Here is a 50,734-nt window from a genome sequence, read left to right on the forward strand (position 1 = left end):
CAACGATCAGGATATTCAAAACTTTTCTGCCAAGACAGTAGAATGTCTGCAGACCCTATTGCATAATGACTGTCTCAAACTATTTTCATGTCATACAACAATGAAAGAAATCATATTGGCCACAAGCAACCCCGGTAAAATTAAAGAATTGCAAGACTTACTGTCACCAATTTCCTGCATCTCTCAAGCTTCACTAAACATTCAAAGCCCAGAAGAAACAGGTTTAAGCTTCGTTGAAAATGCCATTTTAAAAGCTCGACATGTCAGTTTAATCAGTGGCAAACCCGCATTAGCAGACGATTCAGGGCTAGTAGTCCCGGTTTTAAATGGTGAGCCTGGAATCTATTCAGCACGATATTCAGGAGACAATGCGAACGATAAGAGAAATATAGATTTGCTTTTGCAAAAGCTTGATCCTATTTCACAAAATCAACGAAAAGCGTATTTTTACTGTGCAATAGCCCTGGTTATGCATGCAAAAGATCCAACGCCTATAATTGCTACAGGTCAATTTCAAGGTCAGATCGCTCAATCCCCAAGTGGACAAAATGGCTTTGGTTACGATCCCATTTTTTATGTGTCAGAATATCAATGCACTGTTGCTGAACTACCTGCTACAATTAAAAATAAGATAAGTCATCGCGCAAAAGCCTTAAGCCAATTACGCCTTTTTCTTCAAGACTGATATGAGTAAGACTATTTCTGCTTTATTTGATGAAGCTTATAAACTCCAATACGAAGGGCAGTTGCCGCAGGCCATTAGCCTGTACGAGCAAATTCTAAATCTATCTCCAAAACACGCAGAAAGCCTTCATTTCTTGGGTTTGACTCATGCGCAATTAGGCGATATGGACAATGCCATCCTTTATTTAAGACAAGCTATGGAGATAGATAACTCCAATCCAAGTCTATTAAATAATTTGGCGAATGCTTATAAGAAAATAGGACAACTGGACGAGGCCGTTCAATGTTATAAAAAAGCCATCGAATTAAAACCAGGGTATGCTCAAGCCCATAACAATTTAGCCACAATTTACTCCCTACGGAATGAATATCAAAATGCATTAGAACACTATGTTATAGCTGTAAATACAGAGCCTGACTTTAGCTCAGCTCATTTCAATTTAGGTTTACTTCTCATTAAGAATAATCAATTAAGTGCAGCTAAAACTCAATTTAATAACGTCTTATCTCTAAACTCTAAGCACCTTGAAGCACGGTTTTACCTAGGTATATTGTTGTTAGAAGACAACTTAATCGATGAAGCTGAAAAAGCTTTTCAGCTTGTCTTAGAGGCTGATAGCGAACACACTCAAGCGTTAATTAACCTCGGAGTAATCGCTTTAAAGAGAGAACAAAACCAATTAGCTGTGCACTTTTTCACTAAAGCCTTGGCTTTAGACAATGATGACATTGATGCTCGAAATAATCTCGCGGCAACCTTTATGCATCATGATCGCTTCGAAAATGCCTTAATGCATTATGATGTGCTTCTACAAAAAGACCCTCAAAATATTGAGTATTTATACAATTCTGGAGTAGCACAAATGGCTTTAGGCCATCTGAATGAAGCCACCCTATTTTTTGATCAAATTATTGAGCAACAACCAAATCATGGCCCATCTCTAAATAATCTAGCCGCTGTCTATTTAAAAATGGAAATGCGCGAAACTGCAAAGGAATACCTGGAACGTGCTTTATCCGTTAACCCAAATGATAAAATAAGCTTGCACATGCTAAATGCCATAAAAGGAGAAACACAAGCGGATACATCAGAGGAGTATGCCCATAATTTATTTAATAATTATGCCTTGTACTATGATCAACACATGCAAGGAACCTTAAAATATTCGATTCCCCAGCATATTGCACGCAAAATACATGAACTCCATTTATTACAAATTGGAAAGGCCTTGGATATTGGATGCGGCACTGGCTTAAGTGGTGTCGTTTTACGAGAGGTTAGCAAACATCTCACAGGTGTAGATATTGCAGAAAAAATGATAGAGCGAGCAAAGGAAAAGCATCTATATGATCGACTGCAATGCTCTGAATTGATTGAATTTTTAAAAGAAGACAAACAAACGTATAACCTAATGGTAGCTGCTGATGTACTACCCTATTTTGGGGATTTAAATGAAGTATTTAAACAGATTGGCGCACATCTTGATAAAGAAGGCTATTTCATTTTTACAACAGAGATCAGCCCTACATTTTCCTGGAAATTAGAACCCAGTGCTCGCTTTAGCCATTCTAAAGAGTATATTCAAGAAATGGCTAATACATATTCAATGCGGTTAATCCAAAATGAATCAATACCAGGGCGCATCCAAAATAATCAAGCTATGTCAATCATGCTATATGTTCTAAAAAAATAAATTCGATATAGCCCCACTTCATTTGAAGAGTTGTCTTAGCCCCCAACTCAGAAGAAAGGTCTTCATCCTTCAAAAGCTCTTGAACGTGCCGACCTACAATACCGACCGTATGGAAGTATCTTCAAAGTAAATACGATGCCAGTCAGCCTAGTATCTCAGCTGATTAGCGATTTTATGAGATAACGATGCTTCAGATAACCCCACAACATCGGATATTATTGGCGGTTGAACCGGTTGACTTTAGAAAAGGCATTGATGGCTTAAAAGCCTTTTGTCAGCAAATGCTGTGGATGGGCGCACCGGGAATTTGTAAAAACCGGGTGAGTTTTTCCCAATGCTTCAACCTATATTTTATAGCTTTGCCTAAGAACTCATTGGGTTCAACTTGTTTTGAAGACAAAAGACTTTCCATGTATTCTTTTGCTTCAAGCATCGCGGACAAACGGTGCTTCTGGTGATAAACCAAGTGCGGCTCTTCATCATACCTCAGTTGTAGATACTATTTCATCATCTAAACCATCGTAATTCCTGTCTGCGCTTTATTAATTTCCCTTGGTGGCTATGGATTTAGGTGCTTCTAGATCACTTTGCGATGGTAAAGGTCTGTGACTAGCCATTTCTTCTCTTAAGGATTTCGTCCGATCAATATTATGCTGTTCTTGACTCTCATTATTCTGCTCAGGATCATTCTTTATCAACGAGTGAACAATCTCTTTAATTTTATTCTCATGATAAATAGTACTTATTTCAGAAAATGATTTTACTCCTTTTTCAACGATAAATTTGAACGTTTTGAGGAGTACATTTATTTCATTAAAAAAATTAGAGCCTGTATTTACAGAATATATATTTTCCTTAAACTCTGAGTTCTTAGGCAGCTCTTTAATAAACTGAACACGGTCTGTAATCGAAGAAATGCCCAATTGACCATCCTCATTGGTTCCTATTAAGAATAAAAGTTGTTTATTGATATAATTTTTTATATCTTTGTTTTGCTTCTCTTCCCCAGGCAAGAGTCTTTGAAAGGCCATGAGTTTTTTTATGGTTTTATCAACTAAGAAATAATTTGCATTATTTTCTTGCTTAAATTGCTCAATCATTTGTCCTAATGCTTGATCGATATGCTTTGCATCCTTAGCTAATAATTCGTTTTTATTTGCTTGATAAAAAACTTTAAAAGCCCTTTCATATTCTATCTTAATCTCCGGCGTGTTGAATTGATATTCGGAGACCGCTCTTTTAATTAATACATTAAACTGGGCATCCAATAGTTCTGATTTTCTAATATCTCCTTTAGGAGCATTCTTCAGTTTGCCATCTAAATAGTCGATTTTGTCTTTTTTTAAATCTAACTGTAACAAAAGATTTTTGTCCTCCGGTGATTGTTCTAAATTTTTTTTAATTGCTCCTATCTCTTGCTCAGTCCTTTCTTTAACCAAGGTTAAGTAATTACTTTCATCAGCTAACTCCAGTTTAAGTTCGAATGGTAAATTATCTAGTTCTAAGGCGACTCCTTTAAATAGGTCATTTATTCCTTCAACGCCCTGGTCAAGAAGCGTGCCGGGCTTTAAATACAATTCATCTTCCAGTTTGGAGAGGTTATAAAGTGCTTCTCCGTAAGCCCTTTTTTTAAATTCAATTAATTGATTGATTAGCTTTGCATTACTCTCAGCGCCTTTCATTTTTAGTTTTACTAACATTTCAGATAATTGCTGTACTATATCCTTAAGCTCCAATACTTCATTTATGTCCTGCGTGGGCAATACCGCCTCTTCTGGTGACGAAAGAGAATTTCCCTCCAGATGGGTATAGGTAAGATCTAAATAAGCTACGTATTGATCAATCTTACTTGATACTGTTTTCATATACTCTGATGACAATTGATAAAATCCAGATGATTTTTTTCCTTGTTGTTCTCCTGGTGGTTTTTGAGAGGGTGTTTCAGGTTCCTTAAAAGGTACTTGTGAGTCGATTTGACTTTTGAGCGAACCGACATAGCTGCACATGGCCTGCACTTTAGAGCCTATAGCAGCATATTGTTGTTGAAGCTCAGGCCCGATTTGATTGAATTGATTGGAAAGTTCCCTAGCATCTTGAGCAAGTGCGACTAATACGGTTGCTTGGGCAAATAGATTGCCATCTTTCTTCATGGACTCTAAGGAGAGTAATGATTGCTCCATTCGCACAAAAGCGTTTTCCACTAACTGAATTTCTTTAACGATGGTAGGGGAATCGGGTTGAACATCATATAGGCCTTGTTTTTTGGGAGATCCCAATTGTTCAATCACTTTATCAGACATTGATGCCTTGACTGCACTCCTAAACTGATCAGCTAGCTGATGCAGTCGCTCAGATAACTTAACCTCCTGTAGGGACGACAAATAGTTGCTTAAGCTAGGGACTGGAGAAGCGGGAGTTGGTGTTAGCTCACCAGGACCAGGTGCATGTCGAAGCTGTATTTTGTAATTTATTTGCCATTGTTCATGTTGCATCTTTTCAACATTTAAAGCATCTTCTGAAATACTCCCTAAGCTCTGAATTGCAACGTTGATTACTTTAACTTTGAACTCTGTAGACGCCCTCTCATGGGTAAAGTGCGAATTTAGTGACTCCTTTAAGCCCAATAAACGATCAATGGCTAAGGGATTATCCGGTATAACCGCCTCTGAATTTTCTAATTGATTCAGTTGTGTGATTAAATGATTGGTAACCTGAGCATCTACTGCCGCCAAGGAATCCTGAAAACGAAATAATTGCTCCCGCAGAGTTTTTAATTCCTCTTTTGATAAGTCAGAGAGAACTTTACCCTTATGATGGGAAAGTACTTCAAAAAAACAAGTAGCCTCCGTTTTCCCGATAGATAAATGGCCCAGCTTTTCCCAATAGCTGTATCGCATATCCCTCAGATGCCCTAAACGTTGGCTTGGAATGTCCTCAGGTATTTTAAAGGTAGGTTCTTCAATTTCTTTTTCTTTAGACCCGAAATAGGTATTCATCGTTTGGGTCAATTCTTCAATTTGTTGCTGAAATGGGGTGGTTAATGTCCCTGGTTTTAGATAGTTTTTGACCTCTACTTCCTCTAAAAAAGCCAGCACATTCGCGTAGTTATCTTTTAAAAAAGACTGATATCTGATTGCTCCTGTCCTATAAAACGTATCTCGTTCTTGTGAGAACATGGTATATAACTGAACGAAACCAATCATTCCATTGCCAGCATGTAAATAGTTATTTAAGGATTGTTTATTCTCTAAATACAAATCAAAAAAAGCAGTCATTCCCTTCAGTTTATCTGGTGAAAAAACGAGAGGAGTATCACTGGCAGCACTTTTATCAAGCATGGTGCTCATAGTATTTATATACCGTGGTACGCTAGTAAGAAATTCCACTAATGTTTGACTAGTAGAAGAGCTTAATAACCCAGGATTTAAGGCATTCACGCCTTGACCTAGAATACTTGCAAATGCCTCTATTTTGCTTCTATCATTGCCATGGGCAAATTTCATCCATTTGTTTTCAGTGATCAACTTCGATGCACCTTCCATCATTGGCGCGATTAGGTCATAGTTGTTTTTTAATAAATCGTTAATTTCAGGTCCAATTTCACTCAATTCGCGAATAGCAATGCTCATTTCGGAGACAACGTGTAGTCCTTGTTTAACCATTATGGCTTGATCTATGAATGAGTTGGGATTGTACTGAATTTGATTCCATTTTCTAGCTGCGATTTCAGCATGATGCATGGAGTTGATAAAGCGCTTTATCGCTTGCAATTGTGGAGGGTCATTGTCTACATTGATTATAAATGGGACTTCTTTGGGGTTGGGATTGGGGACTAGTTGGTTTGTTATTGCTGGTGATAAATTAGATTTTAATAAATTTAAAACGTTTTGACGTGCTGTCGCGATGTCTCCAGCTAAATTAAACGCAGGAGTCAACTCGCCTGGTCCAATTTGTTTTCTATTAATTATTTGTTCTTCAAAACCAATTTTTAAAAGGCTTTGCTCGTTTTCCATGTATTCTTTAGTAAGTAGATGAGCTGCTGCAATGCCTCCCTTTTCTAGTTCTTGATTGGTTACGCTAAAATTGATTTCAGCTAATTTATGCTGTTTTAGAATATACCTATCTAATTGAGTTTGCTCAGCCAACACTGCCGATGGTTGCAATGTACTAACTATAGGGAGATCGCTATCTTGTTGTTCTAATCGGTTTAGTACATGAACCAATTCATTCGCCATATCCAGGTTGACAAAGTTCCATTCTGATTGAATTCGTGAAAAATTAGCTCTTAAAATGGCTGCGTCTTCAGGCGTAATTTCTGCAAAACTCCTCTCTGCATAACGACTTAATGTTTCAAAAAATTGTTTAGCTGAATTCTGATGATGTTCAACCTCTAACAGATTAATGTAGGCATTTTTGCGATTACTATGTAATTTATCTATCTGTTCTGGAGTTATAGATGCTTCCTCAACGATTTCTATCGGTTGATCCTTCAAAGAACTCAACTCTGTAGTATTATTTTCCCTGCCATTCATTGCTGATAGCGTCGCTCCAACGTTGCTAATATTACTCAAAATAGGCGCTAAGGTTTTTCGGACAGTAGGGGATAGAACGGCTATGCTGCTTTTGACTTGTAAGGCTGCTTGCGCGAGAGTAATTAAGGAGCGGGTTGTTTGCCAGTAGGATTGATTTCGCTCTAATCCTTCGAAGGCAACTAATGCGAATTCCAGATTACACAAGGCATTTTCAATTGATTTAAGTTGTTGAATATAATCTGGATCGTCTGGTTTGATTGGATGAGGCAATGATGTAAAATAAGATTGCTCCTGTTCGTTTAAGTTTTTTCGGATTAAAGTTGAAGCATTAACAAGAAGCGCGTGAACAGTCTTTGATAAGCCAAGCTCCTGCAAATAAGCAAAATTACCCCGTAAGTTTTTCAAATTTGATGCTTTATAAGCCACTAGTTCTCTAGGGATTTCATCAGAATCAGATGAAGAAACGAGTTCGTTCCCAACCTCAATTTTACGTTGAGAAACGCGTTCAAATATGCTTAAGTTCTGTTCATTTCCATCCAGTTTGGCACAAGCAACCTCTGCAACATACAATTTGTAGTCTTCAGACAGAAGTTGCTGAGACAGAAAGTGGCTCACTTCCTCTCTTTTGCCAATGATTGTATCAACTTCCGCACTTACTATAAAACTCGAAAAATAGCTGACATAACCTTGATAGGGCAGTTGATCTGGGCCAGTTTGATTCAACACTTCTACTAAGCGAGTATCCAGCTCCAAATTAACGTGAGCAATTGCTTCTTGTACTTTTGGGTAAAGATTTCGAAGCGTTTCTCGAGCGTGCTCGGGGATATCTTCTAGACTTCTACCTTTATAGTTTTCAAGAAGATTAAAAAAGTCTCTAGCAGCCTCTTGGTTGCCCATTAATTGATTATAGTTTTGGACATGGACTTGCTGCTCCTGATGAATGCTTTGTTCGCGCACGCTAACAAAGCTGCTTGTCATTTCAACCTTATCAAGACTTTCAAGCTGCGACGATTCGAGATGATGGTTTACTTCAACTGAAAAGCGATCTATACCTTGGCACAATGGATCGGACAAGATTCCAGCTTGTAAGTAATTTGAACGCTCCAACTTGTCTGTAAATACAATCAATCCAGATAAGGATTGATTTGCCCAGGAAACATACTTGTTAATCGCACTTTCATTCAACTCAAAATCAGATTCTCTCAATGTTTTTAACCAAGACAATAGTGAGTCAACCGATTGCGACTCCTGGAGCGATTGCAAAGACACCCCTTTTGTTAGAGGGTTAGATTCTAATTGAGCCATTAACTTATTGAGCTGAGCTCGTTGCTCCTCTTTATCCGAACTGGCTTTTTGATACTGCACCACTTGAGTTAGTAAGTCATTGAGGTTTGTAAAAAAGGAGATTACTGGATCAGTCCCTTCTTCTTTACTTAAATATCTAGCTCCTTGACTTATCACGGTGTTAGCAGAACTAACTACATCCATACTGCTGAATTGGGATTCCCAACCATTTTCTTTGATGAGAGCATACACATTAGCAAATACGGGTTCGAGTAAAGCATAGTTTCTTGAAACAAGCGCTTGTATTTCAGGAGTTGCATCATTTAAAAATGCCAAACTATTATAAACATGAGTTACCCCTTTATAAACACGAGCTACTCTTTTCGCTCCTTGTTCTATTGATAAGGCATTATGTATGGAAGTGGAAGTATCCCACTCCTCCCATTGTTTTACTGCTTGTTCAGCATGATACAAGGAATTAATAATCTTTTTAACGGCAGCAATCTGGGGTGGGCTACTTCCAAAACCTATAAAAGGCTCACCTTCATCATAGGAATCAAAGGGGGTCAATTCGCCATCGTAAGTTGTCTGCATTTGAGATTGGAAACGCTTGAGCAATTTATCACGAGCATTGGCAATTTGTTCAGACAGTTTTATGGATGCATCAATTGATTCACCTGATTTAGTCATGAAAATGCACCTTATTCTCTATATTAAAGTATAGAAAATAAATTGAAAACTGCGCTTACATTTTACACATTTTTGAAAACCAGATCAGATTATTGAAAACTAAATTAAAAGGCTTCATTCTTTTTTATTTTTGGGTATCAAAATAAGCTGTCCATAGAAACAGGATTAGACTCATCTGTTGGTTTTTGCTCACTATTTTTCAAAGTCATTGAACCCCAAAAGGATTATTTGGTTGAAATTTTTTCTAAATGGTTTTTTTACGATTATCTTTGCTTCAATTACAGCTAGAGCATAGCAAAATACGGACTAATTGATCAAAACAGCACCAAAACCGCAGTAACATTAACTATATGATTAAAATAAGCACCATTTTATTGCTCATTAAAAAGGAACGTCTAACTCAGCATTGATTAGTTGAATTTGTTGCTTAAATATAGACTTAATTTTCTCCAAATTATCGTTATCCGTAGCTTCAAAACGGGCAACTAGGCAAGGAGTAGTATTTGAAGCACGCAATAACCCCCATCCATTGGCAAACTCCACTCTTAACCCATCAATTGTTATGATTTTAGCGTCTGTAAATCGCGCTAGTTGACTAAACTGTTTAATAAATTCAAACTTACTATCGTCTTCAATAGCAATTTTAATTTCAGGGGTATTGATGCTATTGGGAATTAATTTAAATTGTTCACTGACGCTTAAATCGGATTCGCTTAAAAGCTCAAGTAAACGACAAGCGCTGTATAGGGCATCATCAAAACCATACCAACGATCTTTGAAAAATAAGTGTCCACTCATTTCACCAGCTAAAATAGCTTTTTCCTGTTTCATGACCGATTTAACTATGGAATGACCAGTTGGGCACATTTTTGCAACCCCACCAGAAGCTACAATTTCTTGCTCTAAATGACTTGAACATTTCACATCAAAGACGATGGTGGCCCCAGGATTTTGCCTTAATAGATTGCGCGAATAGAACATCATAAGCCTATCCGGCCAGATCATTTCACCTTTATCGGTGATAAGGCCTAACCTATCTGCATCACCATCGAAACCTAAACCTATATCCGCTTTGTGAGTGGCTACCGCCGCTTTTAAATCGGTTAAATTAGTCTCAATTGAGGGATCAGGGTGATGGTTAGGGAAGCGACCATCTACATCACAATACAATGGAATGACCTCACATCCTAAATGTGCAATTACCTCGGGAATTACTGTACCAGCAATACCATTCCCGCAATCAACCACCACTTTAAATGGCCGCTTCAGTTTGATATCGCTTTCGATTCGATTCATGTATTCCGGTATCACGTTTTTACTGATGTCTGATCCTGAGCCAGTTATTCGTTCACCACTCTTATGGAAGCGATAAAGGATATCAATTTCGTTTTGGGTTAGGGTTTTACCCGCCAAGACCATTTTAATGCCGTTGTAATCTGCAGGATTATGGCTTCCAGTAACCATTAAACCGGAATCAATACCTTGCGTGCTTGTTGCGTAGTACATCACAGGGGTTGCTACAGCCCCTAAATCAAACACTTCAATACCACTCTCTACAAGGCCTGCTTTTAGCGCTGTAGCTAAGGCAGGACTGGTCAAACGCCCATCACGGGCTAGAAAGATTTGTTGTCGATTTAATTGTCTTAAAAAGCAAGCCACTGCCAGTCCAATGCTAAAATAAGCATCTTCATTCAATTCCTTACTAACAACACCGCGAATGTCGTAAGCTCTAAAAACTGAGGGTGAAACAGTTGTTTGCTGATAGGTCATTTTATTGTCTCCCAGAGCTTCCGAAGCCACCCTCGCCTCTTTCGCTTTGCTGAAACTCTTGCACTACTTCAAACGCCGCCTGGACGACGGGAACAAAAACCAATTGAGCGATTCGCTCACCTGGGTTAACGGTGAATACATCGTGCCCACGATTCCAACAAGAAATCTTCAACTCCCCTTGGTAGTCTGAGTCAATTAATCCAACTAAATTTCCCAAGACAATACCATGTTTATGTCCTAATCCTGAACGAGGCAGAATTACAGCAGCTAATTGAGGATCTGCAATATAGATTGAAATGCCCGTTGGCAATAAAACCGTTTCTTGTGGAGCTATTTGAATCGCATCGGACACGCATACTCGCAAATCCAGCCCAGCAGCCCCATCAGTTGCATAAGTAGGCAAAGGAATCGTATCACCTACTCGAGAATCCAGGATTTTTAATTGAATCACTTGCTGCATAATCATTCCCATTGATTTTAAAGAGCTCCATTTTGCAGAGTTGAGGCGATGATTGCAATAATTTGCCCTGCTAGTCTTGTTTTTTGGGTTAAAGGCAACTCGATTTGTTTGTTTTTTGTTATTACCGTTACTTGGTTTTCGTCTCTCTCAAATCCCAAACCTTTACCCACCTTATTGGCAACTATCATGTCTAATTTCTTTGCCTGCAGTTTGTCTTTTGCATAAGTGATCACATCATTGGTTTCTGCCGCAAACCCCACAACAAATGATGCTTTTCCTTGTTCTGAAACACTCGCGAGAATATCCCTGTTTTTAACCAAATCAATGGTTAACTCGTTTCGCTCCTTTTTCTTCATTTTTTCCGGAGATGGTGAATGTGCTCGATAATCAGCAACTGCTGCTGCAGCAATAAAAATATCTCCTTTACAAACGTGTTTCTTGACTTCTTCATACATGGATTGAGCTGACTCTACTCGGATAAGCTCTATTTGGGAAAAAGTCTCTAAATCACATGGACCACTGATTAAGGTCACTTGAGCACCCGCCATCGCACAGGCTTCTGCCATCGCAAATCCCATTTTCCCCGAGCTGTAATTACTTAAATAACGAACAGGATCAATGGCCTCTCGAGTAGGCCCCGCGGTAATAACTACTTTTTTGCCAGTCAGTAATTGATTCACATCTAAAAGTCGAAGGGTATTAATGATTTGTTGCGATTCGCTGACCCGACCAAGACCATGCTCACCACAAGCTTGAGCTCCCTCTTCAGGACCCACAAAGATAACTCCCCTCTCTTGCAATAACTCACAATTAGCTCGCGTTGCAGGATGTGCCCACATGCTTCGATTCATAGCAGGACATACAATGACAGGTACTTCAGCAACAAGGTATAGGGTAGATAGCAAATCATCTGCTATTCCCTGTGCCATTTTAGCAAGGCAATTGGCAGTTGCTGGTGCAATTAACAAATAATCAGCCCAGCGAGCCAATTCAATATGTCCCATAGCACGCTCAGCTTGAGTATCAAACAAATCCGTTCGAACTTCATTACCCGATATCGCTTGCATCATCAAAGGTGTAATAAACTCCTGAGCGGATTGAGTCATCACTACTCTAACCTCTGCTCCCAAAGCAGTTAATTCTCTAAGCAAATAAACAGATTTGTACGCAGCGACTCCTCCACAAACTCCCAGAAGAATTTTTTTATTCACAAAATCTTGCATGACCGACCATTTTTGATAAGAATACCCAAGATCAAAGCACAAACTTCGCAATAAAGGAATATAAAAGGAATACAAAATGACGGTTGTCCAATCAACGCGCCAGTTAGACTTGCGTGAAAAATTACTCATTCATGGAGTTGCAAGCCTCTCGGATAGCGAATTATTAGCTGTGTTCATCAGCTCCGGAAATAAACAAAGAACATGCCTAGAGTTAGCCAATGATTTAATGAATCAGTACAGCGACTTACGAGCACTCCTAAATTCTGACTTGAATCAATTTCAATTAATTCCTGGCTTAGGTATCGTTCGCTATACCCAACTACAGGCCGTTAAAGAAATGTGTCGTAGGAGTGACTTCATCCAATTAAAAAGGGATTCTGCAATTAACAACAGTAGGCAAACCTATTCTTTTTTGAAAAGGAGGCTCCGAGATAACAAACACGAGACTTTTGCTGCCTTGTATCTTGATAACCAGCATCGAGTCATTGCCTATGAAGAATTGTTTTCAGGAACAATCAACTCAGCAAGTGTGCACTCAAGACCCATTGTTGAACGAGTTCTTCAACTGAATGCAGCAGCTCTAATTTTGGCACACAATCACCCATCAGGCGTTTCTGATGCCAGTCAGCAAGATATTGAAGTTACAGCGCGTATAAAACAAGCGCTGGAGCTTATTGATGCCCGTTTGTTGGATCACATCGTCATTGGAGATAACGAAGTTTACTCCATTATCGCTGAGCATAAGTGGGCCTGTAATTAATGACTAACAAATGCACTGGATATCTATTAATCATTGACGGATCGATCATGTTTCAACTCTTTGTACCTGACTTTATAAAAAACAAAACCATTCAATTCTTTCTGTTCGTAGGAATTCTGTCTGATATTTATTTAGCAAGCTCTTTAAAGCATGTTTTATTTATTTTCGGCTTCCCCTATTTAACGGCTGTTTTACTCTATTATTTGATGAACCGTAAAAAGCCTTTGGTAAAAGCGATGGTGAGTGCTCAATACAAACGAAAGAACTAAAACAGTCTTAATAAAATGCATCTTGACTATTTAGGGAAATCATAATACCAATAGACACCATGGAACACGGAACCACGAAGGACTGTATAATGAGCCAAGCTCAAAGCTCTCCTGAGCTACACAAAAATTTAGATGCACGGCTGCTAACAATGATGACCTTGGGTGGATCAATTGGCACAGGGATTTTTTTAGCGAGTGGTAGTGTTCTTGCTAAAGCAGGACCAGGCGGAATCCTGGTCGCATACTTACTCATGGGCGTTTTAGTTTATTTTTTAATGAATAGCCTTGGTGAGATGGCTGCTTACATGCCAACCTCAGGCTCCTTCTATCAATATGCTGCTGATTTTGTTGACCCTTCACTAGGGTATGCATTGGGATGGAACTATTGGTACAGCTGGGCTATCTCTATTGCTGCTGAAATAGCAGCATCGGCGGTGTTAATGCGGTTTTGGTTCCCTGACTCCCCGCATTGGATATGGACAGGAAGCTTTTTAATTTTGATTTTAGGCTTCAATGCCTTCTCTACAAAATTGTTTGGAGAAATCGAATATTGGCTGTCTCTGATCAAAGTAACAGTGATCATTCTGTTTATAGTCATAGGGTTTGCAATGATATTCGGGCTTACATCTCACCATTCTGTAGGCCTTAAGAACTGGAGCCTAGGTGATGCTCCCTTTCACGATGGTTGTTTCGGAATATTTAGCGCCTTTATGTTAGCTGGATTTTCATTCCAAGGGACCGAAATGATAGGTATTGCTGCGGGTGAAAGTAAAGATCCTGGTACTACCATCCCAAGGGTCATTAAAATGGTATTTTGGAGAATCTTCATTTTCTTTTTTCTAACCATGTTGATTATTGCGTTTTTAATCCCTTATACCTCAGCGGAATACTTGGATCAGAACATCAGCATGAGTCCGTTTACAAAAGCATTTGCCCTTATCAATCACACTTATGCTCCTTCATTTATGAATGCCATCATTTTGATAGCACTCTTGTCTACAGCAAATTCAGGATTATACGCATCCAGCCGCATGCTTTGGTTTTTAGCAAAAGAAAAACATGTTCCAAGTGTATTTTCAAGCATTACCAAGCGCGGCATTCCTATTTGGGCCTTACTGGCAACGGTAAGTATTTCATTCTTTGTTTTTATTACTTCGTTGTTTAGCCCCAAAACAATTTATTTATGGTTAGTGAATGCTGGTAGTTTGGCTGGTTTTATAGCTTGGATGGGTATTAGTGTTAGTCATTACAAATTCCGCAAACAGTATATCAAGAATGGTAATGATTTACGTAAACTCCCTTTTCTTGCAAAAGGCTTTCCTTATGCTCCCATTGGAGTTTTCATTTCGTGCATTCTGATGCTCATAGCCTATAATATTGTGGCTTATATCCATTACAATTTAACTTGGCAAGAGTTGTGCATTTCTTATCTTGGGCTGCCTTTGTTTTTCTTCGTGTGGTTTGGAAAAAAATACAGTTTACTAAGCTCTATCGGCTCTCTCAGGGGAGCGGCACCGATTAACTCTGTGCTAAACACCTCAACCGTTCCCCAAAACCAAAGTGCAGAGTCGACCTAACCGAGCCGTGACCTTAGGGGGTGGATATTTTAGAGAATATCCGCCTCGCTTTAATCTCTTCTATTGTATATAATTCCCACATTTGCTCACTTCCTAGTCTAATGTTCTCAATCCAACATACAGCCACAATTTACCGAGGAAAACCGGAGTTCCTCAAAGAGCTATGTGAAGAAATGAGTGAAAGCTCATTAATTATTGAAGATTTAGTCTTTTCCCCTCTTAAAAAGGAAGACCTATGCTTTGCCTTAGATGTCTGGCTTGAACCGCAAATGGTACATTTTGAATCAATATCCCAAGCAGTCAAAATACTGCGACAAGCCGGAAAGTTCTGGTATTTACACCCCATAAAACACATAAGGCGCTCAAAATTAATCGAGGAGCAATTGCGGAAAGTCCCCTCTCTAACAAGAGCTTTTCCAGTCATAGAAGAGATCCCCAAACTAGGAGTTTTTAGTCTCCTTGATCAAAATACTCTAGTCTATAGTGCGCATCGATCGAAACAATGGCCTGATGGGAATTGTTTTTTTACAGAGGACAAAATCACTCCCCCAAATCGAGCGTATCTTAAGTTATGGGAAGCGCTGTTTCTTCTAAATCAATACCCAAAACCTGATGAAACGGTATTGGATTTAGGCGCCTCTCCAGGTGGGTGGACTTACGTTATGCAATCTTTTGGAGCACATGTTACTTCAGTGGATAAAGCGGAGTTGGCTCCTAAGATCATGGCGCTGCCTAATATCAGTTTTCGTCAACAGAGTGCTTTTGCTCTAGAACCTGAAAAACTATCTAAACCCTATGATTGGGTTTTATCCGACATCGCTTGTTACCCTGATCGAGCTTATAGCTTGATTACCCGATGGATAAATTCTGGTAAAGCCAAACGCCTCATTTTTACCATTAAGCTTCAAGGCCAAACCAACATGAATATTATTCGCCAGCTCAAAGAGATACCCAATTCACGAGTACAGCACTTGTTTTATAATAAACATGAAGTGACCTTCTTTTATCCCAGTCATTGATCTACCCAGAACAAAGCATCAAGAGTTTAAACCCCGGATTACAATTCCGAGTATAGAACAAAGACATGGGTAACACTTCTCCTTTAAGTGAGTTGTCTTTAAGCTCTCGAAAAATCAAAAGAAATCACGTCTTTGATACTGTCTTTGTTTAATGCTAAAGCTAACAACCTATCAATGCCCAATGCGACCCCGCTACAGCTAGGCATACCAAATTCCAAAGCATCTAATAAGTAACGATCGGCATCAACCTCTAACAACCCTTTTTCAATTCTTGACTTTTGATCACGGGCAAATCGATTGGCTTGAGCTTGAACATCAGTCAACTCATGAAAACCATTAGCTAGTTCAACGCCTTTAAAGTACACTTCAAAACGATGTGCAACACCTTTATGTACTTGTGCTAAAGCGGCTTGTGACTCAGGAAAATCATAAACGGCTACTGGTGCACCCTCATACGCCAAAAACGGCTCAACCACATGGCTCATTAATAGAAATAAGTACTGATCGATATCCATTTCCTCAGCGGGGAGTACCTTATCCAACTCATATTTTTTGAGTACGCTTTTTAATTGCTCGATTGAAGCAGTAAAAGGATCAATAGAGCATGACTCGATGAAGGCTTGCTCGTATGTTTTTCGGATTAAAGGCTCCGATTTGAGAATAGTCTGCAAAAACAAATCCATCTCATCCATCAGCTCATGATGATCTATATCTAATTGATACCATTCTAAAAGAGTAAATTCTGGATTATGCCAACGCCCTAATTCGTCATCCCGGAACACTCGGGCAAGCTGAAAAATCGGTCCACTTCCTGCGGCAAGTAGGCGCTTCATATGGTATTCAGGAGATGTTTGTAATTGATAAGCTTCTTTCCTAAAAAAGGCTTGTATATTACTCAGATAAACATCAGTGACCCCATAACGAGCCATTATAGGTGTTTCTACTTCTAAATAATGACGCTGAACAAAAAAATCGCGTATTTTAGTTATTATTGCCGATCGATGTTTCAATACTTCGATCTCTGCCGACGGTCTCCAAGACTGCTCAAAATTCATTAATAAAATATCCCCAACTCCAATCGAGCTGCTTCAGTCATCCTGTCCTGAGTCCAAGGTGGCTCCCAAACTAATTCGACTGTGCAATCACTTACCCCTTCAACTTGATTGACGGCCTGCTCTACAATCCCAGGGAATGTCTGGGCAACAGGGCATCCGGGCGTAGTTAAAGTCATTTGGATGTCGACATGACTGTCTTCATTGATGTTTATATTATAAATTAAACCCAAATCATAAATATTGACTGGAATTTCGGGATCAAACACGCCTCGTAAGGCTAATACAATGGCCTCTTTCAGCAACTCTTGATCCTGCTTTTTCTTAAACCCAAACATGAAGTACCTCTATCACTCCAATAATCTAGTGATTCTTACAATTATTCTGTTTTCACCACATCCATCTCTTTATTCAAGGCAGCTTCTAAAGTATGCCAAGCTAAAGTAGCGCATTTTACTCGTGCTGGAAAAGCCTTAACACCCGCTAAAACGGATAACTTATCCATCGAAGCCATAGGATTGTAGTCTTCGCTAGTTAACATTTGATGCACCTTATGAAATACCTGATGGGCTTCTGCAACTGATTTTCCTTTTAAAGCATCCGTCATTAATGAAGCAGAAGCTTGCGATATGGCACAACCACAACCCAGAAAGCTAATGTCATTGATGACTTCATTATTTACTTTTACAAAAACCGTCAATTTGTCACCACATAGGGGATTAAAACCTTTTGCCTCAGCAGTTGCATCATCCATCGTATGATGATTACGAGGATTCCTGTTATGATCAATAATGATCTCTTGATAAAGCTCTCGCAACTCCATGTTCATGCAAACACCTCTTTAACCCGTTGGAGAGCTTCCATGCAATAATCCACTTCTTGAAAAGTATTATAAAAAGACAAGGAAATTCTCGAAGTAGCTGCGACCTCATAAAAATCCATCAACGGCATGGCACAATGATGGCCGCTGCGAATAGCAATACCCTCACTGTCTAAAATTGTCCCTATATCATGAGCATGAATTTTTCCATGAACAAATGAAATAACAGGAACTTTATTCTCAGCTGTGCCCACAATATTAAACCCTTTCACTGCTTCTAAAGCCTTTGTGGCATAAGTCAAAAGTTGGTTTTCATACTCTAGAATAGCGTCCAAATCTAAGGAGCATAAGTAGTCTATGGCTGCACCTAGACCTATCGCACCAGCAATATTAGGTGTTCCAGCTTCAAATTTTTGAGGAAGAGCAGCATACTCAGTAGCTTCGAAGCTTACAGAGTTTATCATCTCCCCTCCCCCCTGATAAGGAGTCATGCTATTTAACAGATCTTCTTTGCCCCAAAGCACACCAATGCCTGTAGGACCATACATTTTATGCCCTGAAAATGCATAAAAATCACAACCTAAATCTTGTACGTCAATAGGCAAGTGGGGCGTAGCTTGCGCACCATCGAGTAGTACTTTGGCTCCGACTGCATGCGCCATTTCTATCATTTTTTTAACTGGATTAATGGTACCTAATGCATTAGAAGCGTAGGTGATTGCCACCATTTTGGTGTTTTCATTCAATTTACTTTCAAATTCTTCGAGATCAATTTCACCATTGACCAAAATTGGGGCCACTTGCAATTTTGATCCCATTTTTTTACAAACCATCTGCCACGGAACTATATTTGAATGATGTTCCATGTGAGAAATTAAAATTTCTTCGTCTGGTAGTATTCTCGGTGCCACTAAGCTTTGGGCAACTAAATTGATAGCCTCTGTAGTACCACGTACAAAAATGCACTCCCTTACTGAGTTTGCATTGATAAATCGTTTTATTTTAGCTCTTGCAGCCTCAAACTGCTCTGTTGCTCTTACGCTTAAAGCATGTACACCACGATGAACATTCGAATTATCTTGTTCATAATAACGAGCCATTGCATCAATTACCGTTTTTGGTTTTTGTGTTGTTGCAGCATTGTCGAAATAAACCAAATCGTAATCGTTTACCTTTTGTTGAAGGATTGGGAAATCTTTACGGATTTTATTCACATCCCAATAGGTGCTTAACGGTTCATCGGTTTTCATTTGCATTCTCCAACTGTTGCGTTAACAAATTACTCATCCAATCAGCCAACTCATCATTAGGAATCATGCGCAAATTACCGTTCGCAAAAGCTTGGATTAAATAATGGGAAGCCTCGCTCCGACTAATCCCTCTTGTTTCTAGATAAAAAATTGCTTCCTCATCAAGTTGACCAACCGTGGCACCGTGAGAACATACAACATCATCCGCAAAAATCTCTAATTGCGGCTTGGTATCAACCTCAGCATTCGCGGACAGCAATAAGTTTTTATTTTGTTGATGTGCATTGGTGTGCTGAGCATCTTTTGCTACAAACACTTTACCATTAAACACCGCCCTTGATTGCCCTTTTAAAATGCCTTTGTAATCTTGCTCGCTTCCGCAGTTGGGAACTAAATGCCGTACCAAGGTATGATGGTCCACGTGCTGTCCAGCAGATGGGGCATAAATTCCATTCATTAAACAAGAGGCATGTTGCTCTTCAAGATCGATATTAACATCACTTCTAACAACCTTGCCTCCCAAGCTCAGGGAGTGGCTAGAAAATTCACTATGCTCTGATTGATTAACGACTACATGACCCATATGAAACGCGGCTTTACTTTCTCTTTGAATTTTAAAATGTTCTACTTTAGCATTAGGTCCAATCTTTATTTCACTGACAGTATTCGTGAAATAATTAGTATTCTCTACACCTGAATAGTCTTCAATTACTGACAACTGACTCCCTTTTTCCATAATGATCAAATGTCGGAGATACACAGCCTGATTGTCTTGATCTTGATAATGAGTCAATGCTACCGGTTCTTTAATACAAACATCTTCAGGTACATAAATAAAAACGCCTGTATGCAACATAGCCGTATTCAAATAGTGAAAACCATGCTCTTGTTTTAATACATGTCCCAAAAAGGGTTTCACTAAATCTGGATGAGTAGTTAAAGCTTGCATTAGAGGAAGAATCAATACTCCTTTGGGTAAAGAATGCGTCCAATCTCCAAGACTTATCTCAGCATTATGAATGGTCACTTGGTTGGCTACAGGAACTTGAAATTCTTTATTAGGATAAGACGAAGTGACTTTAGATTGTGCCGTTACAAAAGATTGCGATAAAATGGACTCAACCTGGGTGTATTTCCAGTCTTCATGATGTCGAGTTGGAAACCCTTTTTTATGCAAGCTTGATAATGCCTTAGATTGTAATTGAGCAACCCAGCTTATATCAGATAATCTGGATTTCGCTTGCTGATCATAATAGCCTAAGATCTCGCTCATGACTGCTCCGTTTCCTCAAGCCAACTGTACCCTTTCTGCTCTAGTTCTAAAGCTAAACTTTTATCACCAGACATAACAATTCGGCCATCCACCAGAACATGTATAAAATCCGGCTCGATGTAATCTAATAATCGTTGATAATGAGTAACTAAAATGATAGATCGTTCAGGAGATCTCATGGCGTTAACCCCTTGCGATATAATGCGCAAAGCATCAATGTCGAGTCCTGAATCCGTCTCGTCTAAAATTGCTAATTTAGGTTCTAAGGCTGCCATTTGCAGAATTTCATTCCGCTTCTTCTCTCCACCTGAGAATCCTTCATTGATGCTACGGTATAAAAAACTCTCATCCATATCCAACAATTGGCATTTCTCGCGAATAAAACTTAAAAATTCGATGGCATCAAGAGTATTTTTACCCTGACCTTTACGAACCGCATTCACTGAAGCTTTAAGAAAATTGATATTAGTCACCCCAGGAATCTCAATGGGATACTGAAATGATAAAAATACCCCTGCTCTTGCCCTTTCTTCGGGAGATAAAGGCAATAAATCTTGACCTAAGTAACTGACTTCACCACTAATGACTTCATAAGAGGGATGTCCTGCTAATACTTTAGATAAGGTACTTTTACCTGAACCATTCGGCCCCATTATGGCATGAACCTCACCAGCATTCACTTGCAGATTAATCCCTTTTAAAATGGACTGAGCGTTTATGGCTACATTGAGATCTTTAATTTTTAACATACTAACCTACTGCCCCTTCTAAGCTGATGCCTAACAATTTAGTGGCTTCCACTGCAAATTCCATAGGCAATTCTTTTAATACTTGCTTGCAAAATCCATTGACTATCATAGAAACAGCATCTTCTGTATCGATGCCTCTTTGTTGACAATAAAACAATTGCTCTTCACTTATCTTTGAGGTTGTTGCCTCATGCTCAACTTGAGCAGTTGGGTTTTTCACTTCAATATAGGGAAAAGTATGCGCAGAGCATTGGCTCCCCATTAACATAGAGTCGCACTGGGTATAATTACGAGCATTGGTTGCAGTCGGTGCTATGCGTACTAAACCACGATAGGCATTATGTGCTCGTCCCGCACTTATGCCCTTGGAAATGATCGTTGAGCGGGTATTTTTTCCAAGATGAATCATCTTGGTTCCTGTATCCGCTTGTTGAAAATGATTGGTTAATGCTACAGAGTAAAATTCACCTACAGAATCATCTCCTTGCAAAATGACACTTGGGTATTTCCAGGTAATGGCTGAGCCTGTTTCAATTTGTGTCCAGGATATTTTTGACCGTTTACCTCTACATGCTCCACGTTTAGTCACGAAATTATAAATACCACCTTTTCCTTCCTTGTCCCCAGGATACCAATTTTGTACGGTTGAATATTTGATTTGTGCTCCGTCCAAAGCAACTAATTCAACGACAGCTGCATGCAGTTGATTTTCATCACGCATAGGCGCTGTGCATCCTTCTAAATAAGAAACATAACTGTCAGCATCAGCAACAATAAGCGTGCGCTCGAATTGTCCTGTAGAAGCGGCATTTATACGGAAATAAGTAGATAGTTCCATCGGGCAACGCACTCCTTTAGGAACATAGACAAAAGATCCATCACTAAAAACCGCTGAATTCAACGCCGCGTAAAAATTATCGCGATAAGGCACAACAGAACCCAAATACTGTTTAACTAAATCAGGATAAAGATGAACAGCTTCCGAAAGAGGACAAAATATAACTCCCTTTTCTGCCAATTTTGCTTTAAAGGTCGTTGCAACAGAAACACTATCAAACACTGCATCCACTGCCACCCCGGCAAGCATTTCTTGTTCTCTTAATGGTATACCTAATTTTTCATAGGTTCTCAGCAATTCAGGATCAATTTCATCCAAGCTCTTTGGAGCATCCTTCTTATTTTTGGGTGCGGAATAATAGGAAATGGTTTGATAATCAATGGGTGGGTAATGAACGCTTGACCACTCAGGATGAGACATTGTGAGCCAGTGATTGAATGCCTTTAAACGCCACTCCAACAAAAACTCTGGTTCGCCCTTAATTGCTGACAAACGTCGAATTACGTCCTCATCTAAGCCAGGAGGAAAAGTCTCCACTTCAATGTCGGTTACAAAACCGTGTTGATATTCTCTATCGAGCAGAGAATTAATTTGCTCGCTGCTTTTAGCCACGATTGACTCCACTTGCTAATTGCCGAACTCGTTCAACATCCCTAGTTGGTAGAGTTGGTTTTGCCAATGCTTCTAAACTAACACTATCAAGAGCAGTTTCTATTGCATGACTAATTAAACGCCAATTGCCTTTTATTGCGCAGACTCCTTCTAAAAAGCAATCATTTGGGTGCAAACTACACTCTGTAAAACCTTTATGCTTTTCTAAAGCGAATATTATTTCGGAGACAGAGATATCCCCAGCAGGTCGTTGTAATCGGTACCCCCCAGAGACCCCTCTCACAGAAACAAGTAATCCAGCTCCTGTAAGACGCTTTAATATTTTACTCACCGTAGGTACAGTTAGATGGGTGTGAAAGGCAATATCTCGAGCATTGCACAACTGTTGTGTATGCTTGGCCAAATGCACCATGACCACTGTTCCATAATCGGCCAACTTACTGATGCGAAGCATAACACCCCCTACCCAATTAATCTAGTACCAAATTAGTCTGGATTTAAAACAAACATACCCTCATTTAAATATAGTACTAAATCAGTTCTGTATTTAATAAACTGCAAATATTACCTTATTAATGGGGATTGGATCAATCTAAATCTGAAAGTTGGACCATCCGCTCCCTCACTGTCGTAGCTCGATTTTGTATTGTGCTCACCGAGCCAAACCCTTAGAGAGCAGATGGATTCGAAGCGTAATAACCTATCTACTCAATTGGTTCTCAAAATCACTCACTTGGTTGCATGTATCAGTATTGGGATGGTAAAAAAATGTCCCTCGATCATTTGCGGTTGCTGCTAAATAGACCGCCCCAACCCCTGATATAATCAATAAAAAATTAGTAATAACTGATTTCAGAAAGCCTCGATGCTCTTGAAGTATCTGATTATTTTGCAATCCCAGTAAGACACTTTTTATAACGTTGCATTTATAAACTTCCGGTTTAGACATCAACATCGCTGCTTTAATCTGATCACACCCTTCTGTAAGAATACTAGCAGCAGTTATTTCACCTCTTTGCGCTAGCCGCATTGCTTTTAAGTATAATTTAGCATTGTGCTCATAAACAGAAGACTCTCGACCTTCAACATAATTGAATCGTCCTTTACTTTGACGCTCGATGTAACCATCATAAGCAAATACAAGCCCTTCAGGATGCAATGCTTGTTTTCCAACCTGGCTAAGCATTTCCCCAATGAGATTTTTTACTAAAAGCTGTTCGGATTTTGATATCTTGAATAGATAAGGCCTTTCAGTCGCAGAGCGTGACTCTTCATAACTATTATTGTTCATTAATCGTGTTGAAAAGGACATTCCTTCTTTGGCTTGCTCTATCATATTTTCCATTAAAATTGGGTTATACTCATCACCACCGATATTCGGAATACTTCGACCAAAAGGATCAGTTTTAACCTTTAAAGGAAACTTTTTCTTAGCGGCTTCATAAGCTTGGTTAGTTAGATCATGGGACAATCGCTTAATTTTTTGGACTAGCTCATCTGACGGCTCGGCAAGATACTGCTCTATCAAAACGAATATATTTTTGTTCATTTTCAAAGGGTCGGGCAATTGCAGTTTGCTAGCCTGGTGCTCGACAGTCACTATTTTTTCTATGTCTAAAGGCTCTTGAGCAGCTGGTAGTATTGACGCCCCTTTGTTAATCACTTGAGTTAGGGTGGCTATGTCAGCAAGATACCCTTTTGGTAATGCCTTTTTATAGCGTCCTGTTGAGGGATGACAATCCTCTATCTGAATTATTAAAGTGCCAGACAATTGAACTGGCTTCAGTAACTCTCTGAGTAATTGTGGTATTTCATCACCAATCAATTGCCCTGCTATAGCTAGACGAATAGCCTCCCCTAACGAGATGTATCTCTCAGTAAGAATGCGCTTTATCTCAATCGTTCTTTTATTTAATTGCTTATGAGCTTTACCACTTGGCATGTGAACCTCTCACTGTAAATTTTTGCGGAATTGTAACCTAAAACGACCACAATACAAGCACAATGGAGACAAGTTGAACCCGATTAAATTAATTCGATCATGCTCTTGCTAATCCTCTCTAAACACTTAAAAATAGATCATTCAATGTGTCCTTAGGAGACAGGATGACTACTATTCATGACAAAGAATTAAACGATTTGATGCAGGAAGTTGCTGAAAAAAGTTTACAAATAATCACTAACCTAAAAAATACACCTATTAAATTTAACGAAGTTCTAAACCAATACATTCATCTCACTGAGCATTTTCAACATTTAATGAATGTAATTATCAATAATCCTGAAAAGGTATGGCAAATGCAGTTTAATTATCTGCAAGATGCAATCAGCTTAGCACAAGCTCAATTCACGCATTGGATAGAAGGTAAAGCAATGCCAATTGATGATCACCGCTTTAATACTGACGATTGGTTGAACAACCCTTTCTTTAATCTGTTGAGCCAACACTATTTGTTAGCTCATCAACACATGACTGAATTTTTAGAATCTGTTGAATATTCAGACGATAATACTGCAAAAAGAGTCCGATTTTTTACTAAACAATATTTAGACGCCTTAGCCCCAACTAATTTTTTGCATACAAATCCCCAGCTTTTGGCTGAAACACTGCAAACCCAAGGAAAAAATCTTTTAAAAGGCTTAAATAATCTACTCTCAGATTTAGAAACTGGCTCTGCACGAATCAATATAAAAATGACGGACATGGATGCCTTTAAATTAGGCGAGAATCTAGCAACGACTCCAGGAAAAGTCGTATTTCGCAATAGTATGATGGAGCTGATTCAATACTCACCCCAAACAGATAAAGTAAAATCAATTCCACTGCTCATTATCCCACCCTGGATCAACAAATATTATATTTTAGACCTAAGTCCACACAATTCCTTAGTCCGGTGGCTTGTTGAACAAGGAATTACCGTTTTCATTATTTCATGGGTTAACCCGAATAGAGAGTTCGCCAATAAGAGCCTATACGACTATTTGGCTGAAGGACCTAAAGAAGCCATTTCAGTGATACAAAAGCAGTTGAATGTTCCCCAGGTTAATGCTTTAGGGTTTTGTATAGGAGGAACTCTTCTAGCTACACTATTAGCTTACAACAAAGCTCACCAAGACAACTCAATTCATAGTGCCACCTTTTTAGCCTCCATGATAGATTTTAGTGACCCTGGTGATATTGCAGTTTTTATTGATGAACAGCAAATAAGAAAGCTTGAAGAAGAAATGAAATCCAAAGGGTATCTCGCTGGTGAATTCATGGCTTCAAGTTTCAATTCACTTAGAGCAAACGACTTAGTTTGGTCTTTTTTTATTAAGAATTATTTGCAAGGAAAAAGCCCGGTCCCCTTTGACATTCTTTATTGGAATGCGGACTCCACAAACATGCCAGCAACCATGCATTCTCAGTATTTACGCTGGATGTATCTGCATAATGACTTAATTAAGCCAAATAAAATTCGCTTGAATAACACACCTATTGATGTCAGTAAAATAGACATTCCCACCTTTTTCTTGTCCACTCAAAAAGATCATATCGCTCCATGGAAAACAACTTATACTGGATTCCAAATGATGAAAGGAGCAAAGCGTTTTGTACTTGGTGGATCTGGCCATATCGCTGGAATAATTAATTCACCCTCATCCAGCAAATATGGTTATCGTACGAACAACAGTACTCATTTAAGCGCCGAACAATGGTTCGATAACTCTACAGAACATGCAGGATCATGGTGGCCTGAGTGGTTGAAATGGCTTAAGGCCCAGTCAGGAAAAGCCATAGAGGCAAAGGATATAGCCACACTTCCTTATCGCCCAATTATGGATGCACCAGGTAGCTATGTGATTAGAAAAAAAGTAACTGAAAATTCCAATTAATACGGGTCTTATAAAATATCCTCAGGACTTATGCAAACTCCTGAGGTAGAGGCGTTTTTCGAAGTCCTGTAATAATTACTTGCACGGTTTTGATTACTATAATAAAGTGACGCGATAACTTACCATGTAACACACATCATAAAACTATTTTTTACTTTATTAGCCATAGTCCTTTTAATTACAGGCGCTTGGTCATTTCATCAATATTCTTTAGAGATTATTGATTACATCGATGATCTAGGATGGCTTGCGCCTGTATTATTTTTAACGGTCTATTGTTTAGCAACGTTGCTTCTCCTACCAACCATGGTATTAACGTTGGCAGGAGGAGCCATTTTTGGTCCATTTTTGGGCACTGCCCTCAACTTAGTGGGTGCAACTTGTGGCGCAGCATTTGCCTTTCTAATAAGCAGGCATTTAATTCATGATTGGTTTTCCAAGAAAAAGGGAGAAAAATTAAACAATATAATCTTGGAAGTCGATCAAAAAGGTTGGATATTTGTGGCTTTTTTAAGGTTATTTCCCATCATTCCATTTAATCTTGTGAATTATGGTCTGGGAATTACAGGGATCAAATTTCGACTCTATTTAGTGACGACCTTTGTATTCCTTCTTCCTGCAGAAATAATTTACACCTACTTTGGTTATGCAGGAATGGATGCTTTGACTAAGCCTGAGCATTTTTACAGAAATGGCAGCTTTTTCCTGGCTGGAATTGCTTTACTGTTGTTAGTCGTTTTTAAACTGACAAAGCTGAAATCAAACGCTCAACCAAGGGGTGTTTCAATTGATAAACAATCTGATCTAAAGACCGAACAACCCTAATTCCTTGTAAGCTATTGGTTATAAACATTGCGTCTGCTTGTTCAAGCATCTGCTTATCAAGGGAATGTTCATAATGAGGTATCTTATGTACCTTGCAAGCATGCAATACCCGAGAACGGGTAATTCCAGCGAGTACACCATCCTCTATTTGAGAAGTGAATACAGTACCTTCTTTGACAATAAATACGTTTGCACACGTTGTCTCCGTGGCACAATTCTGAGTATTAAAAAACAGCACATCTTCAGCATCCGCATTAGTTGCCTGAGACCGAGCTATAATAGCCTCTAAATAATTGATGGATTTAATCTTGTATACCGGATTAGAACTATCTCTTAACCATTTTGCAGTAATTAGTTTTAAAGGATGTGTTTGCAGAGTGTAGTTAAATGTTTGCAGGATTAACTGACTTACTTTACCTCTTTGGGTCAATCCTCGTGGTGCAGACCCCCCCGTCAGGATAACCTTTATTCCACCGTTGTATAAATTATCATTTCTAATTTTTTGTATAAGATGATCTAGCCAGTCCTCATAACTCAATTCAAATGCAATACCTAACTCTTCAGCTGAGCGACTTAAACGCCCCCAATGTAACTGAGAAAAACAAGGTTGCGCATTTTCAACTCGCAGAGTTTCGAATAAACCTTCGCCTAAAAATATACGATCATCTGTATTAAAAGCTGTAATTACCCCTTCTTTATCCTGAACTACCCTAGTATGCATAGAACTCCATAGTTAGTAATCTACGAAATCATCTAATTCTTCACGTAGTCGTCTCTCTTCCAACATATTTTCCAAACGTCTGCGAGCATCTAGACTAACTCCTGTGGCATCAACTTCCTCGGGGTCCACGTCTACTTCTTCAAACTCTTCCCCGATATCAATTACTTCTTCTTCATCGTCTTCAAATATATCACTCATGCAATTTCCTCACAGAATTTATAAACAGGATTTATGCAAAATTCCAATTTCTTCACTAAAATAGATTTCAACTCAGTCATTTAGTGTGCCCCAAACCCCTTTAGATCAAATTCCAGGACGGCTATATACCTTATTTTTTGTTGTTTGACTAGTTATTTTTAATTCAATTATTAGGGTATATTAGTAGATAATTTGCAGATTAATGCGAAAGAACTAATATGAATATAGAGAATACAGAGTATTAACTCATGCCTGATCAATACAAAATTGCTTTAAGAGATACAATAAAGCAAGTACGCTCAAAAATTTCATCCACCTATAGAAGATCCTCTTCGATTCAAATATGTACACGCATCAAATTTCTAGATGAATTTAGGCAAGCACAACGAATTGCATTGTATGTTGCTGTAAATGGAGAAGTTGATTTAACACCAATTTGGAAACATGCACACGAACAAGGAAAAACCTGCTATTTTCCTGCTTTAAACGATGACAAAACACTTCTATTTTTACCTGCCACACCTATAACCACTTTTAAAAACAACAAGTACGATATACCAGAGCCCGACGTGGATAAAAGCCAAGCCATATCACCTAAAGAAATGGATTTAATCATCATGCCATTGGTCGCTTTCGACGCTCGCTGCACGAGGTTAGGAATGGGGGCAGGATATTATGACAGGACGCTAGAAAATAAACCAACTATCCCACTATTTGGTGTAGCCTATCAATTCCAAAGGGTAGATTTCATTGAACCACAATCTTGGGATATACCTTTGGACGCAGTTATAACTCAAAATGCTATTTACTGGCGCAATTATTTAATTTAACCAATCGAGAAGACTCCATGGATCCTATAACTCATGCTGCATTAGGCGCCGCTTCAGCTCAAATTATTTTTGGAAAATACAATAAACACATTCCTTGGCAAGTTGGCGCATTAGCTGGAATGGCCCCAGATTTAGATGTTTTTTTTGCCTTGAACAACAATCCATTAAGTCTTGAATATTGGCACCGTCATTTTACCCACTCTTTGAGCTTCATCCCTATTGGTGGAATGATAGTAGCCTTAGTTTTAATCTGTTTTCCCCATTTTAGAAAGCATTGGAAAATAACAATTGGATCAGCTCTTATTGCTTATGCAACTCATAGTTTATTGGATGCTATTACTTCGTATGGAACCCTTCTGCTATGGCCCTGGAGTAACTCCAGAATAAGTTGGGATATTGTAGCTATCATAGATCCTGTGTTTACTGTACCGCTAATACTAGGTACGATTTACTCAGTCATTTTTCAAAACTCCAGAGCAACAGCCTATGCATTTGTATTTTGTAGCTTATTTCTCGTCTTTAATTTTGTCCAACATCAGCGGGCCATAAAAGTTGTCAATCAATACGCTGAAGCCAATCACCTCAACATACAGCTTCTTCGAATAATACCCAAACTTGCCAGCTCCACTCATTGGCGAGCAATTATCAAAGAAAAGAAATGCTCCACTATTGCTGATGTTGCAACGCCAATTTTCGCTTCATCAGAAGTGGCTCCAAACAACCAAGTTCTTAATCTCACAAATACGCTTATACCGAACAGACTAACATCAGAACAAAAACAAGAGCTCGCACTATTTAGCTGGTTTACAGAACAACAAGTCATCATCGCTAATAAAAACCCCCTACTTTTAGCAGATGGACGCTATACATTAGGTGTTAAACCCATCTACTCCTTGTGGGGCATTGAATTAATGCCTCAAAACAAGCATGCGAAGAAAATAAAATTACCCGAGATAAAAGAAGTATGTAGTCCCGATATACAGTACTGATAACATCTAGAACTATCAAAGATCCTTTTCCGCTTGCTCACGCGCGCGGCTCGGATTTAAAAACAAAATAAATCCTCAATACGACACCTTTTCTCCCAAAGGGAGAAAGCACAAACAATGCACTCAAACCAAGATTCTGTACGGGGGATTTGAGTGCAGATGAAGCTCACGCCCTTTCTCCCGAAGGGAGAAAGCAGAAGCAATGCACTCAAACCAAGATTCTGAATAGGGTGATTTGAGTGCAAATGAAGCTCACGCCCTTTCTCCCAAAGGGAGAAAGCAGAAGCAATGCACTCAAACCAAGATTCTGAACGGGGGGGATTTGAGTGCAGGTCAAGCGATCGGGACGCCAAAAAAAGCGGAGTGTACATCAGGTACATGAGCATTTTTTTGGCGTCCCGATCGCTTGAGATGCGCCAAATACACCCGTTCAGAGAGCGTCAGGGCCTAGTTCGCCGGTGCGTATACGAACGACCTGCTCCAAGTCATAAACAAAAATCTTCCCATCCCCAATTTTACCTGTATAAGCAGACTTACAAATTGCCTCAATGGCCAAATCCACCATATTATCGGCTAGCGCAAGCTCAATTTTTATTTTTGGAAGGAAATCAACAACATACTCAGCGCCTCTATATAGCTCGGTATGTCCCTTTTGGCGACCAAAACCCCTTGTTTCTGAAATGGTTATCCCTGGAACTCCTATCTCCATTAGGGCCTCATGGACATCATCAAGTTTAAATGGCTTGATGATTGCAGTAATCATCTTCATAATTGCCTCAGTGAATTTGAGTATAGTGATTATCATACAGTTTTGTTAGACTGTCGTCTAAAATTCCTGGAGTAATTATGTTCGACCCCAAACAATTTGATGAATTAGCGAAAACCCTTTTTGCTACTCTTCCTGTAAGCTTCCAAAATTTAGAAAAAGAAATTCAACAGCAATTTAAGGATGTACTGCAAACCGCATTTAACCGCATGGATTTAATTACTCGTGAAGAATTTGACGTGCAATGCAAGGTGCTTGCACGAACTAGAGAAAAAGTAGAACAATTGCAAGAGCAAGTAGAAGAACTTATTAAACAACAAAAATAAAATTAAAAGGTCGCGATTTTAAGACTTAGGAAAAACCCCGAATCTATTTTCAAGGAAGAGATTGGGGGTTTGCCACAGTCCTATTTAAGGGAAGATTGTCGACTATAGTCCAACTCATATGAGGATGTTATGAATCTCGCATTTACTAAAACGCGAAGTACTGTAGGTATTTCAGCGCAACCTGTTTCCGTTGAAGTGCATTTATCGAATGGATTACCCAAGTTCACCATCGTCGGACTCGCAGAAACAGCGGTAAAAGAAAGCAAAGATAGAGTCCGAAGTGCAATTATGAACAGCCAATTTGAATTTCCATGTCGAAAGATCACAGTAAATCTTGGTCCGGCTGATTTGCCTAAAACAGGAAGTGGATTTGACTTACCTATAGCTTTAGGTATTCTAGCAGCCTCCGATCAAATTCCCCGTCATCAGTTATCAAATCATGAGTTTATTGGGGAATTAGCGCTAAGTGGAGAGCTTCGAGGTGTATCAGCTATTATTCCTTCTGTTATCGCTGCACTTAGAGACAAACAACAATTAATTATTCCAAATGCGAATGCTATAGAAGCTTCTTTAACTGGTCACAAAGGCGTTTATACAGCCAAAAATCTACGAGAAATTTGTAGTTACTTATGTCTTGATACACCTTTGTCACCTCTACCACCCAGACCAGAATTGAGTACAAACCCTTATGATATGGATTGGTCCGAAATTAAGGGCCAATACCATGCTAAGAACGCAATGATTATTGCTGCTTCAGGTGGGCACAGTATCTTATTAAGCGGTTCTCCTGGTAGCGGTAAAACGATGCTAGCTAGGCGATTTAGCACTTTATTGCCTGACTTATCTGAGTCTCAAGCGATGGAGTGTGCCGCTGTTAACTCAATTCGTGGCAAACAACATGATTTTCAACAATGGCGCGTACCACCTTTTCGCGCTCCTCACCACACAGCTTCCCCAGTATCACTAGTCGGAGGGGGTAACCCTCCAAAACCTGGTGAAATTTCTTTAGCGCATCATGGAGTCTTATTCTTAGATGAATTGCCTGAATTTAATCGACAAGTATTAGAAACGTTAAGAGAGCCCCTGGAATCAGGACATATATGCATATCCCGAGCCGCTGCTCAAATTGAGTTTCCTGCAAATTTTCAATTGATCGCAGCAATGAATCCATGTCCTTGTGGACAATGGGGCAATCCTCTTGCGAATTGCCTCTGCTCCCCCGATAGAATTAATCGTTACTTGGCTAAATTATCGGCCCCCTTGTTAGATAGAATTGATATGCATATCCATGTTCAAGCACTTTCACAAGAGGAGTTGATTAAACCAAATACCCATTCAAATAAAGAAAGTCCCATTATCCGCAATCAAGTCATTAAAGTACGGGAAATACAATTGAATCGCCAAAATTGCTTAAACGCCAGTTTAAGCTCTAAAGCATGTGAAACTCTATGTGACTTAAACTCGCTCTCACAAACTTTTTTGAGTGAAGCACTCAATAAATTAAAACTCTCTGCTCGTGGCTATCATCGGCTGTTAAAAGTTGCAAGAACCATTGCCGATATCCAAGATTCAAAATCAGTGGAGTTACCGCATTTACAACATGCTTTATCTTTTAAGCAAACGATCCAAGGACCGAAGTAAATGGAGAGATAGATCTGCCTCGAGCCTGGGTTTTAGGGTAAGCCCTGGTATTTCTTAAACGATAAGTTCCATGATTTTTAAACCATTTATTTGAAAAAATGCTGTAAATTGTCTATAAAATTAGAATCAATAAAAATAAAAATGGAAAAATTATGGACTCACTTGTCACATTACTTTTACTGGCTGTCTTTGCTATCGTTTTTGTGCTATCTGGTGTGAAAATTGTTCCTCAAGCTGAAGAATGGACTGTTGAACGTTTTGGCCGGTACACCCATACTTTAATGCCTGGATTAGGTCTTATTATTCCATTTATTGATCGTATTGGATATAAAGTAAATATCCGAGAGCGCGTTTTAGACATTCCACCTCAGGAGGTCATTTCAAAAGATAATGCGATGGTAACTATCGATGCCATTTGCTTTTTCCAAGTCATTGATGCATCCAAATCAGCCTATCAAGTCGATAATCTCGAGCATGCTATTCGTAACTTAACAATGACAAACATCCGTACCGTTTTAGGATCACTGGAATTAGATGCTATGTTAAGTCAACGAGATGAGATTAATAGCCGTTTAATGACTATTGTGGATCATGCAACGACTCCTTGGGGTATAAAAGTAACTCGCATAGAAATAAGAGATATTAAACCACCTAAAGATCTTGTAGATGCCATGGCTAATCAAATGAAAGCAGAACGGGAAAAAAGAGCGGCAATCTTATCGGCAGAAGGAGATCGTGCGGCTGAAATTTTACGAGCTGAAGGAGAAAAGCAGGGGCAAATCTTACGAGCAGAAGCATCTAAACAAGAAGCTTTCTTAGCTTCAGAGGCTCGAGAAAGACAAGCCTTAGCTGAAGCAAATGCAACTAAAATGGTTTCAGAGGCTATTGCTGCTGGGAACTTAAATGCTGTGAATTATTTTGTGGCTCAAAAGTACGTGGAAGCACTACAATCTATTGGCACCTCTGAAAACAGTAAAATTGTTCTTATGCCATTAGAAGCTTCGGGTGTAATCGGTTCTATTGGTGGAATAACGGAGTTGCTTTCAGGAACCACTAAAAGCAAAAAAGAGGGTAAATGATGGAATGGCTTAGTTATTGGCATTGGTTTGCACTAGCTCTTATCCTAGTTATTGCTGAATCACTAGGTACAGCAGGATTTCTTGTTGCCATAGGAATGGCTGCAGGAATTGTTGGGCTTGTATTAACGCTTTTCGCCATGACTTGGGAATGGCAACTTACCGTGTTTTCGATCATGAGTATTGTGTTTGCTTTCATTTGGTGGAAAATCATTCAGAAACGAAGTAAAGAAAGGCCTGTATCAACTTTAAACCGCCCAATAGAAGCCATGGTAGGAAGAACAACCACTCTGATTGAACCCATTGAAAATGGTCGTGGTAAGATAAGAATGAATGACGCAACTTGGTTTGTAACTGGCCCAGAGCTAGAAGCAGGAACTAAAGTTAAAATAACAGGAGTAGACAATGAAACTCTACTTATTGTTGAACAACTAAGGAAAGCGGATTGAAAGACCTGGCGAAGCTTGAGAAGTGGAGTCGATGGATTTTCTTAGTTAGCGCCATAGCTTGGGTTGCTCTTTTTTGGTTTAAAGACAAAATGCCACCTCCAAGCTTCTATGAAGAAAGTTTATTAACCGCTCCTTCTCAAATCGAATCAGATTCGCAACCATTTAAAGTAACCTTAGGTCAACAAACTTATCTCATAAAACCACTGTATTATTATGAACTCAATGGAGTTGTCGTCTCATACAGTAGTGCAAAAGATTTTACAAACATCTGGCATTTCAAACGCTGGAAAGACTTTTTAAACTTACGAGATATTTGCGTAGCTTGGGGTAATAACATTTCCTCAGGAGTCTATCAAAAATTAAACTTCTCTTCGGATAGTTGGACATGCTGGGTAGATTGGCTCGATCCCGCGGTGGGTAAAGATTTTCATTCCAATGAATTATCCAATAATCATTTGCTTACTAACTTCCCTTGGCTGCAAGAAAAAATGATGGAAGCTGAATTGGGCGATCAGATTCAATTAACAGGTCATTTGGTGAAGTACAGTAATCCAGCAACTAAATACGCTCGAGGAACCAGTACTTCTCGGGAGGACACTGGAAATGGCGCTTGTGAAACCATTTTCCTGACTAATTTTACCATCATCAAGAAAGCGAATTTTACATTGCGTCTTCTCTATAAAATATTCAAATGGATAACCATCTTTAGCTTAATTGCGGTTATCGTTTTACTGTTTATTGCGCCTCATGAAAAGTATCGCAATGACTCAACGAGCAACAGTTAATTTGAATGAATCAGGACTTACTCAAAACCCCGATCTCTTCGTTAAAAAATGGTTTGAATTCGGTCATTTAGTTTATCTAAACTCCCTCATTCAAACCATTTTTTGCCTCGACCTCAGGGTTTTGCTTAAGTCCTGTGAATTAAAGACTCAAGAATTGCCATTCTAGCAAATACACCATTAGTCACTTGTTGCAAAATAAACGATTGTTTGCCATCTGCAATCTCACTATCTATTTCAACACCGCGATTCATTGGCCCAGGATGCATGACCATTGCATTTGATTTGGCATAGCCAATGCTCTTGCTGGTTAAGGCAAAATGCTGACGATATGTTTTGAGATCCATATGGTCGTTTTCAAGCAAACGTTCGCGCTGAACACGTAAGCAAATGACAACGTCTGCTTCACTCAAGCCATCTTTAAGATCCTGGGTAACTCTTCCATAATGAAGTTTTTCAGGTTTCCACAAATCCGGACATACCAATACGAGCTCCGCTACTCCTAGTGTTTTGCAAATACACTGCAATGAATTAGCAACTCGGGAATGCTTAATATTACCTAAAATTGCAATTTTTAATTGCTCTAATTGCGGTTTTTGCTCAATGATGGTCACCAAATCCAAAACAGCTTGACTTGGATGAGCATGGATTCCATCTCCTGCGTTCACGATATGCACAGAATCACCTAGTTTCTTTGCTAGTTCTTGTTGCAGGCCTTCTTGTTTATGCCTTATCACAAAATATCGAATCCCCATGGCAGCTAAATTTTGAATGGTATCCTCTATTGCCTCACCTTTAGTCTCAGAAGAAGTTTGTACATCCAAATTCACAACCTGCATGGATAAATGTCTGGCAGCCAATTCAAAACTGATTCGAGTTCGGGTACTGTTCTCATAAAATAAGTTCGCTACCAGGTGTTTTGAATAATTTGGAAAGCTAGAATCATGTTTGAATTGGAGTGCACGTTGGATTAATTGCTCAATGTGTTGTTTAGACAGTTGGCTGATTTCAAGAAAATGGCTCATAAATCTCCAAGATAGATACGATGAGTGAACGATTACTCAGGGTGTTGTAACCATTGCTCTAGTATAACACAGGCTGCTATGCTATCTATCTCTGTTTTTTTTATTTTCTTATATCCACCTTGCTCGAATAAATGCCCCCTTGCCTCAACAGTTGATAGCCTTTCATCAACTAAGTGCACTGGTAACGCAAATCGTTGTTTTAATTGCTGAGCAAAGCGTCGCGCCGCTTTTGTGGTATATAGTTCGCTATCGTCTATACACGTTGGCAAACCAACAATTAATGCTTGGGGATTCCACTGTTTAATGACCTTTTCTATTGTATCCCAATTAGGGACTCCGACTTTGGCATCAATTGTCGACAAAGGAGATGCACTGCAAGTGAGCTGTTGTCCAACCGCAACGCCAATTCGTTTATACCCAAAATCAAAACCAAGAAAGACACCCTTAGGCATGGCCAGCATCAGTAGATAGTTGACTCATTTTAATTCCTAAAGTTAATCCAGAATATTCCCAACGCTCTTCGAAAGGAACTTCGTATAAAATTTCTGAATGATAAGGACATACCAACCAAACATTATCCATGACTTCTTGCTCTAATTGATTTTCTGACCATGCGGAATAACCTAAAGTGATAAGTACGTCTTTAGGACCTTTATCACAAGCGATAGCTCGAATAATATCATTAGAGGTTGTTACAGTCACTTCATCTTGCAGAAACAAGCTAGATCTCCATCCTCCAACTTGCTTGTGAATCACAAAACCTCTTTCAGGTTGCACTGGCCCACCGAAAAGCAATGGCATTCGGTTAGTCTCTGCTCCAACAGGCTCAATTTGCAATTGTTCAAACACAATGGATAAAGGAAATTGAAGAGGTCTGTTAATGATTAATCCAACAGACCCTTGCTCATTATGCTCGCATAAATACACAACGGATTTTTCAAAGTTCGGGTCTTTTAAAGAGGGCATGGCAATCAACAAGTGATTAGCAAGAGAGTTCATAAGTGCCATATATTCCCCGCAAAATGGTCTATTATCTATATTTAGTATATACCACTATAGACTTAAATTTTAACTTAATGAACTAATATGAATCATATTTTAGATTGGTATTTATTGGCTGTCTCCTGAAAGCATGGAGTTTTCTACCGTAACCTTGATATACAAGGTGGAATTTTTTGAGAACGATCTTCCTGCTGTGTAGGAAGTAGAGTTAGAATCAGAATCCTGAACTCCTTCTGCTGTACCCAGGGAAACCCACTTATTCAATGGCGCCATAATCGTGGTGTCGATCTGTTGATTATCGAACTGTTGTCCTCCTGCTGCATTTTGCTGCTCTCGCACTCGACGTACCATCAATTTAACTTGAGAGCCTTGTAAGGTTGGTTGGACCAATAGCCCATTTTGAATGTTATGCTGTTGATAATCGACACCAGTAAAGAAACCAACACCTACCGAGCTTACAATCGGTACTTCTTGGCCCGTAGAAACAAAAGCAGATTCTCCGTTCATCACTTGTACGGATTGACTTCGCTGCACTTCGGATGGTGGTTGTGTGCTATACACCACGTCATTATTATTTTGCGCATCTAACCACTCAGGGTCTCCCTGAAAAATGGTTACGTTAAAGACCACTGGTGGAACATCAATTTGATGAATGAGGTTGCGTATTTGCGTTAAAGTATCTGGATTGACATTGACCACTATTGTTTGACCAGAACCACTGATCTTTTCATTGGGTTGTAGCAAAGGTTGAATAAGCTGGATCACCTTATCGGATTGCACATATTGCAACTGAATTACCTTTGAGATTGTTGATTGAGCAAAGACAAAGTTCGATAGCAAGACCAGTGAAAATATCAAGCGTTTCAGCATAATGCGCTCCCTGCAAATTAGTTCAACGAGTTCCTTCTTTTTATTGTAGCAGTTATCTCCGATTATCTTTGTGAAATACTAATGCTTATGTCAATCCTAAAAAAGTTTCGGTATAATCCCGTCAATTCAATTTCAGGGAGAAAATACCATGAGTAGTATTTTCAATATGTTTGGACCTTCGCCTATAAAGCCTATCGAGCAGCACATGCGTAAAGCCCACCAATGTGCCAAACAGCTTTACCCTTTTTTTGAAGCCGTTCTAGAAAAAGATTGGGATACAGCAAAGAAAATTAAAGACAAGCTGATTTCTTATGAAAAGGAAGCGGATCTAATCAAACGTGATTTACGTTTACATTTACCCACTGGATTATTTCTTCCAGTTGCACGCACAGACATCCTTGAGTTATTAAGCGCCCAAGATAAAATTGCAAACAAAGCGGAAGATATCGCTGGATTAATTGTTAGTAGAGAAATGACCATACCCAAAAAATTGGTCCCTAGCTTTATGCCTTTTTTAAATCGCTGTCTGGATGCCTCAAAACAAGCCTGTACTGCAATTAATGAATTAGACGAGTTGCTGGAAACTGGGTTTCGGGGTAACGAAGTCAAAGTCGTTGAAGACATGATTCTCAAACTTGACGAAATTGAACACGACAGTGATGAAAAATTAGCTGACATTCGTCATAAAATTTTTGAGCTTGAAAAAGACTTACCCACTATTGAAATCATCTTTTTATATAAGACGGTTCAATGGATAGGTGAATTGGCTGACCATGCCCAAACCGTGGGCGGTCGACTTCAAATTCTAATAGCCCGGTAGTATTCATTCATGGATTATTCGATTTTATTTGTAATTTCTGCACTTGTACTTTGTTTTATGATGACCTGGGGTGTTGGCGCAAATGACTTAGCAAACGTCATGAGTACCACCATGGGTTCTAAAGCAGTTACTGTCCGACAGGCTATGCTAATAGCTATAGTGTTTGAATTTGCCGGAGCATTTCTAGGAGGCGGCGGCGTAACTGAAACCATGCGCGATGGAATTATCAGTAGCAGTCAGCTTTCTAATGAACCTCTGATCCTCATCGAAGGTATGTTAGGCGTTTTGTTCGCTTGTACCATTTGGATGAATTTAGCAAGTTATCTAGGTGTCCCAGTGTCCATCACAAACGCCTTAGTGGGATCCATGGTTGGATTTGGTACAGTTGTACTGGGAACTGATGCTATACACTGGCATAAGGTAACTAATATAGCCATAGGATGGGTAACTTCCCCAGTGATTTCCGGAATCACTGCCTATGCCTTATTCATCAGTATCCAACAAACCATCTTTGTTAAAACCAATCCTTTAGTTAAAGCAAAATTATATATACCCATTTACCTGTTTTTGATTGGATCTATTCTGTCCTTTATCACTGTTTTTAAAGGATTAAATCATTTCGACATTCATCTAAATTTTAAACAAGATTTAGCAGTTACCTTAGCAACCAGTATCATCATTACGATAACTGGAATGGTATTCATTAAGCGAATTCCTGAACACCATAAAATTCGCAGAAGAGAACGATTTATTCAAGTGGAAAAGTATTTTGCCATTCTCATGGCAATGACCGCTTGCGCAATGGCTTTTGCCCATGGATCGAATGACGTTGCTCTTGCTGTAGGCCCACTCAGTATCGTATACAGCCTTGTCATGAACTCCCACCAAACGTTTGATGCAAACAACTACCCCGCGTGGATTATTCTCCTAGGGTGCGTTGGTGTTGTGACTGGTCTTCTTATGTACGGACGCAAAGTCATTGAAACAGTCGGCAGCTCAATTACTGCTTTAACCCCAAGTAGAGCATTTGCCGCCACCCTAGCAGCAGCAACGACTGTAGTGGTAGCTACTAGTACTGGAACTCCTGTGTCCGCAACTCAGGCCCTTGTTGGTGCGGTGTTGGGTGTAGGCTTAGCTAGAGGTATCGGTGCTTTGAATTTGATCGTTATTCGCAATATATTCATGTCTTGGGTGCTCACTTTACCAGCTGCATCGATATTGACGATTGTGTCTTATAAGTTGTTGCATTATTTGATTGGATAATTGAAATAACGTAGCACTTTATCCGCTCCCTTACGGCCGCGGCTCGGATTAGACCAGTGATACTAAAAAAACCGAGCCGCGACCTAAGGGAGCGGAAACCAACTTAGCCCAACCTCAACTAAGCGACTGAAACCTTTGAAGACTCTACATACTCTAGGAACTGATGCAGCTCACAGACCGTTCCACCACAAGCTGGAATCGAAACGGGTTTTCCATTGTAGGTTAACTTGACTAGGTAATTATTTGCCCCAGATTCATAGAGAGAAAAATTTAAATTAGAAGCATAGTGCGGAGCATTTTCCAAAGGAGTCCCCATAAAGCTCATTACTCCTGCAATGGTTGTATCATGCCCAGATAATAAAACGTATTTTAATTTTGAAGTATTTTTGCTTCCCTTTTTGAGGTAGTTGGCAATATTAGCCATGATCTTGCTGCTGTAGGCCCTTGCTACTTCTTTGGGTCTTTCCTCAGCCATGAAAGCCCATTTACTGTTACTTATTATTGTCTCTATATCAGAAACACTCATTTCTTCTGGCATTGGCGCTTTATGAAGCTGGTGAATGTATAAAGTATCCCCGACCATCTGCAAATCGTCCAAATTTTCGATTTCAATTCCAGTTTGCTTACTCCACAAGGGATATTTGCTTTTAAGTTCATTGTTCTTTTGTTGCCATTCAGGCAATGAGAAAACGTATTCTGTCATCAGCTTTGCACGGTCTTCACGGCTAACTGTTTGGACAATTACCTCATCCGATTTACTTGGGGCACTAAAAATTGGAATGGGTTGAAAACCTTTGGGAAGAGCAGGACTTGAAGAGTCTGTCGTTTTTGGCCCAGTCCCTAATGGATATAACCCCATGAGAAACGATTGGGCACTCATTAGAGTACGTTCATAATCAGTAGATCGCACATAAATCGTTCCATATTCATAGTGTTCTGGTAATAAATGTGTTGCATCAACGTATTTTTTACGCAGCTCAGAACCAAGTTGAAACTCTTGTTGCATTCCTTCAGCAGTCAGTTGGCCTGGTCCTTCCTTCCATTGATAATCCACTTTTGGTAAATGGAGGATAGGAGTTCTATCACCATGACGAATGATATCCACCGCAAAAACAAGCGTTTCAGCTGCAAATAAGAGCGAAGGGGCAGTGACCAATAGTGCAACAACTGATAATCGAAATCGGCTTTCCATACAACTTACTCCTTAAATTACAAACCCAAGGACTAACGAAAAACCCCAATCTCTTGTTAAAAAATGGCAGTCATTCAGTCGCTTAGTTTATCTAAACTCCCTCATTAAAACTATTTTCAATAAGCGGGGAATTACCCTGGTGGGTTCCTTCCCTAAAATGACATGTTTTGCCTCGAACTTGGGGTTTTTCGTTAGCCCTAATTTAATACAATTTAAAAACCTTCCCAAATTTCACTTTCGTCGGTTTTATACTCTTTGTCATCGCGCATTTTAGCGATCTTTTGATGCTTTTCTATTTCTTTGATTTGCGAAGCTGTCTTTGGATGAGTTGCATCATATTCAAATAGAAATTTATCATAAGGACTCACATAAGCTTTATCCAGATCATGATGTTTCATAAATTATCCAATAGTTCATTCAAAAAAAGTATTTTATCGTTTTTTTATCTAAGTTACCATTAAGCTTTTAAAATGCATCAAGGAATGAAAATGACCTTAAAAAAAGCAGAGCTGCATGTTCATCTCGAAGGAACCATTTCCCCTGATTTAGCAAGGAAACTGGCTCAACGAAACCGTCTTAGTTTACCTCAAGGTCTCATCGCCTCTGATGATAAAAGTTACCTCTCCAAAGACTTTCTTGATTTTCTTAAAGTCTATGACACTCTTGCAGCGGTTATTAAAGTGCCTCAAGACTACTATGACATCACTTTTGATTATTTGAAATCCAATGCGAAAGACCATGCCATTTACATTGAAATGATGTATTCGCCAGATCATGCTGAACAATCGAGTGGAATCCCTTCTAAAGAACATTTAGCAGCCATTCAACAAGCTATTGATGATGCAAAACATCAGTTTGACATTACTGGTCGCATTATCCTCACAGCCGTTCGTCATTTCGGTGTAGAAGCTTGTGAACGAGTTGCAAAACAAGCCTCTGTGGACAGATTTCCTTGTGTAACAGGATTTGGTCTGGGAGGTGATGAAGCCAAGTTTCCCCCAAAACTATTTACCAAAACATACCAAATTGCAGCTGACGCAGGCTTAGAATGCACAGTACATGCCGGGGAGTTTGATTCAGCGAAAGGAATGGAGGAAGCCATGGATTGTCTGCCCATCAAAAGGATTGGACACGGAGTCCGCGCGATCTATTCCCCTGATACAATGACTATGGTTAAAGAAAGAGGCATTGCTCTGGAAGTATGCCCCACTAGCAATATCTTTTTAGGATTATTTAAAGACATGGCTAGCCACCCACTCCCACAACTTTTAGAAGCAGGACTAAAAGTGAGCATTAACTCAGATGATCCTCCTTTTATGAGTACTAATTTGGCCAATGAATACCGCAAGGTTCAAGAATCATACAGCTATTCGGACGATACAATGAACAAAATAACCCGAATGGCCATTGAAGCAGCATTTGTTGACAGCAAAACGAAACAGGAGTTACTCGCTAAAATTTAACCTGTATTATCTATTAATAGGCGATTGCGATGGAAAAATATTCTGTTCTTATCATTGGTGGGTATGGTAATTTTGGTAAATACATAGCCAAAGTCCTATGCCAAGACCCACGAATTGAGTTGGCAATTCTGGGACGCGATCGCCAAAAAGCAGAAGACCTTGTAAAAACCTTAAACTCAGCAAACCCAATCACCATTCATACTCGTGATATTTTTCAGAATCCTGAGGACACTCTTAAACAGATCAACCCCTATGTTGTCATTCACACATCAGGGCCCTTTCAATCACAAGACTATGCTGTAGCTAAAGCCTGTCTAAGCCAAGCCTGTCATTATATTGATCTTGCAGACTCCCGTCATTTTGTCAGCAACATCACTGAGCTACACCACGAAGCACAACAAAAGGGGGTGCTCATTTGCAGTGGTGCCAGTTCAGTTCCTGGATTAAGTAGCGCTATTATTGAACATTTCTTACCGCAATTTTCACAACTGGATTCCGTTGATTATGCCATTGCAACTGCACAGCTGACTAACCAAGGCTTGGCCACTACTGCTGGGGTATTAACTTATGCAGGCAAACCATTTAAAACAATGCTCAATGGCATCGAATCAACTATTTACGGTTGGCAAAATATTCGACTTGTTGAGTTTTGGCGTCTCCATCATCGCTTTTTGGGAAACTGCGATATACCTGATTTAGAGCTATTCCCAAAATACTATCAATCATTAAAAACCATTCGTTTTCAAGCAGGTCTGGAACTAAAAGGCTTGCAAATTATTTTATTTTTGCTTTCCTGGCTTGTTCGTCTGAAACTATTACCCGCACTCGATAATTTTGCAAATCCTATGCTCAAAATATCGCATCTTTTAGATCGTTTTGGCAGCAACAACACTGGATTTTACATGACGTTAAAAGGGCAAGATAAACAAAAGAAAGCACTGAATATACGTTTTGACATCCATGCCCAAGATGGAGATGGCCTTTATATCCCCTGCACTCCAGCAATCATTTTAACGGAGCTTCTTATCAATCAACAACTTGAGTTTAGAGGTGCAATGCCCTGTGTTGGGCTAATATCTCTTGATAATTATTTAAATAGATTGAAAGAACTGAATTTAAACATTACATGGAATACGACCTTTTTGAATTAACGGTTACAGCGCTAATGACACAACGTGAAATTCATTATCCACTCCCTCACGATCGTGGCTCGGCTAGAACTGAGTTAATCCGAGCCGCGACCGTTAGGGTGTGGATGAGTTGTTTGATGAGGAAATCAGCATCCCTGCGGGAAAATACCATGGGTGGCTTAAATTTAATGACATTATGATGAGGGCCATCAGTGCTTAACAAGACGCGTTTCTCCTTCATATCATTCACTATCCGCTCTGCCAGTTCAGGATTAGGATTTAGACTTTGTGAATCTGTCACTAGTTCGATGCCGAGGAAAAGCCCTCTGCCTCGAACATCTCCAATCACTGGATACTGAGACTTTAGGTTATTGAATCGCGACTTTAGATAATTTCCAATGTCATAGGCATTGGTTTGTAGATTCTCTTGTTCGATAACCTCTAATACAGCAAGCCCTATTGCACAAGAGACTGGGTTCCCTCCAAAAGTACTAAAATACTCCATGCCATTGCTAAAAGAATCGGCAATTGCACGTGTGGTTACAACCGCACCGATTGGGTGCCCATTACCAATAGGCTTACCCATGGTTACAATATCAGGCACCACTCCTTGAGTTTCGAATCCCCAAAAATGTGATCCTACTCTTCCAAAACCAATTTGTACTTCATCTGCTATGCAGACCCCTCCGACCTTACGTGTTTGGTCATAAGCAGCTTGTAAATAGCCCTGAGGTAGCTCAACTTGACCGCCACAGCTTAAAAATGGCTCAGCAATAAAAGCCGCTATAGATTGATCAAAAAGTTGTTCATCAACTGTAAGATGTCTATGACGTAAAGGATCTGGCATTGGCATCACTCGAACAAAATCAGGCTTTCCATGACCACCTTTCCCATTGAATTTATAAGGACTAATATCAATGAGCGTTGTTGTGTTTCCATGATAAGCATGATCCATTACCACCAAATTCCTTCGACCAGTATGCGTTCGTGCTAATCGTAACGCGAGTTCGTTTGCTTCACTGCCCGATGAAACAAAAAAACAAACTTCTAAAGGCGCAGGAAACTTTTCCAATAATTTCTCAGCATAATTAACCAACAATTCATGTAAATACCGTGTATTCGTGTTGAGCAAAGCCATCTGTCTTTGCCCGGATTTCACAACGTATGGGTGACAATGGCCTACATGACATACGTTGTTGACACCATCTAAATACTTACAGCCATTTTGATCATAAAGATAGGGGCCTTCACCTCGCACAAATTGTAATGGCTCTTGATAGGATAGACCGACATTTTTGCCAATGTATTGTCTACGCTTTTCTTGAATTTGATTGTTAGACATGTGGTGGCATGCTTCACGAAATATCGTTAATGCCTGATCACGAGAGATATGTTCTAGCTTTTTTAGTAACTCCCAAGCTGGTTTTTCAGAAATCGTCAGATACTGATCATGAGGGTTTTCCCTTTTACGTATTGCGGAATTGACAACACTAACACAAAGACGAATGCAAATGAGATCATATAATATTGCGACTTCATCTTCTTCAAAGGGAAAAACAGCATGGCAGGCCTTTATAACATGATAAGCAGTGTTCAATGGCTCCGCTTTATTCATCAGCATATAGGCTAAAGCAATCGCTAATTCACCAATAGCTGCAGACATGACCATGTCACCAAAATCGATCAAGCCAGTGATCTGAATTTCACCCAATGAATTTTGAGTCGCTAATAAATTGTAATCGTTCAAATCTCCATGGATTATTTGCTGGCGCATTTGAAGAAGCTTATTACGTACATCTTTCTCATAACTGTTTAGATGCTTTTCAACAAGGGTACGGTCATCTTCTTTTTTAATAGAAACAAGATGATCTTGGATCCAAGATGCTTGTTGCAAATCCCACTTCAAATAGCGACTTGCTCCAGGGTGCCTAATGTCTGCTAATGCTTGGATTAAGCACCCAATTTGCTTTCCAGCACTTTTATACAATAGTTCTGAATTATTGGTGATCTCACCTAATAATTGCCCGGGAACAAAACTAAATAAGCGAACGAATCGCAACTTTCCATCATTGGTTCGAACTGTTTCAATGTATTTGCCGGCAATTGAAGCTTGAGGAATTGGAAACTCAAAGGATTGTCTTCTTTGGGCAAGGGTGTTCAGCACGGTCGTCTGAAACTCAATAACGTCCCAAGTTTCATTGACAGCAGAAACTTTTAATATAAATTGCTCATTATTGTACGTTTGCAAAACATAATTATCGTCCTTTTCTGCCGGCAGTTTCTTTAGAGTACCTCGTAAGCCCCAAAGAGCTATAGCATCTTGTATTTGTACTGCAGTTACCATTTGCTTCCTACCTAAACAGATAATGCTGATATTAGTCCAAAGTCTTTCTATAGCGTTTAAACCCAATAAATAAGGATACAAAGGTGAACAGAAAGATAGGAACTTCTTGATAGCATAGCTCCATAAATCCATTGCCCTTTAACAAAACACCTCTAACAATGATTAAATAATGAGACAAAGGGAGAATACTTCCTACCCATTGTGCCCACTCTGGCATTCCCCTAAAAGGAAACATAAATCCTGACAAAAGTATAGAAGGTAAAAAAAAGAACATTGCACTCTGTACTGCTTGTAATTGATTGCTAGCTAAAGTAGAAAAGGTTAAACCTACTGAGAGATTTGCAGCGATGAAGGGTATAGTAAATACTAATAACAGCAAGATACTCCCTTCCGTTGGGATAGAAAATAATACCTTTGATAGTGTCAGAATAAGAATGACTTGGATAAATCCTACTAATATAAATGGAATTAATTTGCCGGCCATTACTTCTAAAGGTTTCAATGGTGTAGAGAGCAATGTTTCCATCGTACCTCGTTCATATTCTCTAGTGACAACTAGAGCTGTCACTACGACCATAGTCATAGTGAGCACCACCCCTAACAAACCAGGCACAATATTATAAGCGGTGATTGCAAGAGGGTTGTATAAAAAGTGCACTAAAGGGCGATAGGGTGTTTGTGTGGGTTTTAGCCCTACTAATGGTCCTCTCAAATCTTCATTTAGACTCATTGAAGCAAGCTCATTAAATACTGATGCCGCCCTATTCGTTGCTGCAGGATCACTTGCATCTGCCTCAAGCAATAATACTGGATGCTGCCCTCTGATGAGATCCTTCGTAAAATCGGTAGGAAAGGTAATCACGAATTGAACCTCTCCAGTTTTTAACATCCAGTTTCCCTGCTCTTCGTTTGCATCGGATTTTATGATGTGGAAGTAAGAGGAGTTTTCTAAACTATAAAGTATTCGTCGACTTAACTCTGAATTATCAAAATTAACTATTGCAGTAGGCAAATGCTGGGGGTTTGTATTAATTGCATATCCAAATAAAATAAGCTGCATGAGCGGAATTCCCACAATCATTCCTAAGGTGGGTCTATCTCGTATCATTTGAATAAACTCTTTGATTATCATGGCAAATAATCGATTAAGACTATTACTAATCAATGAATGACCCCGTTGTTTGATTAACCAAACTAATAAATGCATCTTCCAAAGTCGTGTTAATTGGCATCCAAGTGATTTTTTTCCTTGCACTTAACTTTGACAAACCCTTCTCAATTAATTCTTGATCATAACCACAAGCATGGATTGCATTGCCAAATAGGGCAGACTGAATTACCCCAGGAAGCGATTTTATCTCCTGTAACAATAAGGTAGTGACATCTCCATCCACTTTCCATGTTTTTAATTTAGTTGTTTCAATAACTTCCTTCACAGTACCCGTGATCAACAGTTTCCCATAAGCCAGGTAAGCTATCCGGGTGCATCGTTCTGCTTCATCCATATAATGAGTTGATACAAAGGTTGTGATTCCTTGAACACTAAGAATATGTATTTGATCCCAAAACTCTCTTCTGGCTATTGGATCCACTCCGGCAGTTGGCTCATCCAACAACAATAAATCTGGATCGTGTAATAAACATGAAGCTAAAGCGACACGTTGCTTCCAACCACCTGATAATCTTCCTGCTAGTTGCCTTCTTCTCTCTGTCAGCCCCAATTGAATCAGCGACTCTTCTACCCGCTCCTTTCTGTCTTTAACACCATATACTTGAGCGATAAAATTCAAATTTTCCTCAATCGATAAATCAAAATACAGGCTAAATTTCTGTGCCATATAGCCAATACGCTTCTTTATTTCATAGGATTGAGTCAGAATATCATAACCTAAACAAGTACCTTCACCTGCATCTGCCTTTAATAGCCCACAAATCATTCTAATGGTTGTGGTTTTACCACTTCCATTTGGTCCCAAAAAACCAAAAACCTCTCCCCTCTGGACATGTAAATCGACATCGTCCACGACAACCTTATCTGCAAAGCTCTTTCTTAAGCGATTTACATTAATGATAATTTCTGGTGTCGATTCACTCATCAAACATTTACCACCACAGGCTGTCCAGGTTTAAATAAGAATGCATCATTAATCTGTGCCTTCACTCTAAATACCAACTTTTCACTATTCTCTCTACTAAAAACAACTGGGGGCAAGTATTCGACTTCAGGAGAAATATAACTAATCACTGCTTCATTGCCACTCTTACCGCCAATGCAATCAAACCTTATCTTCTGTCCTAATTTTAGGTTATCTATATAATCAACTGGAACAAAGAATTCAATTCGAATTGTCTCAGGCGTGAGTAAAGACAAGACTGCTTGTTGTGGCGCAACCAGCTCACCCGGTTCGTAATAGGTATCAAATATTTGTCCGTCTGCAGGGGCATATACTGTCTTTTGTGAGAGTTCCCATTGTGCCTCCTTTAATTTTTCACTTAATGCCTTAACTTGGTTTTCTTGAGCTTTTATTTGATCGTCCCTATTTCCCATTTGTGCTAAGGCTAGGTTAGATTCGTATTGGGATTTAAGCTCTTGTTGCTGTTGTAGGGTAGCTATCGCAGCATCCAAACTGTCTTTATCTGACGCTTGTTTTGTATAAAGCTGTTGGAAACGATTAACCCTAATTTGTGCAAGTTTAATTAGCGCTTCTGTTTGTTCAATTTGTGCTTTGATCGCTGAAATCTCAGGTTCTCTTCGAGGCTTTTTAATGTCATCAAGAGTATTTTTTGCTTGTTGTAATTCTGCTTCAATGGAAGCAATAGTTATTTGCTGTGGATTTTTATCCAAACTAAACAAAAGTTGCCCCCTTTTTACGAGTTGTCCACGCATCACCGCAAGTTGCTCCAAGGTTCCATAGAAAGGTGAAGCTAGGTATATGTTTTCCCCCTCGACATAGCCTGTAAATTGCCTATGATTATTATTTCCACAAGCAGATATTAGAAATAGTGTAATTATGGTTAAAATTGACTTTAAATACATATAGATCTGTTCAGAGAGTAATTATAATATAGTGATTCTTTTTAAATTAAAGTTCAATACCACTATTGAGTACAAACATAAGCAGGCATAATTAATCCATAGCCACTCAGCAAATTTGGATAAAAACAACATGAAACAATCCCTTCGAGCTTTCCAAAACAAATCTCCAATCTTAGGTGACAGAGTATACATTGATCCTATGGCTTCTGTGATCGGTGATGTTACTTTGGGGAATGATGTTTCTGTATGGCCTATGGCGGTTATACGAGGTGATGTTAATTGTATCACCATTGGTGATGCCTGTAGTATTCAAGACGGGGCTATCTTGCATGTAACTCATGATGGTCCCTATACACCCGGAGGCAAACCGCTTATTCTTGGCAAAGGAAACACCATAGGTCACCAAGCACTTCTGCATGGTTGTACAGTTGAGGATTATTGCTTAATAGGCATGGGAGCAATCATTTTAGACGGTGTTCATATCGAAACTAAGGTTATGCTGGGTGCTGGAAGTTTAGTTCCTCCAGGAAAAAGACTTGAAAGTGGATATTTATATTTGGGGAACCCAGTTAAAGCCGTCAGAAAACTGAATGAGCAAGAAATGCAACAACTGGTCTATTCATCGGAGCATTATGTTCGTCTAAAAGACAACTATTTGTAGATCCTCCGTTTACACGGAGGATGCTAATAGGTATTTTCCAACTAAGCGATGTATGGGTACCAAACTAAAGAAACCAATCCTTGATTGACTTTGTTAGTCGCAGTAGCACTACCTTGCCCTGCAACACTAAAGAGGGTGTTTGATTGATAGGTTGTTTGAGTCATCTCAAGACGTAATCCAAGTTGATCATTGATGGCAAATTCTGTTCCAACGCCATACTCAAATCCATTTCTATTAAAGCTGTTTGATATACTGAACGCAGGCTGTCCTGGACCAACATCAGAAATAGATGCGTCAAAGTTACCACGTCTATAACCTAAAACCAAATACGTGCTCAAACAATCATTTGCAACATAGGCCGGACGAACATTAAGTCCATAACTGCTTTTATTCTTCAAGGAGAAGCTGGTTGCATTTGTTCCTAAAACATCAACGTTAGTGACACTAAGATTAACATCACTGTTTGCAAAATTTGCATCCGCTTGGACAGTAATGGCAAAATTATTCATGATGTATGTGTAGCCAAGTGCTAAAACACCAGCAAACCCTGTACTTCCCTGGTCAACCGAAAACACAGTGCGTTCGGTAGTATCTATATCAGTTACAGATATTTTAGAAATTTGATCCAGTACTCCCACACTAGCGCCAGCATAGAAGCCTTCTGTCATTGAAAACGACGTTGAAGAAAGTAGTATTATGGGTAAGGTTTTTATTATTATTTTTTTCATGATTTCTCCAATTAAATGCAGTCACACCATTCCTTTGTTGCATAAAAAAAAAGCGGCATAAGAGCCGCTTTTAGGAATAAAACCCTGGCGATGTCCTACTTTCGCATGAGGAAGCCTCACACTATCATCGGCGCTGAATCGTTTCACTGCTGAGTTCGAGATGG

The 50,734-nt window shown here is 39.3% G+C and carries 48 protein-coding genes; 20 read left to right on the forward strand and 28 right to left on the reverse strand.

Features of this window, described 5'->3' with window-relative positions; genetic code table 11:
* The first annotated feature begins 100 nt into the window (after nt 1–100).
* Nucleotides 101–685: an RdgB/HAM1 family non-canonical purine NTP pyrophosphatase gene (gene rdgB, locus Lwal_RS07055; RefSeq protein ID WP_058480216.1), complete on the forward strand. Its 585-nt coding sequence runs from the start codon at nt 101–103 to the stop codon at nt 683–685.
* A 1-nt stretch (nt 686) separates the two neighbouring features.
* Nucleotides 687–2,378 carry a tetratricopeptide repeat protein gene (locus tag Lwal_RS07060; protein ID WP_058480121.1) on the forward strand — a complete coding sequence of 564 codons (1,692 nt, stop codon included), beginning with the start codon at nt 687–689 and terminating at the stop codon, nt 2,376–2,378.
* Between the two features lie 274 nt (nt 2,379–2,652).
* Here the strand turns inward: Lwal_RS07060 and Lwal_RS17330 are convergent, their stop codons facing one another.
* The 5 genes from Lwal_RS17330 to coaBC form a co-directional block, all read right to left on the reverse strand.
* Nucleotides 2,653–2,844 (reverse strand): IS66 family transposase, encoded by a 192-nt coding sequence (locus Lwal_RS17330; protein ID WP_274519328.1) that lies wholly within the window; start codon nt 2,842–2,844, stop codon nt 2,653–2,655.
* A 76-nt stretch (nt 2,845–2,920) separates the two neighbouring features.
* Nucleotides 2,921–8,884, reverse strand: coding sequence for a hypothetical protein (locus Lwal_RS07070; RefSeq protein WP_058480123.1), 5,964 nt, complete (start codon nt 8,882–8,884; stop codon nt 2,921–2,923).
* Between the two features lie 381 nt (nt 8,885–9,265).
* Nucleotides 9,266–10,654, reverse strand: a complete 1,389-nt coding sequence (locus tag Lwal_RS07075) for a phosphomannomutase/phosphoglucomutase (protein WP_058480124.1) — start codon at nt 10,652–10,654, stop codon at nt 9,266–9,268.
* A gap of 1 nt (nt 10,655) precedes the next feature.
* Nucleotides 10,656–11,114 (reverse strand): dUTP diphosphatase, encoded by a 459-nt coding sequence (dut, locus tag Lwal_RS07080; RefSeq protein ID WP_058480217.1) that lies wholly within the window; start codon nt 11,112–11,114, stop codon nt 10,656–10,658.
* Nucleotides 11,115–11,131: 17 nt separating this feature from the next.
* A complete protein-coding gene (gene coaBC, locus Lwal_RS07085; protein ID WP_058480218.1) occupies nt 11,132–12,337 on the reverse strand; it encodes a bifunctional phosphopantothenoylcysteine decarboxylase/phosphopantothenate--cysteine ligase CoaBC in 1,206 nt (401 codons plus the stop codon).
* 76 nt (nt 12,338–12,413) lie between these two features.
* On the opposite strand from coaBC, the gene radC reads away from it, so the two are divergent.
* The 4 genes from radC to Lwal_RS07105 all read left to right on the forward strand — a co-directional run bounded on the left by radC (nt 12,414) and on the right by Lwal_RS07105 (nt 15,962).
* Nucleotides 12,414–13,097, forward strand: coding sequence for a RadC family protein (gene radC / locus Lwal_RS07090; protein WP_058480125.1), 684 nt, complete (start codon nt 12,414–12,416; stop codon nt 13,095–13,097).
* 47 nt (nt 13,098–13,144) lie between these two features.
* On the forward strand, nt 13,145–13,366 hold the full coding sequence (locus Lwal_RS07095) for a hypothetical protein (protein ID WP_058480219.1): 222 nt from the start codon (nt 13,145–13,147) through the stop codon (nt 13,364–13,366).
* An 89-nt stretch (nt 13,367–13,455) separates the two neighbouring features.
* Nucleotides 13,456–14,943, forward strand: coding sequence for an amino acid permease (locus Lwal_RS07100; RefSeq protein ID WP_058480126.1), 1,488 nt, complete (start codon nt 13,456–13,458; stop codon nt 14,941–14,943).
* Between the two features lie 101 nt (nt 14,944–15,044).
* On the forward strand, nt 15,045–15,962 hold the full coding sequence (locus tag Lwal_RS07105) for an SAM-dependent methyltransferase (RefSeq protein WP_058480127.1): 918 nt from the start codon (nt 15,045–15,047) through the stop codon (nt 15,960–15,962).
* Between the two features lie 98 nt (nt 15,963–16,060).
* Here Lwal_RS07105 and epmA read toward each other — a convergent pair whose 3' ends face one another.
* From epmA to Lwal_RS07150, 9 genes are all read right to left on the reverse strand, one after another.
* The gene (gene epmA / locus Lwal_RS07110) at nt 16,061–17,017 is read right to left on the reverse strand and encodes an elongation factor P--(R)-beta-lysine ligase (RefSeq protein ID WP_058480128.1); all 957 of its coding nucleotides are present in this window, start codon (nt 17,015–17,017) and stop codon (nt 16,061–16,063) included.
* Nucleotides 17,017–17,352 carry an SUF system Fe-S cluster assembly protein gene (locus Lwal_RS07115; protein WP_058480129.1) on the reverse strand — a complete coding sequence of 112 codons (336 nt, stop codon included), beginning with the start codon at nt 17,350–17,352 and terminating at the stop codon, nt 17,017–17,019. Before Lwal_RS07115 ends, epmA begins: the two co-directional genes overlap by 1 nt.
* 41 nt (nt 17,353–17,393) lie before the next feature.
* A complete protein-coding gene (gene sufU, locus Lwal_RS07120; protein WP_058480130.1) occupies nt 17,394–17,843 on the reverse strand; it encodes a Fe-S cluster assembly sulfur transfer protein SufU in 450 nt (149 codons plus the stop codon).
* The gene (locus Lwal_RS07125; RefSeq protein WP_058480131.1) at nt 17,840–19,084 is read right to left on the reverse strand and encodes an aminotransferase class V-fold PLP-dependent enzyme; all 1,245 of its coding nucleotides are present in this window, start codon (nt 19,082–19,084) and stop codon (nt 17,840–17,842) included. The genes sufU and Lwal_RS07125 overlap by 4 nt, the downstream gene beginning before the upstream one ends.
* Nucleotides 19,071–20,357 (reverse strand): Fe-S cluster assembly protein SufD, encoded by a 1,287-nt coding sequence (sufD, locus tag Lwal_RS07130; RefSeq protein ID WP_058480132.1) that lies wholly within the window; start codon nt 20,355–20,357, stop codon nt 19,071–19,073. The genes Lwal_RS07125 and sufD overlap by 14 nt, the downstream gene beginning before the upstream one ends.
* On the reverse strand, nt 20,354–21,106 hold the full coding sequence (gene sufC / locus Lwal_RS07135) for a Fe-S cluster assembly ATPase SufC (protein WP_058480133.1): 753 nt from the start codon (nt 21,104–21,106) through the stop codon (nt 20,354–20,356). Before sufC ends, sufD begins: the two co-directional genes overlap by 4 nt.
* A gap of 1 nt (nt 21,107) precedes the next feature.
* The gene (gene sufB / locus Lwal_RS07140) at nt 21,108–22,556 is read right to left on the reverse strand and encodes a Fe-S cluster assembly protein SufB (RefSeq protein ID WP_058480134.1); all 1,449 of its coding nucleotides are present in this window, start codon (nt 22,554–22,556) and stop codon (nt 21,108–21,110) included.
* A complete protein-coding gene (locus Lwal_RS07145) occupies nt 22,549–23,010 on the reverse strand; it encodes an SUF system Fe-S cluster assembly regulator (protein WP_058480135.1) in 462 nt (153 codons plus the stop codon). The genes sufB and Lwal_RS07145 overlap by 8 nt, the downstream gene beginning before the upstream one ends.
* A 246-nt stretch (nt 23,011–23,256) precedes the next feature.
* Nucleotides 23,257–24,498: a hypothetical protein gene (locus Lwal_RS07150; protein WP_058480136.1), complete on the reverse strand. Its 1,242-nt coding sequence runs from the start codon at nt 24,496–24,498 to the stop codon at nt 23,257–23,259.
* 164 nt (nt 24,499–24,662) lie between these two features.
* Between Lwal_RS07150 and Lwal_RS07155 the strand changes: the two genes are divergently transcribed.
* Both Lwal_RS07155 and Lwal_RS07160 read left to right on the forward strand, forming a co-directional pair.
* The gene (locus Lwal_RS07155; RefSeq protein WP_058480137.1) at nt 24,663–26,432 is read left to right on the forward strand and encodes a PHA/PHB synthase family protein; all 1,770 of its coding nucleotides are present in this window, start codon (nt 24,663–24,665) and stop codon (nt 26,430–26,432) included.
* A gap of 114 nt (nt 26,433–26,546) precedes the next feature.
* Nucleotides 26,547–27,257 carry a TVP38/TMEM64 family protein gene (locus tag Lwal_RS07160; RefSeq protein WP_083500054.1) on the forward strand — a complete coding sequence of 237 codons (711 nt, stop codon included), beginning with the start codon at nt 26,547–26,549 and terminating at the stop codon, nt 27,255–27,257.
* Here Lwal_RS07160 and Lwal_RS07165 read toward each other — a convergent pair.
* A complete protein-coding gene (locus Lwal_RS07165; RefSeq protein ID WP_058480139.1) occupies nt 27,172–27,978 on the reverse strand; it encodes an aminotransferase class IV in 807 nt (268 codons plus the stop codon). The genes Lwal_RS07160 and Lwal_RS07165 overlap by 86 nt on opposite strands.
* Nucleotides 27,979–27,990: 12 nt before the next feature.
* Entirely contained in the window at nt 27,991–28,176 is a 186-nt protein-coding gene (locus Lwal_RS07170; protein WP_058480140.1) for a PA3496 family putative envelope integrity protein, read from the reverse strand.
* 248 nt (nt 28,177–28,424) lie between these two features.
* Here Lwal_RS07170 and Lwal_RS07175 point away from each other — a divergent pair, with 248 nt between their 5' ends.
* The gene (locus tag Lwal_RS07175) at nt 28,425–29,006 is read left to right on the forward strand and encodes a 5-formyltetrahydrofolate cyclo-ligase (RefSeq protein WP_058480141.1); all 582 of its coding nucleotides are present in this window, start codon (nt 28,425–28,427) and stop codon (nt 29,004–29,006) included.
* Between the two features lie 17 nt (nt 29,007–29,023).
* Complete coding sequence (locus tag Lwal_RS07180; protein ID WP_058480142.1) at nt 29,024–29,995, forward strand: metal-dependent hydrolase; 972 nt, start codon at nt 29,024–29,026, stop codon at nt 29,993–29,995.
* Nucleotides 29,996–30,425: 430 nt separating this feature from the next.
* Here the strand turns inward: Lwal_RS07180 and Lwal_RS07185 are convergent, their stop codons facing one another.
* The gene (locus Lwal_RS07185; RefSeq protein WP_058480220.1) at nt 30,426–30,764 is read right to left on the reverse strand and encodes a P-II family nitrogen regulator; all 339 of its coding nucleotides are present in this window, start codon (nt 30,762–30,764) and stop codon (nt 30,426–30,428) included.
* 77 nt (nt 30,765–30,841) lie between these two features.
* Between Lwal_RS07185 and Lwal_RS07190 the strand changes: the two genes are divergently transcribed.
* The 5 genes from Lwal_RS07190 (at nt 30,842) to Lwal_RS07210 (ending at nt 35,038) form a co-directional block, all read left to right on the forward strand.
* Nucleotides 30,842–31,087: an accessory factor UbiK family protein gene (locus tag Lwal_RS07190; RefSeq protein WP_058480143.1), complete on the forward strand. Its 246-nt coding sequence runs from the start codon at nt 30,842–30,844 to the stop codon at nt 31,085–31,087.
* Nucleotides 31,088–31,216: 129 nt separating this feature from the next.
* Entirely contained in the window at nt 31,217–32,728 is a 1,512-nt protein-coding gene (locus Lwal_RS07195) for a YifB family Mg chelatase-like AAA ATPase (protein ID WP_058480144.1), read from the forward strand.
* Between the two features lie 152 nt (nt 32,729–32,880).
* A complete protein-coding gene (locus Lwal_RS07200) occupies nt 32,881–33,807 on the forward strand; it encodes an SPFH domain-containing protein (protein WP_058480145.1) in 927 nt (308 codons plus the stop codon).
* A complete protein-coding gene (locus Lwal_RS07205) occupies nt 33,804–34,253 on the forward strand; it encodes an NfeD family protein (RefSeq protein ID WP_058480146.1) in 450 nt (149 codons plus the stop codon). The genes Lwal_RS07200 and Lwal_RS07205 overlap by 4 nt, the downstream gene beginning before the upstream one ends.
* On the forward strand, nt 34,250–35,038 hold the full coding sequence (locus tag Lwal_RS07210; RefSeq protein ID WP_058480147.1) for a hypothetical protein: 789 nt from the start codon (nt 34,250–34,252) through the stop codon (nt 35,036–35,038). Before Lwal_RS07205 ends, Lwal_RS07210 begins: the two co-directional genes overlap by 4 nt.
* Nucleotides 35,039–35,163: 125 nt before the next feature.
* On the opposite strand, the gene Lwal_RS07215 is transcribed toward Lwal_RS07210, so the two are convergent.
* From Lwal_RS07215 to Lwal_RS07230, 4 genes are all read right to left on the reverse strand, one after another.
* The gene (locus Lwal_RS07215; RefSeq protein ID WP_058480148.1) at nt 35,164–36,060 is read right to left on the reverse strand and encodes an aspartate carbamoyltransferase catalytic subunit; all 897 of its coding nucleotides are present in this window, start codon (nt 36,058–36,060) and stop codon (nt 35,164–35,166) included.
* A 32-nt stretch (nt 36,061–36,092) separates the two neighbouring features.
* Nucleotides 36,093–36,512: a Holliday junction resolvase RuvX gene (gene ruvX, locus Lwal_RS07220; RefSeq protein ID WP_058480149.1), complete on the reverse strand. Its 420-nt coding sequence runs from the start codon at nt 36,510–36,512 to the stop codon at nt 36,093–36,095.
* Nucleotides 36,505–37,068 (reverse strand): YqgE/AlgH family protein, encoded by a 564-nt coding sequence (locus Lwal_RS07225; protein ID WP_058480150.1) that lies wholly within the window; start codon nt 37,066–37,068, stop codon nt 36,505–36,507. The genes ruvX and Lwal_RS07225 overlap by 8 nt, the downstream gene beginning before the upstream one ends.
* A gap of 102 nt (nt 37,069–37,170) precedes the next feature.
* Entirely contained in the window at nt 37,171–37,932 is a 762-nt protein-coding gene (locus Lwal_RS07230; protein ID WP_058480151.1) for a secretin N-terminal domain-containing protein, read from the reverse strand.
* 148 nt (nt 37,933–38,080) lie between these two features.
* Between Lwal_RS07230 and Lwal_RS07235 the strand changes: the two genes are divergently transcribed.
* Nucleotides 38,081–38,752, forward strand: coding sequence for a TIGR00153 family protein (locus tag Lwal_RS07235; protein WP_058480152.1), 672 nt, complete (start codon nt 38,081–38,083; stop codon nt 38,750–38,752).
* Between the two features lie 9 nt (nt 38,753–38,761).
* The gene (locus Lwal_RS07240) at nt 38,762–40,015 is read left to right on the forward strand and encodes an inorganic phosphate transporter (protein ID WP_058480153.1); all 1,254 of its coding nucleotides are present in this window, start codon (nt 38,762–38,764) and stop codon (nt 40,013–40,015) included.
* Between the two features lie 118 nt (nt 40,016–40,133).
* On the opposite strand, the gene Lwal_RS07245 is transcribed toward Lwal_RS07240, so the two are convergent.
* Together Lwal_RS07245 and Lwal_RS07250 are read right to left on the reverse strand one after the other, a co-directional pair.
* Complete coding sequence (locus Lwal_RS07245) at nt 40,134–41,207, reverse strand: histidine phosphatase family protein (RefSeq protein WP_058480154.1); 1,074 nt, start codon at nt 41,205–41,207, stop codon at nt 40,134–40,136.
* A gap of 212 nt (nt 41,208–41,419) precedes the next feature.
* Nucleotides 41,420–41,605, reverse strand: a complete 186-nt coding sequence (locus Lwal_RS07250; protein WP_058480155.1) for a CBU_0585 family protein — start codon at nt 41,603–41,605, stop codon at nt 41,420–41,422.
* 90 nt (nt 41,606–41,695) lie between these two features.
* On the opposite strand from Lwal_RS07250, the gene Lwal_RS07255 reads away from it, so the two are divergent.
* Together Lwal_RS07255 and Lwal_RS07260 are read left to right on the forward strand one after the other, a co-directional pair.
* Complete coding sequence (locus Lwal_RS07255) at nt 41,696–42,670, forward strand: adenosine deaminase (protein ID WP_058480156.1); 975 nt, start codon at nt 41,696–41,698, stop codon at nt 42,668–42,670.
* Nucleotides 42,671–42,699: 29 nt separating this feature from the next.
* On the forward strand, nt 42,700–43,821 hold the full coding sequence (locus Lwal_RS07260; RefSeq protein ID WP_058480157.1) for a saccharopine dehydrogenase family protein: 1,122 nt from the start codon (nt 42,700–42,702) through the stop codon (nt 43,819–43,821).
* 46 nt (nt 43,822–43,867) lie between these two features.
* Here the strand turns inward: Lwal_RS07260 and Lwal_RS07265 are convergent, their stop codons facing one another.
* Genes Lwal_RS07265 through Lwal_RS07280 form a run of 4 tightly spaced genes read right to left on the reverse strand, consistent with a single transcriptional unit; the run spans nt 43,868 to nt 49,181 of the window.
* On the reverse strand, nt 43,868–46,144 hold the full coding sequence (locus tag Lwal_RS07265; protein WP_058480158.1) for an aminotransferase class III-fold pyridoxal phosphate-dependent enzyme: 2,277 nt from the start codon (nt 46,142–46,144) through the stop codon (nt 43,868–43,870).
* Between the two features lie 31 nt (nt 46,145–46,175).
* Nucleotides 46,176–47,309, reverse strand: a complete 1,134-nt coding sequence (locus Lwal_RS07270) for an ABC transporter permease (RefSeq protein WP_231951016.1) — start codon at nt 47,307–47,309, stop codon at nt 46,176–46,178.
* Entirely contained in the window at nt 47,302–48,240 is a 939-nt protein-coding gene (locus Lwal_RS07275) for an ABC transporter ATP-binding protein (RefSeq protein ID WP_058480160.1), read from the reverse strand. The genes Lwal_RS07270 and Lwal_RS07275 overlap by 8 nt, the downstream gene beginning before the upstream one ends.
* A complete protein-coding gene (locus Lwal_RS07280; protein ID WP_058480161.1) occupies nt 48,240–49,181 on the reverse strand; it encodes an HlyD family secretion protein in 942 nt (313 codons plus the stop codon). Before Lwal_RS07280 ends, Lwal_RS07275 begins: the two co-directional genes overlap by 1 nt.
* A gap of 130 nt (nt 49,182–49,311) precedes the next feature.
* On the opposite strand from Lwal_RS07280, the gene Lwal_RS07285 reads away from it, so the two are divergent.
* Entirely contained in the window at nt 49,312–49,842 is a 531-nt protein-coding gene (locus tag Lwal_RS07285; protein WP_058480162.1) for a gamma carbonic anhydrase family protein, read from the forward strand.
* Between the two features lie 41 nt (nt 49,843–49,883).
* On the opposite strand, the gene Lwal_RS07290 is transcribed toward Lwal_RS07285, so the two are convergent.
* Nucleotides 49,884–50,570: an outer membrane protein gene (locus Lwal_RS07290; RefSeq protein WP_058480163.1), complete on the reverse strand. Its 687-nt coding sequence runs from the start codon at nt 50,568–50,570 to the stop codon at nt 49,884–49,886.
* Nucleotides 50,571–50,734 lie beyond the last annotated feature (164 nt).

The sequence above is a fragment of the Legionella waltersii genome (assembly GCF_001468085.1).
GTDB lineage: Bacteria > Pseudomonadota > Gammaproteobacteria > Legionellales > Legionellaceae > Legionella > Legionella waltersii.

What these genes read in the sequence shown, in the direction of transcription:
- epmA (WP_058480128.1), bottom strand. Translation starts at nt 17,017, where the DNA reads ATGAATTTTGAGCAGTCTTGGAGACCGTCGGCAGAGATCGAAGTATTG.
- Lwal_RS07170 (WP_058480140.1), bottom strand. Translation starts at nt 28,176, where the DNA reads ATGAGTGATATATTTGAAGACGATGAAGAAGAAGTAATTGATATCGGG.
- Lwal_RS07195 (WP_058480144.1), top strand. Translation starts at nt 31,217, where the DNA reads ATGAATCTCGCATTTACTAAAACGCGAAGTACTGTAGGTATTTCAGCG.
- Lwal_RS07235 (WP_058480152.1), top strand. Translation starts at nt 38,081, where the DNA reads ATGAGTAGTATTTTCAATATGTTTGGACCTTCGCCTATAAAGCCTATC.
- dut (WP_058480217.1), bottom strand. Translation starts at nt 11,114, where the DNA reads ATGCAGCAAGTGATTCAATTAAAAATCCTGGATTCTCGAGTAGGTGAT.
- Lwal_RS07245 (WP_058480154.1), bottom strand. Translation starts at nt 41,207, where the DNA reads ATGGAAAGCCGATTTCGATTATCAGTTGTTGCACTATTGGTCACTGCC.
- Lwal_RS07200 (WP_058480145.1), top strand. Translation starts at nt 32,881, where the DNA reads ATGGACTCACTTGTCACATTACTTTTACTGGCTGTCTTTGCTATCGTT.
- Lwal_RS07205 (WP_058480146.1), top strand. Translation starts at nt 33,804, where the DNA reads ATGATGGAATGGCTTAGTTATTGGCATTGGTTTGCACTAGCTCTTATC.
- Lwal_RS07115 (WP_058480129.1), bottom strand. Translation starts at nt 17,352, where the DNA reads ATGTTTGGGTTTAAGAAAAAGCAGGATCAAGAGTTGCTGAAAGAGGCC.
- Lwal_RS07285 (WP_058480162.1), top strand. Translation starts at nt 49,312, where the DNA reads ATGAAACAATCCCTTCGAGCTTTCCAAAACAAATCTCCAATCTTAGGT.
- sufD (WP_058480132.1), bottom strand. Translation starts at nt 20,357, where the DNA reads ATGAGCGAGATCTTAGGCTATTATGATCAGCAAGCGAAATCCAGATTA.
- Lwal_RS07260 (WP_058480157.1), top strand. Translation starts at nt 42,700, where the DNA reads ATGGAAAAATATTCTGTTCTTATCATTGGTGGGTATGGTAATTTTGGT.
- Lwal_RS07125 (WP_058480131.1), bottom strand. Translation starts at nt 19,084, where the DNA reads ATGAAAACCGATGAACCGTTAAGCACCTATTGGGATGTGAATAAAATC.
- Lwal_RS07165 (WP_058480139.1), bottom strand. Translation starts at nt 27,978, where the DNA reads ATGCATACTAGGGTAGTTCAGGATAAAGAAGGGGTAATTACAGCTTTT.
- Lwal_RS07255 (WP_058480156.1), top strand. Translation starts at nt 41,696, where the DNA reads ATGACCTTAAAAAAAGCAGAGCTGCATGTTCATCTCGAAGGAACCATT.
- Lwal_RS07265 (WP_058480158.1), bottom strand. Translation starts at nt 46,144, where the DNA reads ATGGTAACTGCAGTACAAATACAAGATGCTATAGCTCTTTGGGGCTTA.
- Lwal_RS07290 (WP_058480163.1), bottom strand. Translation starts at nt 50,570, where the DNA reads ATGAAAAAAATAATAATAAAAACCTTACCCATAATACTACTTTCTTCA.
- Lwal_RS07250 (WP_058480155.1), bottom strand. Translation starts at nt 41,605, where the DNA reads ATGAAACATCATGATCTGGATAAAGCTTATGTGAGTCCTTATGATAAA.
- radC (WP_058480125.1), top strand. Translation starts at nt 12,414, where the DNA reads ATGACGGTTGTCCAATCAACGCGCCAGTTAGACTTGCGTGAAAAATTA.
- sufC (WP_058480133.1), bottom strand. Translation starts at nt 21,106, where the DNA reads ATGTTAAAAATTAAAGATCTCAATGTAGCCATAAACGCTCAGTCCATT.
- Lwal_RS07060 (WP_058480121.1), top strand. Translation starts at nt 687, where the DNA reads ATGAGTAAGACTATTTCTGCTTTATTTGATGAAGCTTATAAACTCCAA.
- Lwal_RS07100 (WP_058480126.1), top strand. Translation starts at nt 13,456, where the DNA reads ATGAGCCAAGCTCAAAGCTCTCCTGAGCTACACAAAAATTTAGATGCA.
- Lwal_RS07070 (WP_058480123.1), bottom strand. Translation starts at nt 8,884, where the DNA reads ATGACTAAATCAGGTGAATCAATTGATGCATCCATAAAACTGTCTGAA.
- Lwal_RS07230 (WP_058480151.1), bottom strand. Translation starts at nt 37,932, where the DNA reads ATGCTGAAACGCTTGATATTTTCACTGGTCTTGCTATCGAACTTTGTC.
- Lwal_RS07215 (WP_058480148.1), bottom strand. Translation starts at nt 36,060, where the DNA reads ATGAGCCATTTTCTTGAAATCAGCCAACTGTCTAAACAACACATTGAG.
- Lwal_RS07190 (WP_058480143.1), top strand. Translation starts at nt 30,842, where the DNA reads ATGTTCGACCCCAAACAATTTGATGAATTAGCGAAAACCCTTTTTGCT.
- Lwal_RS07105 (WP_058480127.1), top strand. Translation starts at nt 15,045, where the DNA reads ATGTTCTCAATCCAACATACAGCCACAATTTACCGAGGAAAACCGGAG.
- coaBC (WP_058480218.1), bottom strand. Translation starts at nt 12,337, where the DNA reads ATGCAAGATTTTGTGAATAAAAAAATTCTTCTGGGAGTTTGTGGAGGA.
- Lwal_RS07145 (WP_058480135.1), bottom strand. Translation starts at nt 23,010, where the DNA reads ATGCTTCGCATCAGTAAGTTGGCCGATTATGGAACAGTGGTCATGGTG.
- Lwal_RS07095 (WP_058480219.1), top strand. Translation starts at nt 13,145, where the DNA reads ATGTTTCAACTCTTTGTACCTGACTTTATAAAAAACAAAACCATTCAA.
- Lwal_RS07155 (WP_058480137.1), top strand. Translation starts at nt 24,663, where the DNA reads ATGACTACTATTCATGACAAAGAATTAAACGATTTGATGCAGGAAGTT.
- sufU (WP_058480130.1), bottom strand. Translation starts at nt 17,843, where the DNA reads ATGAACATGGAGTTGCGAGAGCTTTATCAAGAGATCATTATTGATCAT.
- Lwal_RS07180 (WP_058480142.1), top strand. Translation starts at nt 29,024, where the DNA reads ATGGATCCTATAACTCATGCTGCATTAGGCGCCGCTTCAGCTCAAATT.
- Lwal_RS07280 (WP_058480161.1), bottom strand. Translation starts at nt 49,181, where the DNA reads ATGTATTTAAAGTCAATTTTAACCATAATTACACTATTTCTAATATCT.
- Lwal_RS07275 (WP_058480160.1), bottom strand. Translation starts at nt 48,240, where the DNA reads ATGAGTGAATCGACACCAGAAATTATCATTAATGTAAATCGCTTAAGA.
- rdgB (WP_058480216.1), top strand. Translation starts at nt 101, where the DNA reads ATGAAAGAAATCATATTGGCCACAAGCAACCCCGGTAAAATTAAAGAA.
- ruvX (WP_058480149.1), bottom strand. Translation starts at nt 36,512, where the DNA reads ATGCCTAAGGGTGTCTTTCTTGGTTTTGATTTTGGGTATAAACGAATT.
- Lwal_RS07150 (WP_058480136.1), bottom strand. Translation starts at nt 24,498, where the DNA reads ATGCCAAGTGGTAAAGCTCATAAGCAATTAAATAAAAGAACGATTGAG.
- Lwal_RS07075 (WP_058480124.1), bottom strand. Translation starts at nt 10,654, where the DNA reads ATGACCTATCAGCAAACAACTGTTTCACCCTCAGTTTTTAGAGCTTAC.
- Lwal_RS07240 (WP_058480153.1), top strand. Translation starts at nt 38,762, where the DNA reads ATGGATTATTCGATTTTATTTGTAATTTCTGCACTTGTACTTTGTTTT.
- Lwal_RS07175 (WP_058480141.1), top strand. Translation starts at nt 28,425, where the DNA reads ATGCCTGATCAATACAAAATTGCTTTAAGAGATACAATAAAGCAAGTA.
- Lwal_RS07225 (WP_058480150.1), bottom strand. Translation starts at nt 37,068, where the DNA reads ATGGCACTTATGAACTCTCTTGCTAATCACTTGTTGATTGCCATGCCC.
- Lwal_RS07185 (WP_058480220.1), bottom strand. Translation starts at nt 30,764, where the DNA reads ATGAAGATGATTACTGCAATCATCAAGCCATTTAAACTTGATGATGTC.